At 66.4% G+C, this 56,862-nt stretch carries 51 protein-coding genes and 1 other RNA gene (2 of these 52 running past the window's edge); 25 read left to right on the plus strand and 27 right to left on the minus strand.

The genetic code is table 11. The features are described from left to right. Nucleotides 1-11, minus strand: the start of a protein-coding gene (locus tag QW887_RS18260) for a GGDEF domain-containing protein (protein ID WP_316194788.1). Its footprint begins 1,114 nt before the window's first position; only the first 11 of its 1,125 coding nucleotides appear in the window; its start codon is at nt 9-11; its stop codon lies beyond the left edge, outside the window. Nucleotides 12-197: 186 nt separating this feature from the next. After that, entirely contained in the window at nt 198-1,031 is an 834-nt protein-coding gene (locus QW887_RS18265) for a glucose 1-dehydrogenase (RefSeq protein ID WP_315713946.1), read from the minus strand. 128 nt (nt 1,032-1,159) lie between these two features. On the opposite strand from QW887_RS18265, the gene xylB reads away from it, so the two are divergent. The 5 genes from xylB to QW887_RS18290 all read left to right on the plus strand — a co-directional run bounded on the left by xylB (nt 1,160) and on the right by QW887_RS18290 (nt 6,984). Next, a complete protein-coding gene (gene xylB, locus QW887_RS18270) occupies nt 1,160-2,605 on the plus strand; it encodes a xylulokinase (protein WP_315713945.1) in 1,446 nt (481 codons plus the stop codon). A 148-nt stretch (nt 2,606-2,753) separates the two neighbouring features. Further along, on the plus strand, nt 2,754-4,277 hold the full coding sequence (locus tag QW887_RS18275; protein ID WP_315713944.1) for a sugar ABC transporter ATP-binding protein: 1,524 nt from the start codon (nt 2,754-2,756) through the stop codon (nt 4,275-4,277). Further along, a complete protein-coding gene (locus QW887_RS18280; protein WP_316194789.1) occupies nt 4,270-5,310 on the plus strand; it encodes an ABC transporter permease subunit in 1,041 nt (346 codons plus the stop codon). The genes QW887_RS18275 and QW887_RS18280 overlap by 8 nt, the downstream gene beginning before the upstream one ends. A 100-nt stretch (nt 5,311-5,410) precedes the next feature. Next, the gene (locus QW887_RS18285; RefSeq protein WP_315713942.1) at nt 5,411-6,358 is read left to right on the plus strand and encodes an ABC transporter substrate-binding protein; all 948 of its coding nucleotides are present in this window, start codon (nt 5,411-5,413) and stop codon (nt 6,356-6,358) included. A 287-nt stretch (nt 6,359-6,645) separates the two neighbouring features. Then, nucleotides 6,646-6,984: a Rieske 2Fe-2S domain-containing protein gene (locus QW887_RS18290; RefSeq protein ID WP_315713941.1), complete on the plus strand. Its 339-nt coding sequence runs from the start codon at nt 6,646-6,648 to the stop codon at nt 6,982-6,984. Between the two features lie 65 nt (nt 6,985-7,049). Here the strand turns inward: QW887_RS18290 and QW887_RS18295 are convergent, their stop codons facing one another. The 4 genes from QW887_RS18295 to QW887_RS18310 form a co-directional block, all read right to left on the minus strand. Continuing rightward, on the minus strand, nt 7,050-8,360 hold the full coding sequence (locus tag QW887_RS18295; protein WP_316194790.1) for a methyl-accepting chemotaxis protein: 1,311 nt from the start codon (nt 8,358-8,360) through the stop codon (nt 7,050-7,052). Then, nucleotides 8,338-8,859, minus strand: coding sequence for a PAS domain-containing protein (locus tag QW887_RS18300; protein WP_315752630.1), 522 nt, complete (start codon nt 8,857-8,859; stop codon nt 8,338-8,340). Before QW887_RS18300 ends, QW887_RS18295 begins: the two co-directional genes overlap by 23 nt. A gap of 444 nt (nt 8,860-9,303) precedes the next feature. Further along, nucleotides 9,304-10,821 carry an aldehyde dehydrogenase gene (gene adh, locus QW887_RS18305; protein WP_315713938.1) on the minus strand — a complete coding sequence of 506 codons (1,518 nt, stop codon included), beginning with the start codon at nt 10,819-10,821 and terminating at the stop codon, nt 9,304-9,306. A 147-nt stretch (nt 10,822-10,968) separates the two neighbouring features. After that, entirely contained in the window at nt 10,969-11,970 is a 1,002-nt protein-coding gene (locus tag QW887_RS18310) for a helix-turn-helix domain-containing protein (protein ID WP_316194791.1), read from the minus strand. 327 nt (nt 11,971-12,297) lie between these two features. On the opposite strand from QW887_RS18310, the gene QW887_RS18315 reads away from it, so the two are divergent. After that, complete coding sequence (locus QW887_RS18315) at nt 12,298-14,487, plus strand: methyl-accepting chemotaxis protein (RefSeq protein WP_316194792.1); 2,190 nt, start codon at nt 12,298-12,300, stop codon at nt 14,485-14,487. A gap of 85 nt (nt 14,488-14,572) precedes the next feature. Here the strand turns inward: QW887_RS18315 and QW887_RS18320 are convergent, their stop codons facing one another. Both QW887_RS18320 and QW887_RS18325 read right to left on the minus strand, forming a co-directional pair. After that, nucleotides 14,573-16,054 carry an outer membrane protein gene (locus QW887_RS18320; RefSeq protein WP_316194793.1) on the minus strand — a complete coding sequence of 494 codons (1,482 nt, stop codon included), beginning with the start codon at nt 16,052-16,054 and terminating at the stop codon, nt 14,573-14,575. A 1,106-nt stretch (nt 16,055-17,160) separates the two neighbouring features. Continuing rightward, on the minus strand, nt 17,161-18,141 hold the full coding sequence (locus tag QW887_RS18325) for a catalase family peroxidase (RefSeq protein ID WP_316194794.1): 981 nt from the start codon (nt 18,139-18,141) through the stop codon (nt 17,161-17,163). Between the two features lie 284 nt (nt 18,142-18,425). On the opposite strand from QW887_RS18325, the gene QW887_RS18330 reads away from it, so the two are divergent. The 3 genes from QW887_RS18330 to QW887_RS18340 all read left to right on the plus strand — a co-directional run bounded on the left by QW887_RS18330 (nt 18,426) and on the right by QW887_RS18340 (nt 22,242). Then, the gene (locus tag QW887_RS18330) at nt 18,426-18,953 is read left to right on the plus strand and encodes a ParB N-terminal domain-containing protein (protein ID WP_316194795.1); all 528 of its coding nucleotides are present in this window, start codon (nt 18,426-18,428) and stop codon (nt 18,951-18,953) included. A 794-nt stretch (nt 18,954-19,747) separates the two neighbouring features. After that, a complete protein-coding gene (locus QW887_RS18335) occupies nt 19,748-20,110 on the plus strand; it encodes a hypothetical protein (RefSeq protein WP_316169462.1) in 363 nt (120 codons plus the stop codon). After that, nucleotides 20,107-22,242, plus strand: coding sequence for a pyrroloquinoline quinone-dependent dehydrogenase (locus tag QW887_RS18340; protein WP_316194796.1), 2,136 nt, complete (start codon nt 20,107-20,109; stop codon nt 22,240-22,242). Before QW887_RS18335 ends, QW887_RS18340 begins: the two co-directional genes overlap by 4 nt. Nucleotides 22,243-22,426: 184 nt before the next feature. Here QW887_RS18340 and ybgC read toward each other — a convergent pair whose 3' ends face one another. The 8 genes from ybgC to QW887_RS18380 form a co-directional block, all read right to left on the minus strand. Continuing rightward, nucleotides 22,427-22,876 (minus strand): tol-pal system-associated acyl-CoA thioesterase, encoded by a 450-nt coding sequence (gene ybgC, locus QW887_RS18345; RefSeq protein WP_316194797.1) that lies wholly within the window; start codon nt 22,874-22,876, stop codon nt 22,427-22,429. Nucleotides 22,877-22,956: 80 nt separating this feature from the next. Beyond that, nucleotides 22,957-23,877: a metallophosphoesterase gene (locus tag QW887_RS18350; RefSeq protein WP_316194798.1), complete on the minus strand. Its 921-nt coding sequence runs from the start codon at nt 23,875-23,877 to the stop codon at nt 22,957-22,959. A gap of 84 nt (nt 23,878-23,961) precedes the next feature. After that, a complete protein-coding gene (gene ruvB / locus QW887_RS18355) occupies nt 23,962-25,011 on the minus strand; it encodes a Holliday junction branch migration DNA helicase RuvB (protein ID WP_315713926.1) in 1,050 nt (349 codons plus the stop codon). Continuing rightward, complete coding sequence (locus QW887_RS18360) at nt 25,011-25,460, minus strand: hypothetical protein (protein WP_315752621.1); 450 nt, start codon at nt 25,458-25,460, stop codon at nt 25,011-25,013. The genes ruvB and QW887_RS18360 overlap by 1 nt, the downstream gene beginning before the upstream one ends. 91 nt (nt 25,461-25,551) lie before the next feature. Next, nucleotides 25,552-25,971: a cytidine deaminase gene (locus tag QW887_RS18365; RefSeq protein WP_315713925.1), complete on the minus strand. Its 420-nt coding sequence runs from the start codon at nt 25,969-25,971 to the stop codon at nt 25,552-25,554. A gap of 46 nt (nt 25,972-26,017) precedes the next feature. Beyond that, nucleotides 26,018-26,635: a Holliday junction branch migration protein RuvA gene (ruvA, locus tag QW887_RS18370; protein WP_008961684.1), complete on the minus strand. Its 618-nt coding sequence runs from the start codon at nt 26,633-26,635 to the stop codon at nt 26,018-26,020. Continuing rightward, complete coding sequence (ruvC, locus tag QW887_RS18375; protein WP_315713924.1) at nt 26,632-27,159, minus strand: crossover junction endodeoxyribonuclease RuvC; 528 nt, start codon at nt 27,157-27,159, stop codon at nt 26,632-26,634. Before ruvC ends, ruvA begins: the two co-directional genes overlap by 4 nt. A 73-nt stretch (nt 27,160-27,232) precedes the next feature. Next, complete coding sequence (locus QW887_RS18380) at nt 27,233-27,979, minus strand: YebC/PmpR family DNA-binding transcriptional regulator (RefSeq protein WP_315713923.1); 747 nt, start codon at nt 27,977-27,979, stop codon at nt 27,233-27,235. A gap of 222 nt (nt 27,980-28,201) precedes the next feature. Here QW887_RS18380 and QW887_RS18385 point away from each other — a divergent pair, with 222 nt between their 5' ends. Beyond that, entirely contained in the window at nt 28,202-29,950 is a 1,749-nt protein-coding gene (locus tag QW887_RS18385) for a methyl-accepting chemotaxis protein (protein WP_315713922.1), read from the plus strand. 45 nt (nt 29,951-29,995) lie between these two features. Further along, nucleotides 29,996-31,426, plus strand: coding sequence for a methyl-accepting chemotaxis protein (locus QW887_RS18390; RefSeq protein WP_315713921.1), 1,431 nt, complete (start codon nt 29,996-29,998; stop codon nt 31,424-31,426). Between the two features lie 9 nt (nt 31,427-31,435). Here the strand turns inward: QW887_RS18390 and QW887_RS18395 are convergent, their stop codons facing one another. The 3 genes from QW887_RS18395 to ssrS all read right to left on the minus strand — a co-directional run bounded on the left by QW887_RS18395 (nt 31,436) and on the right by ssrS (nt 33,115). Next, the gene (locus QW887_RS18395) at nt 31,436-32,260 is read right to left on the minus strand and encodes a TIGR00282 family metallophosphoesterase (protein WP_315713920.1); all 825 of its coding nucleotides are present in this window, start codon (nt 32,258-32,260) and stop codon (nt 31,436-31,438) included. A gap of 1 nt (nt 32,261) precedes the next feature. Then, on the minus strand, nt 32,262-32,843 hold the full coding sequence (locus tag QW887_RS18400) for a 5-formyltetrahydrofolate cyclo-ligase (protein WP_315714372.1): 582 nt from the start codon (nt 32,841-32,843) through the stop codon (nt 32,262-32,264). Nucleotides 32,844-32,953: 110 nt separating this feature from the next. Next, nucleotides 32,954-33,115, minus strand: a non-coding RNA gene (gene ssrS, locus QW887_RS18405) — 6S RNA. A 1,058-nt stretch (nt 33,116-34,173) separates the two neighbouring features. On the opposite strand from ssrS, the gene QW887_RS18410 reads away from it, so the two are divergent. Both QW887_RS18410 and QW887_RS18415 read left to right on the plus strand, forming a co-directional pair. Beyond that, on the plus strand, nt 34,174-34,629 hold the full coding sequence (locus QW887_RS18410; protein ID WP_315713919.1) for a DsrE family protein: 456 nt from the start codon (nt 34,174-34,176) through the stop codon (nt 34,627-34,629). 116 nt (nt 34,630-34,745) lie between these two features. Beyond that, nucleotides 34,746-35,993: a TAXI family TRAP transporter solute-binding subunit gene (locus tag QW887_RS18415; protein WP_315713918.1), complete on the plus strand. Its 1,248-nt coding sequence runs from the start codon at nt 34,746-34,748 to the stop codon at nt 35,991-35,993. A 318-nt stretch (nt 35,994-36,311) separates the two neighbouring features. Here QW887_RS18415 and QW887_RS18420 read toward each other — a convergent pair whose 3' ends face one another. Both QW887_RS18420 and QW887_RS18425 read right to left on the minus strand, forming a co-directional pair. Beyond that, nucleotides 36,312-36,953 carry a glutathione S-transferase family protein gene (locus QW887_RS18420; RefSeq protein WP_315713917.1) on the minus strand — a complete coding sequence of 214 codons (642 nt, stop codon included), beginning with the start codon at nt 36,951-36,953 and terminating at the stop codon, nt 36,312-36,314. Nucleotides 36,954-36,956: 3 nt separating this feature from the next. Next, complete coding sequence (locus tag QW887_RS18425) at nt 36,957-38,225, minus strand: serine hydrolase domain-containing protein (protein WP_315713916.1); 1,269 nt, start codon at nt 38,223-38,225, stop codon at nt 36,957-36,959. Between the two features lie 211 nt (nt 38,226-38,436). Between QW887_RS18425 and QW887_RS18430 the strand changes: the two genes are divergently transcribed. Both QW887_RS18430 and QW887_RS18435 read left to right on the plus strand, forming a co-directional pair. Then, nucleotides 38,437-38,640, plus strand: a complete 204-nt coding sequence (locus tag QW887_RS18430) for a hypothetical protein (protein WP_315713915.1) — start codon at nt 38,437-38,439, stop codon at nt 38,638-38,640. A gap of 161 nt (nt 38,641-38,801) precedes the next feature. After that, a complete protein-coding gene (locus QW887_RS18435; RefSeq protein WP_315713914.1) occupies nt 38,802-39,188 on the plus strand; it encodes an ester cyclase in 387 nt (128 codons plus the stop codon). Nucleotides 39,189-39,326: 138 nt separating this feature from the next. Here QW887_RS18435 and QW887_RS18440 read toward each other — a convergent pair whose 3' ends face one another. Continuing rightward, a complete protein-coding gene (locus QW887_RS18440; RefSeq protein WP_284423241.1) occupies nt 39,327-39,710 on the minus strand; it encodes a cell division protein ZapA in 384 nt (127 codons plus the stop codon). Next, nucleotides 39,707-40,057, minus strand: a complete 351-nt coding sequence (locus tag QW887_RS18445; protein ID WP_315713913.1) for a DUF4164 domain-containing protein — start codon at nt 40,055-40,057, stop codon at nt 39,707-39,709. Before QW887_RS18445 ends, QW887_RS18440 begins: the two co-directional genes overlap by 4 nt. A gap of 268 nt (nt 40,058-40,325) precedes the next feature. Between QW887_RS18445 and tkt the strand changes: the two genes are divergently transcribed. From tkt to QW887_RS18495, 10 genes are all read left to right on the plus strand, one after another. Then, nucleotides 40,326-42,311, plus strand: coding sequence for a transketolase (gene tkt / locus QW887_RS18450; protein ID WP_316194799.1), 1,986 nt, complete (start codon nt 40,326-40,328; stop codon nt 42,309-42,311). Nucleotides 42,312-42,524: 213 nt separating this feature from the next. Then, complete coding sequence (gene gap, locus QW887_RS18455) at nt 42,525-43,532, plus strand: type I glyceraldehyde-3-phosphate dehydrogenase (RefSeq protein ID WP_315826029.1); 1,008 nt, start codon at nt 42,525-42,527, stop codon at nt 43,530-43,532. Between the two features lie 104 nt (nt 43,533-43,636). Beyond that, nucleotides 43,637-43,780, plus strand: coding sequence for a hypothetical protein (locus QW887_RS18460; RefSeq protein ID WP_315713910.1), 144 nt, complete (start codon nt 43,637-43,639; stop codon nt 43,778-43,780). Nucleotides 43,781-43,806: 26 nt separating this feature from the next. Next, nucleotides 43,807-44,997: a phosphoglycerate kinase gene (locus tag QW887_RS18465; RefSeq protein ID WP_315713909.1), complete on the plus strand. Its 1,191-nt coding sequence runs from the start codon at nt 43,807-43,809 to the stop codon at nt 44,995-44,997. Between the two features lie 46 nt (nt 44,998-45,043). Then, nucleotides 45,044-45,295: a hypothetical protein gene (locus QW887_RS18470; protein ID WP_315713908.1), complete on the plus strand. Its 252-nt coding sequence runs from the start codon at nt 45,044-45,046 to the stop codon at nt 45,293-45,295. A 196-nt stretch (nt 45,296-45,491) separates the two neighbouring features. Continuing rightward, on the plus strand, nt 45,492-46,559 hold the full coding sequence (gene fba / locus QW887_RS18475) for a class II fructose-bisphosphate aldolase (RefSeq protein WP_316169471.1): 1,068 nt from the start codon (nt 45,492-45,494) through the stop codon (nt 46,557-46,559). A 374-nt stretch (nt 46,560-46,933) separates the two neighbouring features. Then, nucleotides 46,934-47,956: a class I fructose-bisphosphate aldolase gene (locus QW887_RS18480; RefSeq protein ID WP_315826025.1), complete on the plus strand. Its 1,023-nt coding sequence runs from the start codon at nt 46,934-46,936 to the stop codon at nt 47,954-47,956. Next, nucleotides 47,956-48,633 (plus strand): thiamine phosphate synthase, encoded by a 678-nt coding sequence (locus QW887_RS18485; protein ID WP_315826024.1) that lies wholly within the window; start codon nt 47,956-47,958, stop codon nt 48,631-48,633. The genes QW887_RS18480 and QW887_RS18485 overlap by 1 nt, the downstream gene beginning before the upstream one ends. Nucleotides 48,634-48,643: 10 nt before the next feature. Further along, complete coding sequence (locus tag QW887_RS18490; protein ID WP_316165772.1) at nt 48,644-49,726, plus strand: tetratricopeptide repeat protein; 1,083 nt, start codon at nt 48,644-48,646, stop codon at nt 49,724-49,726. A gap of 129 nt (nt 49,727-49,855) precedes the next feature. Further along, complete coding sequence (locus QW887_RS18495) at nt 49,856-50,647, plus strand: inositol monophosphatase family protein (RefSeq protein ID WP_315713903.1); 792 nt, start codon at nt 49,856-49,858, stop codon at nt 50,645-50,647. A gap of 250 nt (nt 50,648-50,897) precedes the next feature. On the opposite strand, the gene QW887_RS18500 is transcribed toward QW887_RS18495, so the two are convergent. The 4 genes from QW887_RS18500 to QW887_RS18515 form a co-directional block, all read right to left on the minus strand. Continuing rightward, a complete protein-coding gene (locus QW887_RS18500) occupies nt 50,898-51,494 on the minus strand; it encodes a hypothetical protein (protein ID WP_316169474.1) in 597 nt (198 codons plus the stop codon). 184 nt (nt 51,495-51,678) lie between these two features. Then, a complete protein-coding gene (locus QW887_RS18505; RefSeq protein WP_316194800.1) occupies nt 51,679-54,834 on the minus strand; it encodes a multidrug efflux RND transporter permease subunit in 3,156 nt (1,051 codons plus the stop codon). Nucleotides 54,835-54,840: 6 nt separating this feature from the next. Next, nucleotides 54,841-56,037 (minus strand): efflux RND transporter periplasmic adaptor subunit, encoded by a 1,197-nt coding sequence (locus tag QW887_RS18510; RefSeq protein WP_316194801.1) that lies wholly within the window; start codon nt 56,035-56,037, stop codon nt 54,841-54,843. Between the two features lie 282 nt (nt 56,038-56,319). Continuing rightward, nucleotides 56,320-56,862, minus strand: the 3' portion of a protein-coding gene (locus tag QW887_RS18515; protein ID WP_316194802.1) for a cyclopropane-fatty-acyl-phospholipid synthase family protein. Its footprint extends 486 nt past the window's final position; 543 of the gene's 1,029 nt are visible here — the last part of the coding sequence; the start codon falls outside the window, past its right edge; the stop codon is at nt 56,320-56,322.

The raw sequence follows: 56,862 nt of genomic DNA on the forward strand, positions 1-56,862 counted from the left end.
AATCGATGCATCGCAATTCCAGTTCGCCAAGCGCGCGCACTCTCGTACCCACGCCTTAACGAAATCTCGCTGCACCCGCGAAGGGCTGCCATGCGCCGCGGATGCTTAAGAGATCCTCACTGCGACGATGACAATGCAAGTGGATAGAATGCGAATGATGGTACGCGCACGCGCGCATGAGCGATGCAGGGCCGGGATCAGCTCGCCCAATTGTCTCGGAATTCGCCGAACAGCGTGATGCCGCCGCATGCATAGATCGTCTGTCCGGTGATGTAGCTCGCTTCGGACGAGGCGAGAAAGGCGAACACGCCGGCGATCTCTTCCGGGCTCGCCACCCGCCCCATCGGAATGTGGGACTCGACCGCGGCGCGCTTGGCCGGGTCCCCGGTCCAGGCCGCGTTGATCGGCGTGTCGACGGCGCCCGGCCCGACCGAATTGACGCGGATGCCGCGCCCGGCGAATTCGAGCGCCAGGGTCCGCGTGAGGCCCGCCATCGCGCTCTTACTGATCGAATAAGCGAGATAGCCGGGCTTCGGAATGATCTGGTGCACGCTTGAGGTGTTGATGATGTTGCCGCCGCCGCGCGTGACGAAATGCGCCAGCGCGTGACGCGCGCAGAGCACGGCACCGTTGAGGTTGACCTCGAGGATCTTGCGATACGTGTCGACGTCGAGCGCCTCGCTGGGCGATTCCCGCTGAAAGCCGGCATTGTTGACCAGGCAGTCGAGCCGGGGCCAGCGCTTCAGCACCGTCTCGAACATCTCGGCGATCTCGGCCTCGACGCCGATGTCGGCCTTCACGGCAACGTGATCACGCGAGCCGTGACCATGCGCGGCAGAGGCGGCCTGCACCAGCGCCAGGGTTTCGTCGCCGGACGGCGACGGGCCGCCGAAATTGATCGCGACATGCGCACCCTCCTCGGCAAACCGCACCGCGATCGCGCGGCCGATGCCTTGCGTTGCGCCCGTCACCAGCGCGTAGTGTCCGACGAGACGCGACGCCCGTTCGGCTGGTTGGTCAGATGGCTCCATGTCTCGACTCCGTGAAAATGATCTCGCCTCAGCGCGCTGCGATGACTCGCGTTCGGATGACAAGGCTATCAGGAGTCTGGTATCGCTCCACTCCGTATCCGTCGTTGCGCACGCAGGCGTGAGACGTCATGTATCTCGGCATCGATCTTGGAACATCCGCGGTCAAGACGATCATCGTCGATGACACGCAGCGCGTCGTTGCGAGCCGCAGCCACGCCTTGACGATGGACGTGCCGCGACCGGGCCGGGCCGAGCAGGACCCCGCCGCATGGATCGGCGCGGTATTCGCCACGCTCGATGCGCTGAAGGCGGATCATCCCGGCGCGTTGGCGGCGGTGGACGCCATCGGCCTGTCGGGCCAGATGCATGGCCCGGTGCTGCTCGATGCCGCGATGAATCCGTTGCGGCCCTGCATTCTCTGGAACGACGGCCGGTCGGAGCGCGAATGCGCTGCGCTGGAGCAGCGCTGGTCCGCCTTGCGCACGATCACCGGCAACAAGGCGATGCCCGGCTTCGCCGCGCCGAAGCTGATGTGGATCGCGGCGCACGAGCCCGAGATCTTCGCGGCCACGCGGCTGGTTCTGCTGCCGAAGGCCTATGTCCGGCTGGTGCTGACGGGCGATGCGATCGAGGACATGTCCGATGCGTCCGGCTCGCTCTGGCTCGATGTCACCAGGCGCGACTGGTGCGACGAGGGCCTCGCCGCCACCGGCCTCACCCGTGCGCAGATGCCGCGCCTCGTCGAAGGCTGCGCGCCGGCAGGCCGGTTGCGCAGCAACCTCGCGGAACGCTGGGGCATGACGAAGCGTCCAACCATCGCGGGAGGCGCCGGCGACAACCCGGCCGGCGCCATCGGCATCGGTGCTGTCCGGCCGGGCGCCACATTCATCACGCTCGGCACGTCCGGCGCCGTGATCTCGCCGGTCGACGCCGTCACGGCCAATCCCGAGCGCGTCGTTCACACCTTCTGTCATGCCATCCCGGCGATGTGGCTACAGGCTGGCGCGATGCTGTCGGCGGCCTCATGCCTCGCCTGGGTCGCGCGGCTGCTCGGCGCGAGCGAGACCGAGCTGCTCGCCCCGCTGGGCGCGGGCCCCGCCGCGCCGTCGCCGGTCAGCTTCCTGCCCTATCTCGCGGGCGAGCGCACGCCGCATGACGATCCCCATGTCCGCGGCCTGCTCGACGGCCTGAGCCACGCCACCGACCGCAACGCCATCGTCCAGGCGGTGCTCGAGGGCGTTGCCTTCGCACTGGCCGACTGCCGCGACGCGCTGACGGAAACCGGGCTCGTCATTGCCGAAGCGGATGCGATCGGCGGCGGATCGCGCTCGGACCTTTGGCTGGCGATCCTGGCGAATGTGCTCGGCATTCCCGTTCATCGGCTGGCCGAGGGCGAGACCGGCGCCGCCTTCGGCGCGGCGCGGCTGGCACGTCTTGCCGTCACCGGTGAGGACATCGGCGCGGTCTGCACGCCGCCGGCGCGCGTGCGGACCTTCGCTCCGGACGTCGCGCTGTCGGCAGCCTATGCCGAGCGGCGGCGGCGCTGGCGACAGCTCTATCGTCGGCCGAGCTAACCGGATCTCCGAAAGGCATTCGTCGCGGCGACGTGTTGCGGCGGCGTCTCTTTCATATTGTATTCGGCAACAGCCTCTAGTTTAATGGCTTCCCGCGCCAGCGATCAACGAGCCGCGGACGACGAGACGACGTGCATTGGGAGGCACGATGAGCGGTCCGATCCTCGAGATGCGCGGGGTGTCGAAGTCATTCTTCACCATCAAGGCCCTGCACAAGGTCGACCTCACCGTCTACGCCGGCGAAGTCCATGCGCTGATGGGCGAGAACGGTGCCGGCAAATCCACGCTGATGAAGATTCTCTCCGGCGCCTATCGCCCGGATCCCGGCGGTGAGATCCGCATCGAGGGCCGGCCGGTGCGCATCGAAGGGCCGATGGGCGGCCGCAACGCCGGCATTTCGATCATCTACCAAGAGTTGTCGCTGGCGCCGAACCTGACGGTCGCCGAAAACATCTATCTCGGCCGCGAGCTGTCGCAGAGCGGCCTGCTCGCGCGCAGCACGATGCGCGAGGGCGTCGGACCGATCCTGGACCGGCTCGGCGCCGATTTCACGGCCTCCACCTTGGTGGCCGAGTTGTCGATGGGCCAGCGCCAGCTGGTGGAGATTGCCCGCGCGCTGCATGCACGATCCAAGATCCTGATCATGGACGAGCCGACCACCTCGCTGTCGGCCGGCGAGAGCGAGAAGCTGTTCGCGCTGATCCGCCAGCTCCGCGCCGAAGGGCTCGCCATCATCTACATCTCGCATCGCATGGACGAGGTCTATGCGCTCGGCGACCGCGTCACCGTGCTGCGCGACGGCCGGCTGGTCGGCTCGCTCGACAAGCCGGAGATCCGCGCCGACAGCATCGTCCGCATGATGGTCGGCCGCGACGTGTCGTCGTTCTACAAGAAGGACCACGACCCGCACGCCAAGCGTGATCGCGCGGTGCTCAGCGCCGTCGACCTCGGCGACGGCCATCGCGTCAAGAATTGCTCGTTGACCGTTCATGCCGGCGAGGTGGTCGGCCTCGCCGGGCTGATCGGCGCCGGACGCACCGAGCTCGCGCATCTCATCATCGGAGCCGCGCCGAAGACGACCGGACACATCGAGCTCGACGGTGAGAAAGTCAGCATCGACACGCCGCGCGATGCGCTCGATGCCGGCATCGCCTATCTGACCGAGGACAGGAAGGCGCTCGGGCTGTTCCTCGACATGTCCTGCGCCGACAACATCAACCTCGCCGTGATCGGACGGGACGCGAAGCCCGGCGGCATTCTCGACCGCGACAAGGCGCGCGCACGCGCCGACGAGGCGTTCAGCGCGCTCGGCATCCGCGCTCCCAATCCGGGCGTCACCGTCGGCGGCCTGTCGGGCGGCAATCAGCAGAAGGTGCTGCTGTCCCGCCTGCTTGCGACCGCGCCGAAGGTCCTGATCCTGGACGAGCCGACCCGCGGCGTCGATGTCGGCGCCAAGTCCGAGATCTATTCGATCATCGACAATCTCGCCAAGTCCGGCACCGCGATCCTGGTGATCTCGTCCGACCTGCCGGAAATTCTCGGCATCTGCGACCGCGTGCTGGTGATGCGCGAAGGGCATCTGGCCGGCGAGCTGCAGCAGAGCGCGACATCCCCCATCACCCAGGAAGACATCATGGCGCTGGCCACCGGGACGGAGCACGTCGATGCCTGACAACAGTTCGTCGCAAGCCAAGACCGCGCCTTCATCCGGCCTGCCGTCCGCATCGGACAACAAGCAGCAGCGGCTACGGCTGATGATCCGCGCCGCCGGCATGCTGCCGGTGCTGCTGATCCTCTGCCTCGGCTTCCACATGCTGTCCGACGGACGCTTCTTCTCCGGACAGAATCTCGGCATCGTGCTGCAGCAGGCCGCCGTGAATACCGTGCTCGCCGCCGGCATGACCTTCGTCATCCTGACCGGCGGCATCGATTTGTCGGTCGGCTCGATCCTCGCCGCGGCTGCCATGGCCGGCCTGACACTGTCGAAGATGCCCGATCTCGGCGCACTGTGGCTGCCGGCCGCGGTGCTGACGGGCCTTGCCTTCGGCGTCGTCAATGGCGCGTTGATCGCGCTATTGCGGCTGCCGCCGTTCATCGTGACACTCGGGTCGCTCACGGCGGTGCGCGGTCTCGCCCGCCTGATGGGTGGCGACACCACCGTGTTCAACCCATCGATTCCCTACGCCTTCATCGGCAACGCCTCGCTGACGATCATTCCCGGCGTCGTCTCGATCCCCTGGCTGTCGGTGATCGCGCTGCTGGTGATCCTGGGCTCCTGGCTGATCCTGCGCCGGACCGTGCTCGGCGTGCACATCTATGCCGTCGGCGGCAATGAGAGCGCCGCGCGACTCGCCGGCATCAAGGTCTGGGCGGTGCTGATCTTCGTCTACGGCATGTCCGGCCTGCTCGCCGGCCTCGGCGGCGGCATGCAGGCGGCGCGGCTCTATGCGGCGAACGGTCTGCAGCTCGGCCAGTCCTACGAGCTCGACGCGATCACCGCCGTCATTCTCGGCGGCACGTCGTTCGTCGGCGGCATCGGCTCGATCTGGGGCACGCTGGTCGGCGCGCTCATCATCGCGGTGTTGTCGAACGGGCTCATCTTGGTCGGCGTGTCCGACATCTGGCAATACGTCATCAAGGGCCTCGTGATCATCGGCGCCGTCGCGCTCGACCGCTACCGGCTGCAGGGCTCGGCCCGCACCTGAGACAACATGGCGGGCGCCTCCGGGGCCCGCCACAACGCATTCTTCCACGGCCACTGGTCCGCCGTGCGTAGACGAACAGGAAGGACCAGGGAGGAAACACATGGTCAAGTCGATGTTATCAGCCGGTGCCGCGCTGGCGCTCGTGATGAGCTCCGCGCCGTCATCGGCCAAGGAGCTGAAATCGATCGGCGTGTCGCTGGGCTCGCTCGGCAACCCGTTCTTCGTCGCGTTGTCGAAGGGCGCCGAGTTCGAGGCCAAGAAGACCAATCCCAACGTCAAGATCACCGCGGTCGGCTTCGAATATGATCTCGGCAAGCAGGTCACCCAGATCGACAATTTCATCGCCGCCGGCGTCGACATGATCCTGCTCAACCCGGGAGATCCCAAGGCGATCGGCCCGGCGATCAAGAAGGCGCAGGCGGCCGGCATCCTCGTCGTTGCGGTCGACACCGCGGCCGAGGGCGCCGATGCCACCGTGACGACCAACAACGTGCAGGCCGGCGAGATCTCGTGCCAGTACATCGTCGACAAACTCGGCGGCAAGGGTGACGTGATCATCGAGAACGGGCCGCAGGTGTCGGCGGTGATCGACCGCGTCAACGGCTGCAAGAGCGTGTTCGCCAAGGCCCCCGGCATCAAGGTTCTCTCCAGCGACCAGGACGGCAAGGGCTCGCGCGAGGGCGGCCTCACGGTGACGCAGGGCTATCTCACCCGCTTCCCGAAGATCGACGCCATCTTCGCCATCAACGATCCGCAGGCGATCGGCACCGATCTCGCTGCGCGTCAGCAGCAGCGCACCGGCATCATCATCACCGCGGTCGACGGCGCCCCCGACATCGAGGCGGCGCTGAAGGATCCGGCCTCGCAGCAGATCCAGGCCTCGGCCTCACAGGATCCGTTCTTCATGGCCCGCCGCGCCGTGCAGATCGGCGTCGGCCTGCTCAATGGCCAGAAACCGGCCTCGACGGTCGAGCTGCTGCCCTCCAAGCTGATCACGCGCGACAATGTCGGCGAGTACAAGGGTTGGACCTCGGAGCGGAAGGAATAGAGTTCGATCGTCGACCCGCATCTGATTGAAAGCAATGAGAAGCGCCGCCCTCTCTGGGGCGGCGTTGTGCTTAGAACCGCATTCTGTCTCGTCGGCGTGCCTTCAACGACCGATCGCCGCGGACTCGCGCGTCGATGGGAGATGTCGCAAACAATGTTCTCGACGGGGGAATTCAACCTGCGCTGCGCCCTGTCGCGTTTGCTACAAGACTCCCCTGTTTGTCCCGCTTTCCGCTGGTCCGGAACTTGCGTGGGCCTGCCTGACCGCATCAATCAGCAGGCGATCCGATGGCTTTCACCGCAGTCTGTCCGACAAGCGCCATGACCGAAGGCGGCATGGGCCTGTACCAGGTCGGCAAGAAGAGCGTGCTGCTGCTCTGGCCCCGTGGCGGCGAGCTGAAGGCCTATCGCGGCCGCTGCCCGCATGCCGACGTGCCGCTGGCGGAAGCGACCTTCGACGGCCGGACGATCACCTGCCCGCACCATCAATGGGGCTTCGACGCCACCCACGGCAAGTGCGTCACCCACCTCGTCCGCAATGCGTTGCACGCCTACCCGCTGCAGGTCGAGGGCGATGAGATCCAGGTGGATGTCGGGCCGGTGAAGCCGGCACGCGCCGCGAGCTGATCGGGCCCAGGCCGGCCGGGCGCTCGACGGTCGCGCGGCAGACACCTGCCCGCACACCGCCGCAGCTATCCCGTTGCCATCAGCCGCTTCATGAACTGGTCGACCTCGCGACGCAGCGTCTCGACCTCACCATGGACCCGCTCGGAGGCATTGTTGACCCGCGCCGCGATCCGGCCGGTGTCGGCGGCAGCGCTGCTGATCGCGCCGACATTGGACGCGACCCGTGCCGTGCCGGACGAGGCTTCCTGAACGTTGTGCGCGATGTCTCGCGTCGCCGCCGCCTGCTGGTCGACCGCGGCCGAGATGGCGGAAGCGATCTCGTCGATCTCGGCGATCGTTCGCGCGATCGCCTCGACCGACGCGACCGACGTGGAGGTCGAGTGCTGCATCTCGTTGACCTTGGCGCTGATCTCTTCGGTCGCCTTGGCGGTCTGATCGGCAAGACTCTTGACCTCGGCCGCAACGACGGAAAAACCGCGCCCGGCGTCGCCGGCCCGCGCCGCTTCGATCGACGCGTTGAGCGCCAGGAGATTGGTCTGTTCCGCGATCTCGCTGATCAGCTTGACCACGTCGCCGATCCGGACCGCGGCATCGGCCAGTTCGCGGATCTCCCCGCCGGCACGATTGGCCTCGCTGACCGCACGCCCGGCGCTTTCGGTGGAGCGTGAAACCTGCCGGCCAATTTCGGCGATCGAGGACGCGAGCTGATCGGCCGCGCCCGCCGCCGTCTGAACATTGGACGACGCGCGCCCCGAGGCGGCGATCACATCCTCGGTCTGGCGGCTGGTTTCCGTCGCGGCCGTCGCGACGTGGCCGGCATCGGACTCGAGATCCTCCGCCGCACCGACGAGGCTGACGACGATCTGATCGAGTTGGGTGCCGAACTGCCGGGCCAGACCCGCAATGTCGACCACCCGGCGGCCGAGGCTGTCGGTGCCCTGGTTGATGATCGCCGCGGACCGGCGGAATGCGCCAGGCAGGCCTCGCGCCATGATCTTGCGGAAATGCTTGCCGCGGCTGGCATAGTCCATCGACGCCGACGCTTCGCGCACGAAGGCGTCGGTGATGTCGAGCATGTCGTTGATCGATTTCTGCAACAAACCGATGTCGCCGTGCTGGCGCCGGCTCAGCACCCGCGGCTCGAGGTTGCCTTTGGCCGCGCTGTGACACACCATGGCCGCTTCCGCGACCACGGCGGCCGCCAACCGCAGCTGCCACAGGGCAAGGCCGAGCAGCAGCGCGACCGCGATGAGCAGCGCTCCGCCTGCCGCGGGCGGGGTCGCGCCGGCGACGACGAGCCAGGCCAGCCCGCCGAGTGTCAGCAGCGCCGCCGCCGCGATCGCGATCTGCGCCTTAGAGAGAGAGCACGAACTCATCATATTCAACGCCTTGTTGTTTGATCACCGCGACCATCATGTCAAAGCTTGCGCGCAGGCCGTCCTTGGCATTGGCGTGGCGCGCCTCTTCGTCGCACAGCGCCTTGTAGATGGACTTGAGCCGCTCGATCGGCGCACGCTCGGGTCTGCGGCGGTTGGAATGGTAGCCGATGATATTGCCCTGGTCGTCCAGCGTCGGCGTCACATGGGCGAGCACCCAATAATGGCTGCCGTCCTTGGCCAGGTTGACGACATAGGCGAAGATCTCGCGCTTGGCCTCCAGCGTGTCCCACAGCAGCTTGAAGACGCAGCGCGGCATCTCGGGATGGCGGATCAGGCTGTGAGGCGCTCCCAGGAGCTCGTCATAGCTATACCTGGCCATGCGAACGAAGACGTCGTTGGCGTAGGTGATGCGTCCCTTGCGGTCGGTCTTCGAGACGATCAGGTCTTCTTCGCCGAGCATGTGCTCGATTCCCGTCGGCTTCACAACGTGGGCCATGGCTGGTCCTCCTTGCGGTCATCACGATGCGGGGCGGACAGACGGGATGTCCCGGCCTTCACGGACGGTCCGGTCGACGCGCTGGCGGAACCGGCGTCGTCCGGCATGCGGCCGGGTGTCACCGAGACCCCCATCGACCGGCTTTCGTCGGCTCAGGAAAAAGGCTGTCCGCCTCACCGGCCTCAATCTGACGTTAACTGTCAAACATCGCGTTAACCGGGAGGTCCGCCAAACTACAGAGACCGCCCGCGGCAGGGACGGGACGCGCCGGCTCGATGGTCGGCGTTGGGTCTGGACCGCTGGCCGGAGGATCGCATCGGCCGTCGCCTTGTCGGAAGATGTGGCACAAGGACCAGGAGGTGCGTACGTGACGCCACGCAACCTCGTGAGACGCGCACGGACCGGTCGGGGCGCTCATGCCCGACCGGCCCGGCGCCCCCTGCCTCAGAAGAAGCCGAGCTTCTTCGGGCTGTAGCTGACCAGCATGTTCTTGGTCTGCTGGTAGTGGTCGAGCATCACCTTGTGGGTCTCGCGTCCGACGCCGGACTGCTTGTAACCGCCGAACGCCGCATGCGCCGGATAGGCGTGATAGCAGTTGGTCCAGACGCGCCCCGCCTGGATGTTGCGGCCGAAGCGGTAGCAGGTGTTGGCGTCGCGGCTCCACACGCCGGCGCCAAGGCCGTAGAGCGTGTCGTTGGCGATCGCCAGCGCCTCGTCCTCGGTCTTGAAGGTCGTGACCGAGACGACCGGCCCGAAGATCTCCTCCTGGAACACGCGCATCTTGTTGTGTCCCTTGAACACCGTCGGCTTGACGTAATAGCCGCCGGCGAGATCGCCGCCGAGCATGTTGCGCTCGCCACCGATCAGGAGCTGCGCACCCTCGTTCTTGCCGATGTCGATGTAGGACAGGATCTTGGTGAGCTGCTCCGAGGAGGCCTGCGCGCCGATCATGGTGGCGGGATCGAGCGGGCTGCCCTGCACGATCGCGCCGACGCGCTTCAGCGCGCGCTCCATGAAGCGCTCGTAGATCGACTCGTGGATCAGCGCACGGCTCGGGCAGGTGCAGACCTCGCCCTGGTTGAGCGCGAACATCACGAAGCCCTCGATCGCCTTGTCGAGGAAGTCGTCGTCCTCGGCGCAGACGTCCTTGAAGAAGATGTTGGGCGACTTGCCGCCGAGTTCGAGCGTGACCGGGATCAGGTTCTGGGACGCATATTGCATGATCAGCCGCCCCGTCGAGGTCTCGCCGGTGAAGGCGATCTTGGCGATGCGGTTCGACGACGCCAGCGGCTTGCCTGCTTCGAGGCCGAACCCGTTGACGACGTTGAGCACGCCCGGCGGCAGCAGATCGCCGACGATCTCCATCAGCACGAGGATCGAGGCCGGGGTCTGCTCGGCCGGCTTGAGCACGACGCAGTTGCCGGCGGCGAGCGCGGGCGCGAGCTTCCAGGCCGCCATCAGGATCGGGAAATTCCACGGAATGATCTGGCCGACGACGCCGAGCGGCTCGTGGAAGTGATAGGCGATGGTATCGTGGTCGATCTCGGCGATCGAGCCTTCCTGCGCGCGGATCACGCCGGCGAAATAGCGGAAGTGATCGATGGCGAGCGGGATGTCGGCGGCCGTCGTCTCGCGGATCGGCTTGCCATTGTCCCAGGTCTCGGCGAGCGCGAGCTTGTCGAGATTGGCCTCCATGCGGTCGGCGATCCGGTTGAGGACCATCGCGCGCTCGGTGACGCTGGCGCGGGCCCAGCCGTCCTTGGCGGCATGCGCGGCGTCGAGCGCGGCCTCGATGTCGGAGGCATCGGAGCGCGCGATCTGGCACACCGGCTGGCCGGTGATCGGCGAGATGTTGTCGAAATATTTGCCGGCGTTGGGGGCCTTCCAGGCGCCGCCGATGAAATTGTCGTAACGCGCAGCGAACGGCGGCTTGAACGCCGCATTGACGTCAACCTTGGTCATCTGTCTCTCCCATTCACGCCGATGCACACGGCGTTGGAGAGAGGCTCGATCAAACCGGCGCAACAGACCAGAGGCCGGAACGAGCGCGTCCGAGGAAGTGTCGCAGTTCTGCGACATCTTGGCTGCGATTCGACAGCCGCGGCGCGTTCACCGCTCGAGCCCGAGCCGCTTCATCTTCCGGTGCAGGGTGGCGCGCGACATGTCGAGCTCCTTCGCCGCCTTCGAGACGTTGCCGCCGGCGCGCGCCAGCGCGCGCTTCAGAACGGCACGCTCGGCGGCGTCGATGTCGTCGCCCTCGGTGGTTGCGTCCTTGATCAGGTCGCCGGCTGGCACCGGGCGCGCCAGCGCGGACGAAGAAAGGTTGAGCGCACGGCGCGCCGCCCGTGTGGCACCGATGACGAGGTCGTTGCGATCGACTGCCAGCAGCGAGTTGATCTCGCGCTCGCTGTCCGGCGTGAGCACGATGCGGGCGTGCGGAAAGGCCTGGCGGAAATTCTCCGCCTCGATCAGGCGCGCGGCATCCGCGACGGTGGTCGCGATCAGCCGGCTGAAGCCTTCGGTGAGATCGGCACGACAGGAGGAGACGTCGAGCGCGGCCTTGAGCTGACCGTGCTCGTCGAAGATCGGCGCGGTGGTGCAGAACAGGCGCGCGTTGCGCGACAGGTAGTGCTGATCGCGGTCGATGGTCAGCGGCCGCTTCTCGACCAGGCAGGTGCCGATGGCGTTGGTGCCCTCGTGCCGCTCGCTCCACACCGCGCCGGTCCACAGGCCCCAGGATTCGAAGGTGGCGTCGTCCCCGCGGGCGCCGCGGCGCTCGAGCACGGTGCCGTCGGCATCGGCGAGCAGCACCGAGCAGCCGACGCCCCCAACCGCCAGGAATAGCCGGTCGAGGCTCGCCTGCGCGATCGCGAGCAGCCGCCCGAGCCGCGCGCGCGCGTCCGCGATTTCGGCGGCCGTCAGGCGAGCCGGCAGCTTCGGCGTGGCGGGATCGAGCGCATGGAGATGGCCGGAGCGGCGCCATGACGCCGCGAGCGCCGAAACCGCCGGCGCGCCTCTGTCGGCTCTGCTGTCAGCGTCAGCCTTCGCAGCCCCCTTGGCCAAGGCCTCCAGGACGCGATCCGAATGGGCATTCCCGGGCGAACGCCCCATGTCCCTCCTCCCGGCTCTCCCCGCGTTGGCGCGGCTTATTGCTAGACTAGCGCAACTACAGCACCGCGGTTTGACCGGCGTCAAGGAACGCCGACCAGGCTGCAATCCTTCGCTCGCCGCCGGGGCCGCGACCGATGCCTCACTTTCCCCGGACGACTACGGAGGTGTCGCAACACTGCGACACTCCCTCGCCTGAACTGGTCCGTGCGCCCTGAAATGGAGCCGGTGCCTTAAAGCACATTAATCCTCAGTCCGGATGGTTCCCGCACGCGCTTCGCACCGACGAACGTCATTGCCGGTGTCGCGAGGCAACCATGAGAGGGAAACATGCGCCTATCCTTTGCGGCAATACGCTCCATCCAGACCAAGATCGCCTTGATCGCCGGCTTCTGCCTGGCGCTCACCTGCGTCATCCTGATCGGCTACGGTCTGTTCTCGACGCAGAGCATGAACCAGTACGTCAACCACGAGGTGATGCAGCTCGTCGATCGCCAAACCAAGGAAAGCCTGATGAACCGGGCCTCCACCGAGGCCAACGTCATCAAGGCCGAGCTGGAGGTCGGGTTCGACGCCGCGCGCACCCTGGCGCAGTCCTTTGCGGTGTTGGCGGACGCCAAGAACGGGACCGCCACGAGCGCCCGCCGCGCGCAGCTCAACGCCGTGCTGCGGCATGTGCTGGAGCTCAATCCCGCCTTCAACGGCACCTACTCGGCCTGGGAGCCCGATGGGCTGGACGGCAACGATGCGGCCTTCAAGGCCAACAAGGAAATGGGCTCCGATCACACCGGCCGCTTCCTCCCCTATTGGACGCGAAGCGCCGGCGGCGCAATCGCCGTGCAGCCGCTGGTCGAATACGACAGCAGCGAGCGCCATCAGAATGGCCTCGTGAAGGGCGCCTGGTACATCAACCCGAGCACCACGGGGAAGGAGAACATCCTCGGACCGCTGCCCTACATCGTCCAGGGCAAGCCGGTGTTCCTGGCCACGATGTCCGTTCCCGTCATGATTGACGGCAAATTCCGCGGTCTCGCCGGCGCCGACTACAATCTCGACTTCGTGCAGAAGCTGGCGGTCAAGATCAACACCTCGCTGTTCGACGGCAAGGGCAAGGTCGTGATCCTCAACGACACCGGCCTCGTCGTCGCCGACAGCGCCGACCAGAACGTCATCGGCAAATCCGCCGCCGAGGCCGACTCGCGCTGGGCCGACAGCGCCGCCATCGTTCGAACCGGCAAGGGCACCGTTCTCGACGAGCCCAACAATCCCAACGTCGACATCTACGCCCCGATCACATTCGGTCTCACCGACACGCCCTGGTCGGTCGTGATCTCCGTCCCGCGCGACGTCGTTCTCGCCTCTGCACGGCAGCTCGACGCCTCGCTCAGCGGCCGCTCGACCAACAACACGCTGTGGCAGCTCGGGGTCGGAACGCTGATCACGGCGCTTGCGATCTTCCTCATCTGGGTGGCGGCACGGGGCATTGCCCGTCCGATCCAGGATTGCGCCGTGTTTGCCAACGGCATCGCCAAAGGCGACTTCAACCAGACCCTCACCATCGAGCAGGCGGACGAGGTCGGAGCCCTCGCCACCTCCCTGAAAGCCATGCAGGGCGACCTGAAGCAGAGCATCGCGCAGCGCGCCGAGGACCAGGCCGCCGCCGACGCCCAGCGCCGCCACGCGATGAGCCAGATGGCGGATCAGTTCGAGGCGTCCGTCGGCGGCATCGTCGAGACCGTGTCGGCTGCCTCGAGCACGCTGGAGACGTCGGCCGGCTCGTTGAGCGCCACCGCGGAGCGGGCGCAGACGCTGGCTACGACGGTCGCCGTGGCATCGGAGCAGGCGTCCGCCAACGTGCAGTCGGTGGCGTCCGCGACCGAGGAGATGGCCTCCTCGGTGACCGAGATCAGCCGCCAGGTGCAGCAGTCCGCGCGCATGGCCAACGAGGCCGTCACGCAGGCACGCTCCACCACGGGGCGGGTCGGCGAGCTGTCGAAGGCGGCCGCGCGGATCGGCGACGTCGTCGAGCTCATCAACAGCATCGCCGGCCAGACCAACCTGCTCGCCCTGAACGCCACCATCGAGGCGGCACGGGCGGGCGACGCCGGACGCGGCTTTGCCGTGGTCGCCACCGAGGTCAAGGCGCTCGCCGAGCAGACCGCGAAGGCGACCGGGGACATTGGCCAGCAGATCGCGGGCATCCAGACCGCCACCCAGGAGTCCGTCGGCGCGATCCGCGAGATCAGCGAGACCATCGAACGCCTGTCGGAGATCTCGGCCACCATCGCCGCCGCAGTCGAGCAACAGGGCGCGGCGACGCAGGAGATCTCACGCAACGTCCAGCAGGCGGCCCAGGGCACGCAGCAGGTCTCCTCGAACATCACCGACGTGCAGCGCGGCGCAAGCAGCACCGGGACCGCGTCCTCCGAGGTGCTGTCGGCGGCGAAGCTGCTGTCGCGTGACAGTGGCCGCCTGAGGGACGAGGTCGGCAAGTTCCTGAGCTCGGTCCGCGCGAGCTGAGCGCCGGCCGACCAAGACCGAAAAGGCCGCCTGGATGAACCAGGCGGCCTTTGTCGTGTGGGATGCAATGCGTCTGCTGCTGATCTCAGCGGCCGCCGCGCGACAGCATCTCGAAGCGGTAGTTGACGCCGACCATCGCCGTGTGGAGCTGGGTCTTCTGGCTGACGACGTTCGGCCCTCCGGTGATCGCGGCGGCGCCCGGCAGCGTGCCGGTCACGGTGCCGAAATCGGCGTAATCATATTCGGCGAAGGCCGACCAGTTGCGGGCGAACATCCACTCGACGCCGGCGCCGACCGTCCATCCGCTGCGGTTGAACGCCACGCTCGCCGACTGCCCGGTGGCGGTGTTGACGACCGAAACGTTGGTCCGTGTCCACGCCGCACCACCGCGCACGTAGGCCAGGATCTCAGGTGTCACGAGATAGCCGGCACGCACCGTGGCGGTGTAGAGGTTGCTCGTCCGCGTGTTCATCGTCAGCGCCGGCCCGAGCGGGCTCGACGCGTTGATGATGCCGATATCGGCCATGGCCTGGAGGCCGACGACGAAGCGGTCCATCTGGTAATCGCAGCCGAGCTGCAGGCCGCCGATGACGTCGCTGCCATTGCTCGAGATGGCGGTCGGAATCTGCACGGCAGCGACGGGCAGCGGCGCCACGTTGCCGCCGCCTGCCACCGGCGGCTGGTTCTGCGGCGGCGGGTTGCCATTGTTGCCCTGCGGCGGCGGGTTCGGCTGGCCGCCGCCATTGTTCGGCGGCGGATTCTTGGGCGGCCAGGGCTTGTCCGGATGATACGGCCATCCGCCATGATGGTAGTTGCCGCCCTGCTGCTGCCAATGATCCTTGTCGGGCTGCTTGTCGCCATAGCCGCCCTTGCCGTCATCATTGTCGCGCGGCTTGCCGCCCCAGCCGTAGCCGCCATGCTTGTCGTCGTCGCGTTGATCCGGCTTCAGCCAGGCGTAGCTGTCACGCTCGCTCTTCAGCGGCTGCTTCGACCAGCCGAAACCGAGTGGCTTGTCGTATCCGTCGTCCTTCTTCCCACCCCATCCGGAAGCCGGCTTGTCGTGATCGTCCTGCCGATCACGGTGCAGCCAAGCCGATCTGTCGGAGTAGCCGTTTGAATGCAGCTGCGACCAGCCGCTCGACTTGTCATGGTCGTCGTCGTGATGCTTGTCGAACCAGCCGCCACCATATTTGACGTCGTTGTAGTTGTTGTCCTTGTTCTTGGATGGCGCCGACGGCCAGGACGACTTGTTGTCGCCGCCTTTCGATCCAACCTTTGGCCAGTCGTGATCCTTGTCGCCGTACGGCTTGCCGGGCTGCCACCAGCCCTTGTCGCCGCGCTCACAGATCGGGGGCTTTTGCGGCGGCTTATGCGGCGGCTTCCACCCGCCGTTATTCCCGCCGGGGTTGTTCGGCGGCGGCGGGTTCGGCGCAGGGTTTGCAACCACAGGCGGCTTGACCACAGGCGGGTTGTTCGCATTGCCGACCGGTTGCTGCACGGGCTGAACGGGCGCGGCGGCGGCATTGGCGACCTGACTCCACGTCTGCTGCTGGCGTGACCAGGCCATCCCGGCATTCGCGCCGGCATGGCAGCCACTCCACCTGTAGGCGAAGACGTCGGGCGGCGGGAGCGGGGGAGGCAGGGCGAGATCAGTCGCCCAGACCGATGTCGTACTTCCTGCGAAAGTAGATAGGCAAAGGCATACGCCAAATACGCGACGCATCGAACTCACAACTCCTGAACACGTGCCGCAACAAACGGCGGCCGCATCAGGAGGGTGAGATTGTGTCGCGAACTGAATTGAAAAATGTCATTCGGAAGGAATGCAGATCGGGCCCCCGACGCGATCGAGATTCGGCTTTGACTGTTGCACGCAAGATGCAGGATTCTGGCAAAAAGAAGCAGCGCGCGACACGATTGCGACAAACGGCGCGATGCGCGATGCCGTCGCGGCTCATGAGTTCATTCGTAGACGAACGTGCGCACCGAACTCACTGGATGCGCAGCGCGCGGCCCCGCGCTCGACGGCATGCTTCCTGATCGCGCGCACCTCGCGATCGTCGTCCTTCACATCTACTACACGCCTCGATTGCATCACATCGAGCAGGGCGGCACATCGGCTGCACGGTCGCCATCGTCTTCGACGCGCCGACGCTCGGCGGTCCATGCGTGTCGACAACCCCTGCTCTTGGTTTCGCCGTTATCGCGCAGCCTGTGCGACGTCATCGATCGGGAGAGAAAGCGGCGGACGCCGCCGCAATCGCACCGAATGAGGCGTGGCTTCGTCAACGTTGCGGCAACTCATCGGGGGCGCGTGCCGCGAAGCATCCATAATTGCGGCCGGTTGTGTCGTGCTCACTCGCCGGGCTCGAAGGCCCCAGAGGGGGTCGATCCGATCCTGCACTCCGCAGAGATGCACCCATTTCCGCTCGTTCTGGATTGCGATCAGGATCGAACGAAGCTAGGTCACCGCCGATCGCGACCGGAAATACGGATTTGAGCTCGCCGCCAAGTCGTCCGGTCATCAGCACAAGCGCCGCCCGCTGCGCGCAGCATCATGGCTGGGCTCGCCTCGGCCATGACGACAGACTGAGGCCCGTCGGGCGGATCAGCGCAGCGTGATCCGCCGCACCGCGCGGTGCGCACGGCACATGGTGTGTCATGCCACCATCATCACGGATTGCGCCGGGAGAACGAGATGGCATAGGCGCCGTTGCGGATGTCGATCATCGGATCGTCGGAGGCCTCGATGCCGTCGGTGAGCTGGCCCGGCAGGAACAGCAGCTTCTTCTGCGCGGCGTCACTGTCTTCGACCGCCTTGTCGATCGTCAGCACGCCGAGCTCGACCAGCTTGCGATCGTCAGGCCACGGCTTTGCCGGATCCTTGGTGTCGTCGCCGGCCGCGGCGAGCTGCGCCTTGAAGCGGAACGTCACCGGCCCCTGCTTCAGCCGCGCCGGCAGCTCGGCCATCAGGAAGTCCGGCGCGCGTTTCGCCGCGTCCTCCTGGTCGATATGCACGACCCTCTCCGGCAGCATCTGCCAGCGCACCGCCTGCTTCTCGCCGGCCTTGTTGACGAGGACGAAGGCGTTGACGCCGAAATAGGCCTCGTCGGCAAGACTGTCTGGCGTCGCGATGGTGCCGAGCGCCGCCGGCACCGAGGGATGGCTGGCGATGAACTGCTCGAGCCTGGTCGGCTTGACCGCGTTCGGTCCAGAGTCCGCGATCGCCAGGAACAGATCGCGCAACTCCGCACCGGTCGAGACGGGGAAGAATTTCAGCGAATTGATCACGAGGTCCATGTCGCTGCCATCGGCGAGGTGAAACTTCACCGCCATGCCGTGCGGATTGGCGTCGCCGGAGCCGTCCGGCAGGTTCGGCACGCCGGTGGAGTCCGAGAACCGCACCGTCACCGGAATTTCGCCGCCGCTGAACAGCGACGCCTTGCTCAAGGTCGCCGCCTCGGTCGACGGCTTGAACTTGCCCTCGACCACGACGCCCTTGGCGTGATTGGCGCGAAAGCCGGCGTGCACGCCGAACACCTTGTTCATCGCATTGACGAGTTGCTCCTCGACCGGCGGTTCCTGCGCGAGGGCAGCGGCGGGCAACGCGAGAGCGATCCCGGCCAGCGCGGCAACGAGTGTGCGTATCGTCATGAGCGGCGTCCTCCTGTATGAGCGATGCAGCATAGCAGCATGAATTGACGCGTGAGCGATTTTCGAGCGCGGCCGATTGGGCGCCCATCACAGCGGCATGATCCACCTTGCGGTCTGACAGGAGCCATCACGCCCCATCACCGCTCCTTGCGGCGAGATGGCGAATGTCTCTATTGTAGCCGCACGTGCCCGGTCTGCCTCCCTCCGCCCTGCGGTGCGGATCCGGGGATCGTGCCCCCTCCGACCCTGACGCCGGACGGCGCGCCCACGACGGAGTTTCGACTGTGTCCGCACCGGAAAGCTTCCCCATCGACAAGATCCACATCCCCGACAAGAAGCGCAAGGCGCTGAAGCAGGACGCGGTCGACGCGCTGGCCGAAAGCATTTTGGAGGCCGGCCAGCGCGAGCCGATCCTCGTCCGCCGCGACAAGGACCATTTTGTCCTGGTCGAAGGTCTGCACCGCCTCGAAGCCTGCAAGGCCCTCGGCGAAAGCGCCATCATGGGTCTGCTGATCTCCGCCGAGGAAGCCCGCCAGCGCGAGCTGCCACCGCCGCCCGTCGATCCGGAGCGCGAGAAGATGGAGCGGCTGCGCAAGCTGCGGCTGGAGAAGGAGGAAGCGGAGAAGCTCACAACGGCGCCGAGGGGTGTCTCGGGCGCCCATGCCGCGACGCGCCCGCGCGGGCCGACGGAGACGACGAACCGGAGCAACAGGACTGCCACCGCGAAACCATCGCGCCCCGGACAAGGATCGTCGCCCCGGACCTTGTCGGATTGGATCAAGCAACAAGAGCGCAGCGGCGGGCGATACTGACGGTTTCAACGCGCGAGGCCCCCCCGGCCACGGTCTGATTGAGCGGCAGTCCGTCTGGCGGGTCAGCGCAGCGCGATCCGCCCGGCGGCCTCTCCGATGCGCCTTGCGCAGCGGGATCAGGCTGCATGCAGATCGGACCGGCCTGGATCTGCCCGTAGGCGCCGCGAGTCCGTCCCGCATGTTGCTCCGCGGAGGACGGTGCGGGACGGGATCGCTAGGCAACTCGGATCAAGCCCATCTGACTCAGCGACGCGAGGGGGAGCGGCAATCACTGCGAGCATGCCAAAGGCTGCGACGTTGGCCCCCACGTCCCTCGTCGCAGCCGCCTTCGGCTGAAAAAGCCTATTCTCGGAGAAGATGCTCGCCGTCTGGATCATCGACTTTTTGCGCGCTTACGGGTTCGGACGCCGTTTCCGATATTTCACGATTGCGCCGATGCGAGCGACAACAGCCCGGAGTTCCGTGCTCCTGGGTTCCTCACTTCCCACCCGGCGAACTGGTGGCTTCTGACTCGGGGCTCGAAGGAGAAGAAGTAGCGACCTCCGCGGCCGATCGAGGCCCGTTTGGTATTGAGCTGCGGATTGTCTCACGCCCCCCGCTATACCGACAGTGCCAGAGATACTCCGCCATGCGCCGAGGAATTGGGTTGGCAAACCGGATGGGGGCCCTTCTCGGCCCCGAACGGGTACGGATGCGGCGCGTGGAACCCCTGCTTCGACGAGACATTCTTTTCTCGTCCGTTGAATCACCGCCGCTGCCCCGCGCTCGTCGGCCATGAATCTTGGAGCGTTGACTTGACCTCATTTGAGCAGAGGCCGCTCGGCCCGATCATCATCCTCGTGGCAGCCGCCGCCGGCACGCTGCTCGGCCTCTACGACTACCTAGCTCCTTTGACCGGGGTCACTGGCGCCCCGGGCGCGTTGCTCGTCATCGGATCCAGTCTGGCACTCGTCGTCGACGCCTTCATCCTGTGGTTTGGTCGAAGCGGGTGGCTCTTCTGGGTGCTCTGGTCCCTCGGGCTGCTCGGCGCGCTCGGCACAATAACCGCCGCCTGCTTTCTGCATGCGTGGTGGCTGGCGGCGGCCACGGTCGTCGCACTCGTCGGATTGATTGTGACGCTTGCCGTCCCACCCCAGCCAAGAAGAGCCGTGGCATGAGAATCCGTTCATTCTGCCGTAGCGCCCCATTTGCGGCGCTCACGCTGGCGGTCATGGTCGCGCTGCCGCCGGCGATTGCACAGAACGACACTGCTCATCCGGCTGCCACCCCCGGAAGCATTCCAGGCCCAGAGCAGCATGGGCCTTCGAGCACTGGCTCGGAGCAGCCCCACGGCAATGCCGGTCGCGCATCGTCAGCACCGGGCAACGAGCAATCGGGAGCTGCCGACGCAGGCGCTCAGCGGCCGTCCGGCAGCTTGCCCACGCCGAAGCCGATCCCGCTCGTCCCGACCCATGCCGTCTGGAATACGTTTCACGGTCAGCTCAATGCCCAGAAGTACTCTCCTCTGCCCCAGATCACAGCCGACAATGTCCGATCGCTGGTAAAGGTGTGGGAGTATCACACCGGCGACGTTTCGGATGGATCGGGCAAGCTGCCGACCAGCGTCTGGTCCGCCACGCCGATCTTTGCCAATGACACGCTCTACATCGGCACGCCGTTCTATCGCGTTGTTGCGCTGGATCCCGGGACGGGCAAGGTCAAATGGACCTTCGACTCCAAATCGACGCTCAAGGCTTTGACCCAGCCGGCGCTGAAGAACCGCGGGGTCGCCTATTGGGAGGCGGCGAATCCCGTCGCGGGCCAGCCGTGCCAGAAGATCGTCTATCTCGGCACCATGGACGCGCAGCTCTTTGCCATGGACGCGGATACTGGCAAGCTCTGTCGTGATTTCGCGAATGGCGGCGTCCTCAACGTCGACCAGTGGAACGACGTGAACAACAAATATCCGCTTTCGTTGCTTCAGCCGCCGACGGTCGCGGGCAATCACGTGATCCTGGGCTGGGCCGGCAAGGACTGGGCCTATGCTGAAGCACCGCCCGGCACCGTATTCTCGCTCGATCCGCAAACGGGCAAGCGACAATGGTCCTTCGCCACGCTGCCGCCGAAGATCGCGTCCCGCACCGGCACCGCCAATGTGTGGACGGGCATGTCGGTCGACGAGGGACTGGGATTGGTCTATCTCCCGGTCTCCAGCCCCTCCCCGAACTACTGGGGCGGCAACCGCACCGAGCCGATCCCGTTGGCTACATCGACAACGGCCCTCAACCTCGAAACCGGCGAGGTCGTTTGGTCTCGCCAGTGGGTGCACCATGACATCTGGGACTACGACATCAACTCCGCGCCGACGTTGATGGACATCACCGTCGATGGGAAGCAGATCCCAGCGCTGATGCAGGCAACCAAGATGGGGTTCCTCTTCGTCGTCGACCGACGCACTGGCAAGGACGTCTGGCCGATCGAGGAGCGCAAGGTGCCTGGTGGCGACGGCTCGATCCAGGGCGAAATCTACGCGCCGACGCAGCCGTTTCCGATCAGGCCGGCGCCGCTGCTCGACCAGTCGAAGAAGCCTCCCATCTGGTGGGTCGCCGACGCCCTCGGGCTCGGCCAATGCTCGAGGCTCTGGAAGAGCCTCAATTACGCCGGCATGTACTCGCCGCCGACTCACAAGGACAGCGGCGTGCTCGCCTATCCCGACTCGGCCGGCGGCGTGCAATGGGGCGGCGTAGCCTTCGATCCGCGCGGCAAGACCGCGATCGTCAACTTCTCGCACGTGGTGCAATCCATCAAGCTCTACCCCCGGAAGGAATATGAGCAGCGCGCAGCCGGCTCGGGCAACGAGCAAGGCTTCTATCCTCAAGAGGGTGCGCCATACGGCATGTCACTCGACAACGCGCTGAACTGGCTCGGCATGCCCTGCTGGAAGCCGCCATTCGGCGAGATCGCCGCCATCGACATGACCACAGGTGACATCAAATGGCGCCGTCCCATCGGCGCCTCCCAGAAGTGGGGCTTCTACATGCCGGAGTCGATGGGATCGGTGACGATCGGCGGCCCGGCGGTTACGGCCGGAGGCGTGATCTTCATCGGAGCCTCGATGGACGCCAAGGTGCGGGCCTACGCGCTGGCCGACGGCAAGGAGCTCTGGTCCGACATCGTCCAGGCTCCCGCGGTCGCCAATCCCGCCGTCTATGAGTACAAAGGCCGCGAATACGTGGCCTTCATCGCGGGCGGCAACACGATCCTCAAGGACCAAGTCGGCGATCAGGTCGCCGTCTACGCTCTACCGTAGTGCGGCGGTGCTCGCCAGCTGGCTTGCGCTGAACCGGAGCGGAATGGCTTCCGTGCCTACGCCGCGGCGATACAGCTGCCGTCGCATTCGCTGCGCAAATGGCGCGGCCGACTGGACCGCGGCGAGGTCGCGATCGCCGGCGGGCGCATCCTCATCCCTCCGCCCGCCCACCGTTAGGACGTCTTTAGGCGAGGTCCGCCTTCATCAGGTCGCGCAGCGCTTTCGGTATGGGCTGCGCCCTGCCGCCGCTGATGAACGCAACTCTCACGTCGGCCTTGACGAGCACCTCCTCGCCGCGCCTGACCTCCTGCGCCAGCGTGATCGACGCGCCCTTCACCGCCACGGGCCAGGTGACGACGTCGAGCACGTCGTCCATACGGGCCGGCCGCAGGAAGTCGAGCGTCATCGAGCGCACCACGAAGGCGAAGCCCGGGGCTTCGCTTGCCGCCTCCGCGAACAGCGCGTGCTGCTCGGCGCCCATCAGCCGCAGATGATTGGTGCGGCCGCGCTCCATGAAGCGGAGGTAGTTGGCGTGATAGACGATTCCGGAGAAATCCGTGTCCTCGTAGTAGACCCGCACCTGCATGTGGTGGCGGCCGTCGCGGATCGCGCCGTCGAGATGTTGTTGGGTCAAGGGAAGCCCTCGATAGCCGGAAATGGCGATCGTTTCGCCCAGTTCAACGGCCAGCGCAAGAGCAGGCCAGCAAGAGCCGGCTAGGACGTCACCTCGACGGGTTCCCTGCCGACGGTGACCAGCACGATCTCCGGCGGCATGCCGATCCGGACTGGCATGATGCTGCAGCCGAGGCCGCCGGAGACGATCACGTCGCATTGGGTGCGGATGTGGCCGTAGGCCAGATTGACGCCATTGCGCGCGGGAACGGCCGGAGACCAGCCGAGCACGCGGATCTGGCCGCCATGCGTATGCCCCGACAGCTGCAGCGCCACGCGTGGTGGCACCCGGAGCGCGACGTCGGGCTCGTGCGCCAGCAGAATTACCGGGGCGCTGTCCGTCACCTTGCGCAGCGTCCCTGCGAGATCATCGATGCCGATCCGCGGCATCGGCCGGAAGCGCCGCGCTGGCATGTAGGCCAACTGATCGCCGAGGCCGGCAAGCCAGAAGGCATGGCCATTCTTGGTGAGACGCACGACGTCGTTCTCGTAGACGGGAATACCGGCGGCCTCGAGCGCCTTCTGGGCATACGGCGCGCCGCGGCCGTCGCGCTGCACGGTTCGATCATCCCAATAATCATGATTGCCCAGGATGGCGTGCACGCCCAACGGCGCCTTCAGGCCGCCGAGCACCGGCGCCCAGGCATCGGCGTCGATGCGTCCGATGTGATGACGATGACCGGCGACGTAGTCGCCGAGCAGAACGATCAGATCCGGCTGCAGCGCGTTGGTTCGCTGGACGATCCCGTCGATATGAGCGAGCGACATCCAGGGATCGCAGGCATGGATGTCGGCGATGGCCGCGATCTTCAGTCTTAGCCCAGCCGGCCAGTTGCGTGGATGGATGTGATAGTCGGTGACGCCCAGGCGGAGCGGCTCGACGCCGACGCCGTAAGTCGCGGTCGAAAAACCGGTGGCGGCAAGACCGCCTGAGAATGACAGAAAGCGACGGCGTGACAGCATCGATAAACTCCTCGCAGCGGCTCCCTTCTCCCCGATCATTGCAACCGATTTCGGGTGCGTCTGTGCAGATTGTCAGCAGTTTCGTTAATCATCGTCCTCGCTGCCGAACAGACCGAACTGGCCGGGATCGCGGTTCGAGGGCTCGGCCAGGCCGAGATGCCTGAACGCGTGCGACGTCAGCAGCCGGCCGCGCGGCGTACGCTGCAGATAGCCGCATTGGATCAGATACGGCTCGATGATGTCCTCGATGGCATCGCGCGGCTCCGACAAAGCTGCCGCCATGGTCTCGACGCCGACCGGCCCGCCGCCGTAGTTCAGCGCGATGGTCGAGAGATAGCGCCGGTCCATCGCGTCCAGCCCGGCGGCATCCACTTCGAGCGCGCTCAGCGCGTGATCGGCGATGGCGCGATCGATCGCACTGGCGTTGGCGGCCGACGCGAAGTCGCGCACGCGGCGCAGCAGCCGGCCGGCGATCCGTGGCGTGCCACGGGCGCGCCGCGCGATCTCGTTGGCGCCGTCGGCGGTCATGCCGACCCCGAGCACGCGGGCACCGCGCGTGACGATGCCTTCGAGCTCCTCCACCGTGTAGAAGTTCAGTCGGATAGGAATGCCGAACCGGTCACGCAACGGATTGGTCAGCAGGCCTGCGCGCGTCGTCGCGCCGACCAGCGTGAACTTCGACAGGTCGATCTTGACCGAGCGGGCCGCGGGGCCTTCGCCGATGATGAGATCGAGCTGGAAATCCTCCATCGCCGGATAAAGGACCTCCTCGACCGCCGGGCTGAGACGATGGATCTCGTCGATGAACAGCACGTCGCGCTCTTCGAGATTGGTCAGCAGCGCGGCGAGATCGCCGGCCTTGGCGATGACCGGGCCCGAGGTGGCGCGGAAGCCGACGCCGAGCTCACGCGCCACGATCTGCGCCAGCGTCGTCTTGCCAAGTCCGGGCGGACCGACGAACAGCACATGGTCGAGCGCCTCGCCGCGCTTGCGCGCCGCCTCGATGAAGATCGAGAGGTTGGCGCGCGCCTGCTGCTGGCCGACGAACTCCGACAGCTGCTGCGGACGCAGCGCAGTGTCGCCGACATCGTCGGAGCGCCGCTCCGGACTGACCATGCGCGCCGGCGGCTTCATCATCGTTCACCCGCCGGCAACTGCTGATGATCTAGTGGAAACGACATCTTTGAAACATACCATGCGCAAATTAGCTCGGCAGGAGTAACAACCATCGTCCAGTAGAGCAGCTTCTGGACATCGCTCGGCACGAGCCGGTCACAACAGTCCACGATATCCCTGTAGGTGATGGTCAGGGCAGCCACAGGAATCACGAAAAACAAAGCGAACGGCCACGAAATCCGCTTCGAGAATGAAACCTGAAGAGCCGCCGCTGTGGCAACGAACAGTTGCGCGGGTAGTATCCAGGCAAGACTGAGCGCGAACGCAGCAAATAGGTCAACGACCGCACCCTCTCGAGGGCGTTCGACCTGCAAGAGCAGCGGTCCGGTCAGCCATATCACGGGAGCTGAAATCAGCGTACCTCCGAGCAAGAAGATTGCGAATACGCGCGGCGTCCTAAAATTCATCCGGATTGCTCCGAAGTCAGGACCGCAGTGGGCGCAGACTGCCAACGGACGGTGTCCGCCCGCTGCCCGGTCAATCTGCGCGCCGGCGGCTTCATTCGTTGCCGCGCCTGTATTTGTTTGGCAGCAGTTCGCCGATGGTCACCGCCGCAGGCCCCTTGCCGTTCGACGGCACGATGACGCGCGCCTTGGCATCATAGTCGTGGATCAGCTCGCGGCAGGTGCCGCAGGGCGAGACCACGGCGACCTCGCCGGGCTCGCCGGGCTTGGGATGGCGCACCGCAACGATGGTCTCGATGCCGTGGTCGCCAAACTCGGTGATGGCGCGGCCGATCGCGATGGCCTCGGCGCAGACAGCGTTGCGGCCGAGATAGGCATCGATGTTGACGCCGGTGATGATGCGGCCGTCGCGCGTGCGCATGGCGGCGCCGACCTCCTGCCAATCGTTGCGATAGCGGCTCTTGACCGCTGATGCGGCCGCCTCGATCAGCTCCTTGTCCTTCTTGCTCACCATGGGGGAAACGGATGTCCTTCTGCTCGCCCGGCCGGGCGACGATTGCCTATTTCGCCAGCTCCTTGAGGCCGAGGCGAATGAGTTGCGCGGTCTCGGCCTTGTCGCCGGCCGCGCGTGACGCGGCGGCAATGGCGGCAGCCGCCTGCGGCTGGCCATAGCCGAGATTGATGAGCGCGGAGATCGCGTCCGCGATCGGCTGCGGCGCGCGGGATTCTTCGATGGCGCCGGACAGCCTGACGACACCGGGATCGACATCGGCGAACGCCGGCGCCTTGTCCTTGAGCTCGGTGACGATGCGCTCGGCGACCTTGGGACCGACGCCCGGCGTTCGCGCTACCGCGGCCTTGTCGCGCAGCGCGATCGCATTGGCGAGGTCTGCCGGCGGCAGAGTGCCTAGGACCGCGAGGGCGACCTTGGCGCCGACGCCCTGCACCGTCTGCAAAAGGCGAAACCATTCCCGTTCGACATCCGAGCGAAAACCGAACAGCTTGATCTGGTCCTCGCGCACATAGGTCTCGATCGACAATGTGGCGGCTTCACCGGGCGACGGCAAGGCCTGCAGCGTCCGCGCCGAGCAGTGCACCTGATAGCCGACGCCGCCGACGTCGAGGATGACGAAATCCTCCGCGTAGGAATCGATCAGCCCCTTGAGCTTGCCGATCATAGCCCGGCCACCTTCATACGCAGCGCCTGGCCCTGGCGGTGATGGGCGTGGGTGATGGCGATGGCGAGCGCGTCCGCCGCGTCGGCCGACGGCGGCTCGGCCTTCGGCAGCAGGATCTTCAGCATCACCGCGATCTGGCCCTTGTCGGCATGACCGGCGCCGACCACGGTCTTCTTGACCTGGTTGGGGGCGTATTCGGCGACCGAAATTCCGAACATCGCCGGCGCCAGCATGGCGATGCCGCGGGCCTGGCCGAGCTTCAGGGTGGCGACGCCGTCCTTGTTGACGAAGGTCTGCTCGACCGCGGCTTCCATCGGCGCGAACCGGCCGAGCACCGCCGATAGCCCCTCATGGATCGCCAGCAGCCGGCTCGCCAGCGGCAGATCATCGGGCGGCTCGACCGAGCCGCAACCGACATAGATCAGCCGGTTGCCCTCGCTCTCGATCACGCCCCAGCCGGTGCGGCGGAGGCCGGGATCGATCCCGATGATGCGGATTGCTGCGCGAATCGGCTGGGCTTTCATGGATTAGAGATAGCCTCGCGCCGCACCGATGGAAACATAAACGGAACGCACGAACGACGTGGTTGAGCGTCCGTCAACCGCTCATCTTCGCCATCAGGGCGTCCGAGATTTCGAAATTGGCGTAGACGTTCTGGACGTCGTCGTGTTCGTTCAGGAGGTCCATCAGCTTCAGCAGCTTCTCGCCGGTCTCGTCGTCGACGGCCACCGTGTTCTGCGGCTTCCAGGTCAGCGCCGCCTTGCGCGGCTCGCCGAACTTGGCTTCGAGGTTCTTGGCGACTTCATGGAAACTGTCCGGCGAGGCATAGACCTCGTGGCCGCCCTCGCCCGAGATCACATCGTCGGCGCCGGCCTCGATCGCGGCGTCCAGCACGGCATCGTCGGAGGCGACGCTGCGGTCGAATTCGATGATGCCGACGCGGTCGAACATGAACGAGACCGAGCCGGTCTCGCCGAGGTTGCCGCCTGATTTGGTGAAGAAGGAGCGGATGTCGGACGCGGCGCGGTTGCGGTTGTCGGTCAGCGCCTCGACGATGACGGCGACGCCGCCCGGGCCGTAGCCCTCGTAGCGGATCTCGGCATAGTTGTCGCCCTCGCCGCCGAGCGCCTTCTTGATGGCCCGCTCGATGTTGTCCTTGGGCATGTTCTCGGCCCGGGCGGCGACCACGGCGGCGCGCAGCCGCGGGTTCATCGCCGGATCGGGCGTGCCGAGCTTGGCGGCGACGGTAATTTCGCGCGCCAGCTTGCCGAACAGCTTGGACTTCATCGCATCCTGCCGGCCCTTGCGATGCATGATGTTCTTGAATTGGGAATGGCCGGCCATGCGAGGTCTCTTGCAATCGTAGGGGATCAGGTGGGGAAGCGCGGCCTTATAGGCCGGGAATCGTCAAAATCAAAGATTTGAGGTAGTTTCAGGGTGGCTGCCCCCTCCTCGGAGAGCCAGTTGGCTGCCCCGCACCATAAGCCAAATGTTAACCATGGCTTCACAGTCAAGTGCAACGATGCCGCCCCTCTGCACCTTTTCACCCGCACCGGGGCCTACCCCATGGCGTTTGGTTTCTTTGCAAGACGAGCCTCTGCGCCCGAGCCGGTGGCCGAACCGAAGCCGGTGGCCGCGCCGGAGCCGCTGGCGTCGTCGGATGCCGATTCGGCCAAGGCCATCCTCGACCTGCTGGAGCTGGAACTCGGCGGCATGATTCGCCAGCTGGAGCGCGCCGCCGATGCGGTCGCCAGCGGCGCCGAGGCGACGGCGGGGACGCTGACGGACATTCGCCAGCGCGCCGATGCGCTGAGCGGACGCAGCAGCACCGCGCAAGGAACGGCGGCGACGTTCGCCCACGCCGCAGAGAAGGTGACCCAGTCCGCCCACGGTATCCGTGCCCAGGTCCAGGACGCCGGCCAGCTCGCCGACCAGGCCAGCGCCGCCGCCTCGGAAGCCCGGGCCAACGTCGACCGCCTGCGCGAATCCTCGGCGGCGATCGGCAACGTCGTCAACCTGATCTCCCAGATCGCGCGCCAGACCACCTTGCTCGCGCTCAACTCGACCATCGAGGCCGCCCGCGCCGGCGAGGCCGGCCGCGGCTTCGCGGTGGTGGCCACCGAGGTCAAGGCGCTTGCCGTCCAGACCCAGAACGCGACCGAGGAGATCACCCGCAAGATCGAGGCACTGCAGAAGGACGCCGCCGGCTCGGCCGAGGCCGTCCACCGCATCTCCCAGGCGATCGAGGCGATCCGCCCCGTCTTCACCAACGTCAACGGCGCCGTCGCCGAGCAGAACCAGACCACCGGCGAGATGTCGAACAATGCGGCCCAGGCCTCGCAGTTCATATCCTCGGTGGTCGACAGCGCCGCAGACATCAGCAACGCCACCCAGCAGGCCGAGAGCTATGGCGAGCGCGTCACGAACGCCGGCCGCGCCGTGACCATGTACGCCCAGAAGCTGAAGGCGCGCTGCGCCGTGCTGCTGCGGCAGGGCGATCGGCCCGTGCGCAGCGGCAGCGAGCGTCTGCCCTGTCACCTCAAGCTCGAGATCAAGTCGGGCGCACGCACGATCGGTGCGCCGGTCTATGAGATTTCCAACGACGGCCTTCTGATCACCGGCCCGGATGCGAGCCGCCTGCCCGTGAACGAGCGTCTCGACGCCGTGCTGGAGGACGTCGGTCCGTGCCGCCTGCGCGTCACCGAGCAGGTCAAGGCCGGCGCCCAGGCGCGGTTCGATGCGCCAAGCGCCGAGCTGCGCGAGAAGATCGAGGACAAGCTCTGGGCGCTGCATGAGGAGAACAACGAGTTCGTCACCCGCGCCATGGAAGCCGGCACCGAGCTGAACCGGATGTTCGAGAGCGCCGTTGCGCGCGGCGAGATCACGCTCGAGGACATGTTCGATACCAACTATGTCGAGATCCCCGGCACCAATCCGCAGCAGCACCGCAGCCGGATCCTCGACTGGGCCGAGCGCGTGCTGCCGTCGTTCCAGGAGGCCTTCCTCGCCAAGGACCAGCGCATGGCGTTCTGCGTCGCGATCGACCGCAACGGCTATCTGCCGGTGCACAACCGGATCTATTCGCATCCGCAGCGGCCGGGCGATACGGCCTTCAACACCGCCAACAGCCGCAACCGCCGCATCTTCAACGATCCGGCCGGGCTCGCGGCAGGCCGCAACCAGCGGCCCTATCTGATCCAGAGCTACGCGCGCGACATGGGCAACGGCAACACCATCATGATGCGCGAAATCGACGTGCCGATCCGGGTTCGCGGCCGGCACTGGGGCGGCTTCCGCACCGCCTACAAATTGTGAGCCAAGCCGTGATTTTCTGATCCTTTCAAGCCCGGGAGTCTGGACATGTCGGTCGCGCAACGCGCCATTCTGGAAAGTCACGACGCGCGCACCGGCGCCGAACGGCTGATGGACGAGATCGCCGACCGCATCGGCGGTCTCGGCGTCGAGCTCGCCGATGTCGCCGGCAACGTCCAGGAGGTCGCCAACCGCGTCAGCTACCAGTCGCAGCGGTTCGGGCATCTCCAGGCCACCGCCAAGACCATGGTCGCGGCCAATCACGACATCGCCACCGCCTCGCAGGCGGTGCAATCGGCCACGACCGCCGCGGTCGGCGACATCGCCCAGTCGCGCAACGTGGTCGACACCGCGGTGCGGCACATCGCCGAATTGGTCGAGTCCGTCGAGCGCATCGAGCAGCGGCTCGGCTCGGTCGGCGATGCGCTGTCGCAGGTCGCCAAGGTCTCGGTCGCGATCGAGGCGATCGCCAAGCAGACCAACCTGCTGGCGCTGAACGCAACCATCGAGGCGGCCCGTGCCGGCAGCGCCGGCCGGGGCTTCGCTGTCGTCGCAAGCGAGGTGAAGTCGCTCGCCGAGGCGACGCGGCAGGCCACCCAGGAGATCGGCGATACCCTGCGCGGGCTCGACTCGCAGGTGAAGAGCCTGCTCGGCGAGAGCGGCCAGGCCTCCTCCCGCGCCAAGACCGCGGGTGAAGGCGCCCAGCAGATCGGCGGCATCATCGTCCGCGTCCAGGACGGCTTCACCAGCGTCGGCCAGGAGATCGACGGCGTGGCGAAGGCCGCGACCTCCAACCTCGCGCATTGCGACGCCGTGATCAGCGAGCTCAACGAGCTCGCCAAGGGCGTCGACCAGTCCTCGGTCGAGCTCAAACAGGCCGACAGCCGGATCGCCAAGCTGCTCGATCATTCCGAGGCGCTGATCGGGCTGATCGCCGAGAGCGGCGTACAGACCGCGGACGCGCCGCTGATCAAGACCGTCGTCGACACCGCCCGGCAGATCTCAGCGACCTTCGAAACGGCGATCGACCGCGGCGAGATCACGCTCGCCGACCTGATGGACGAGAGCTATCGCGAGATCCCCGGCACCAATCCCAAGCAGTACATGACGCGCTACGTCGAATTCACCGACCGCGTCCTGCCGGCGATCCAGGACCCGATCCAGGGCAGCGATCCGCGCATCGTGTTCTGCGTCGCCTGGGCGCGCGGCGGCTACCTGCCGACGCACAATCCGAACTACCGCAAGCCGCAGGGGCCCGATCCGGTCTGGAACAACGCCAACTGCCGCAACCGCCGGCTGTTCGAGGACCGCGCGGTGAAGAAGGTCGCCGCCGCCAGCAACAAGCCGTTTCTGCTGCAGACCTACCGCCGCGACATGGGCGGCGGGCAGTTCGTGCTGATGAAGGACCTCTCGGCGCCGATCTTCATCAAGGGCCGGCATTGGGGCGCGTTCCGGATGGGTTTTCGGCTCAAGGCCTGATCCAGGCTCTCATCCTCCCCAGAACGAAGGCTTCGCCGGCGACAGCCGGCCGCCGATGCGCACCGGCGCGATCTTGATCGCAAGCCCGGTGCCGTTGTCGGTCTCGACCGCCACGCCGCTCAACGTCGCCTCGCCGGAGGCCGGCTCGAAGCGCGCCGACGGGATGCCCGACTGGAAGCGGCGCAGCGGCTCGTCCTTCTGCATGCCGATGATGGAGTCGTAATCGCCGGTCATGCCGGCATCGGTCATGTAGGCGGTGCCGCCGGGCAGGATCTGGTGATCGGCCGTTGGCACATGCGTATGGGTGCCGACGACGAGGCTGGCGCGGCCGTCGCAGAAATAGCCCAGGCCCTGCTTCTCGCTGGAGGCCTCGCAATGCACGTCGACCACGATCGCATCCGCCGCCTCGCGCAGCGGGCAGGCGCCGAGCTCGCGGCCGACAGCCGCGAACGGGTCGTCGAACGGCGTCATGAACACGCGCCCGAGCACGTTGACCACCAGCGCGCGGGCGCCGTTCTTGGCGTCGACCAGCGCCGCGCCACGGCCGGGCGTGCCCGCCGGATAATTCGCAGGGCGCACCAGGCGCGGTGCGCGCTCGATGAACACCAGCGCCTCGCGCTGGTCCCAGGAGTGGTTGCCGAGCGTGACCGCGTCGGCGCCGGCGTCGACCAGCTCCTGATAGATCGCCTCGGTGATGCCGAATCCGCCGGCCGCGTTCTCACCATTGACGATGACGAGATCGAGCGCCCAATCGCGGATCAGGCCTGGCAGGTGGTCCGAGACGGCGCTGCGGCCGGCCCGGCCGACGACGTCGCCGACGAAGAGAATTCGCAACTCAATTGCTCCGGAAATCCAAGGTCTCGCGCTCGGTTAGCACATAATCCAGCGCCGCGTCGTGGGCCAAGGCCGGGATCGCCTCGGTTTCCTGCACGGCAAAGCCGAGGCCGACGCCGATGAGGTGATGCGATTTACGCAAGTGCGAGAAGGTGTAGTCGTAGTAGCCGCCACCGTAACCGATGCGATGGCCGGTGCGGTCGAAGGCGGCGAGCGGGACCAGCATCACGTCCGGCACCAGTTCGGCCGCAACAGGCGACGGCTCGGGGATACCGAGCGAGCCCAATGTCAGCCGATCACCCGGCGACCACGCCCGGAAGGAGAGCGAATGGCCGCGCGCCAGGATGACCGGCAGTGCCAGCCGCGCACCCTTCGCCGCCAGCACGCGCATCAGCGGCACCGGATCGAGCTCGTTGCGAATCGGCGCATAGCCCGAGACCACCTGGCCCGGCTCCAGCGCGAAGGGGAGCCCGCGCGCCGCGATGGCCTGCGCGGCGGCGCTGCGCGCCTCGTCGCTCAGCGCGTCGCGCGCGGCGAGGGCTGCAGCTCGCAGCTGCTGCTTGGTGTGCTGGACGGCCTTCATCGGCATGCGGCGGGATCTCCGTCAAGAGCTCGCGGACGCGGGCACTCCAACGTTCTCAGAAACGCAGCAGGTCGGCAATCAAGGGGACAGAACAGAGGGAGAGAGACAAGCGCGAAGCCGCAATCGCCGTTGAAACGCTCGATCCCGGAGTTCCCTACGAAAGTAGGTGGGCACCATATGTCCAGGTCCACGGACCTGGCCAGGGACAGTTCCCTAAAGGATCGATAAGGCCCCGGGGATATGTTGGTTCCGGACGCGCGTCGCAGCCTCGCTGACGCAATGTAACCATGGCGGGGTGATTTTGCCAGCGGTGGAAGCGGATTGACGCGCGCTGCCGTTGTCCAACCTCGGCGTCGTCGCCCGGCTTGACCGGGCGCCCCCGTACGCCGAGGCAGCAGTGGTTGAGCCGACAGGCCGCGGCGTACCGGATCGCCCGCTTTTCGCGGGCGATGACAGTTGTCGGGTGGTAGGAGCCGGGCCGAACACGGCAGAGCAGATCAGAATAGGCATGGCATCGCGTCCTCGTGGCGCTCGGCGTCCGAGTTGTTCATTTGGCTCGCCCTCTCGACACAGAGGGCACAGGGAAGGCCGGGCGTCGGCTGACGCCCGTGGCCCGCCTGCGTAAAAAATGCAGGCGGCAGGTACCACAGGTGCAGCCGGAAACACCCGGCCTTCCCTGCGCGACGGTTTGAACGGCTGCTTCGCGATCTCCCTGGTGCGCCGGGCTTGTTGGCCACCATGCGCGACAACGCGCTTGCGCGCGTTGCGCGGGACACCAGCATCGGGGTGTCAGGACCACGCGACTTGACCGTACGTGCATCGCCGTTCGTCCGCGCGATCAACTCACGCTGCGGCAATCCACGCCCATCGCATCCCACTGCCAACGCCTCGTGACGGTCGCGACACGCCCCTCATGCGGCAGCAGGACGAGCGGAAGCATCCGCCTGATTTGCCCGACACGGCAAGCCATGCGGCCTGCGACATCGTAACGCGACGGGCAGTCTGCGCATGATCGACATGCGCGGTTTGCCCGTCGTGCAGTTTACGACGTGCATCTGCTCCCGTGCCGCCAGCTCAACATTCCGCCGTCGTCCCGGCCTCGCGCGCCCTTGCGCCGAGGCAATTCAGGATCTCTCCGCAGATGCAGCCTGGATTGCTTCGCCTCGCCACTGCGCTCGCAATGACGCCGTGGTGATGACGGCGCTCCCGCGGCAGCGCCGCGTCGGCAGCGCATAGTCTTGCCACGATTCAGGCTCATCGACTTGGAGCTGAGGTTGTGGCAGATCATGCCTACATCCCAATGCCCTGTATCGTACATTGGAGTCCTGGCATGCGCTTCGATCTCAAAACCGTCACGGCCGCCTGCGCGCTACTGATCGCGTCGGCTGCTGCGAGCCTCGCCGCCGACGTCAAGATTCATCGCGTCTCGATCCAGGTCGATCAGAACGATCCGGCAATCATGAATCTGGCGCTGAACAACGCCACCAACATCATGGAGACGTTCAAGGAGAAGGGCGAGGAGGTCGAGATCGAACTCGTCACCTATGGACCCGGGCTGAACATGCTGCGCGAGGATACCTCGCCGGTGAAGGACCGGCTCAAGCAGATCGCCGAGCTCAGCTTTCCCGCCAAGATCAAGTTCTCCGCCTGCAACATCACCAAGCGCGGCATGGAGAAACGCGAAGGACATCCGATTGCGATCGTCGCCGAAGCGAGCCTGGTGCCATCGGGCGCGGTGAGGCTGATGGAACTGCAGGAGAGCGGCTGGAGCTATCTGAAACCTTAGGTAGTTTCTGCCCCAAAACTGCCAGCTTTAGGGCTCATTGAGATACGACCTTGGATTGAGCTGTGTCATCAGTCTGCTCGGGGGATGGCGAGCAGACGCGATCGGGGACTAGTCACATGCACAGAGTACTCGCCCGGCCGGCGCTGCTGGCGCTGGCAACGCTTTCGGCTGCCTTGCTCACCCCCGTCGGCGCGGTGCTTGCGCAAGGGCAGTCCGCCGCTCCGCTCTCGATCAAGCCTGCGCGCGCGTCGGAACGGCGGGCCGTCGAGCCTCGGGTCTCCGAGACCCGCGCCCCCGAGCCACGGAGCGCCTCGGACGAAGCCGCCATCAAGACGCGCATGAACCAATGGACCGTCGGCCTGGCCGCGGGCCTGCCCGACGGCGGCTTCGTGCGCTTCGCCAGCGAGATGGCGCGGACCATGGACGACGGCGACAACATGCGCCTGATCCCGATGGTGACGCGCGGCACCACCTCGAACATCGCCGACCTGCTCTATCTGCGCGGTGTCGACGTCGCGATCACCTATGCCGATGCATTCGACTTCTATGCCAGGCAGGCCGGCCTTTCCAATATCAACGACCGCATCCGCTACGTGCTGCGCTTCTTCATCTCCGACGTGCACATCTATGCGCGCGAGGAGTTCAAGTCGCTGCAGGACCTGAAGGGCCAGAAGGTCGCGGTGGGCACGGCGGGCGTGGCCGCCGCCCACACCGGCCCACTGATCTTCCGGCGCCTCGGCATCGACATCGAGCCGGTCGCGGTCGGTGGCCCCGTCGCACTGGAGAAGCTGCACAAGGGCGAGATCGCCGCGATGGTGTATGTCGCCTCCAAGCCCGGCGAACTGTTCAGCGGCAAGAAGGCGGATCCTGGATTCCACTTCGTGCCGGTGCCGTACACGCAGCAATTCTCGGACTTCTATTATCCGACCAGCATCAAGGCCGACACCTATCCAGGGCTGGTCGCACCCGACACCGCCGTGGAAACCATCGCCGTGCCGTCGGTGCTGGCCGTCTACAACTGGAAGCCGGGCAGCGACCGCGCCGACCGCGTCAACCGCTTCGTCGACACGCTGTTCACCAACCTCGCGCGGCTGCAGCAGCCGCCGTTCCATCCGGGCTGGAAGGATCTCAATCTCGAGGCCCAGGTGCCGGGCTGGCAGCGCTATCCGTATGTCGACGCCGTGCTGGAGCGGATGAAGAAGGAGGCCAATGTCGGCCTGCCGCCCGCCGCGGCCGGCAGTCTCTCGCAGCAGGAGCGCTTCGATGCCTTTCTCGAATCGCAGGCCAAGGCGCCGACCTCGAAGGCGGAGAAGGAGGAGCTGTATCGCTCCTTCCTGGACTGGAGCCGCAAGCGGCAGAAGTGAGCAGGCGATGGGCTGATGACAGCGGGCGAGGTGGTGGGCTGTCGACCATAAGTTCATTTGCATTCTCGCCCTAACGCTGGCGTGTTGCGAGAAGCTGAAAAATAGTGGGACGAGACATGGCGGCTCGGACAGTCTGCTCCCTCTCCCCGTTCTCACGGGGAGAGGGTTGGGATAAGGGGCCGACGCACGGGGAGTGCACGTGGTGAGACCTGTCCCCCCTCACCCGGATTGCATCTCACGATGCAATCCGAGCTCTCCCCGCAAGCGGGGCGAGGTACACCGAGCAAGCCGCCAAAGCGATCTTCCGACCCGCGACGATCAGCTCAACAACAACGCCATCCCCGGATCCCCCTTGGCCATCGCGCGCTGATAGGCCGGGCGCGCAGCGATGCGGGCGAGATAGGCGCGGATGTTGGGGAAGGGTCCGAGATCGTAGGGCAGGAAGTAGCGCATGGTGGTGAGCGAGAAGACGGTCATGATGTCGGCGGTGGTGAGCGCGTTTCCCGCGAGATAATCCGCCTCGCCGCAACGCGCCTCGACCAGCGCGAAGGCACGGTCGAGCCTCGCCCTGATGGCGCCGAGAACCGGATTGTCGTCGGGCAGATGCAGCCGGTTGAGGATCATCAGTCGGCCCATCGCCGCCTGCAACGTACCGTTGGCGAAATGAAGCCAGTAGAGGAACGGCGCGAAGCTGGGATCATCAGGCCCAGGCCGCAAGCGGTCTTGGCCGTAGGTCGCGGTGACGTAGTCGACGATCGCGCCGGATTCGGCGAGCACGAGATCGCCATCGGTGATCACGGGCGCCGCGCCGATCGGATGCAGCGCCTTGTACTCGGGCGGCGCCAGCATCGTCCGGGCGTCGCGCGTGTAGCATTTCAGTTCGTACGGAATTTCCAGCTCCTCGCAGAGCCAGACGATACGTTCGGACTGCGACTTGCCGAGGTGATGAACCGTGAGCATGCGCTATTTCACCATCGCGCCATAGACGATGTCCTGCACCTGCTCGCGATAATATTTGCGCAAGTCCCCGGGCGCCGCCGTGCCGACCACGACGACGAGACGCTCCCTGGGATCGCAGAAGAACTGCGTGCCATAGGCGCCGTTCCAGCTGAACTCACCGGGATTGCCGGGCACCGCCGACAGGCCCTCGCTGACGCGCACGGCGACGCCGAGCCCGAAGCTGAAGCCGGCGCGATGCGGCTCCACATTGGCGACGGTGTTCTTGATCTCGGGCCCGAGATGGTTGGAGGTCATGTGGTGCACCGTCTTCGGACTCAGGATGCGCGCGCCGTCGAGCTCGCCGCCATTGAGCAGCATCTGGCCGAAGCGGACGTAGTCGCCGATGGTGGCGAACGAGCAGACGCCGCCGCAGTCCGACTTGGTCGGCGTGTCCAGCAGCTTGATCGCCTGCGGCTTGCCGGTCAGCGGATTGTTCGGAAACGGATGCGCCAGCCGCGGGCGCTGTGCGTCGGTCGGCGCGAACGTCGCATCGGCCATGCCGAGCGGCTTCCAGAGATTGGCCGACAGATATTCGCCGAGCCGCTGCTCGCTGACCTTCTCGATCACGGCGCCGAGCACGTCGATGGAGAAGCCGTATTCGAACTGCGTGCCGGGCTGATGCGCCAGCGGCAGCTTGGTGATGCGCTCGATGAACGCCTGGGTGTCGCCTTCGATCGCAGGCGCGGTGCCGTCGGGATAGAGCCGCGCCACCGCGCTCGAGCTGTCCGGCCGGCCGCCATACATCAGGCCCGAGGTGTGGCGGTAGAGATCATGGATCAGGATGGGGCGGGCCTGCGGCACCAGCAGCAGCGCTCCGTTTTCCTGGGTGACGCCGACCTTCATGTCGGCGAATGCCGGATAGTAGTCGGCGAGCCTGGCCTGCAGCGGCAGCCGCCCCTGCTCCATCAGCATCAGCCCGCCGACCGCAGTCAACGGCTTGGTCATCGAGGCCAGGGCGAAGATCGCGTCGAGCGGCATCGGCGTGCCCTTGACCGGATCGAGCTGGCCGTAGGCCTTGTAATGCACGAGCTTGCCGTCGCGCGCGATCGCCACGACCGCGCCGGGCACGCGCTTGGCGGCGATCTCGCGGGCGAAGAAATCATCCATGCGCGCGAGACCCGCCGGCGAGAAGCCGACCTCGTCGGGCTTGGCTTCGGGCAGCGGCGCGGCCGCGAGCTGCGTGATGATCATGGTGAAGGCTGTGGCTACGGCCGCCTTGAGCAGCGTCTTCATGGGCACTCCCTGATGCGCGGACGATCCCGTTTGTCGCCACGGGATTCAATGGCTCCGCCTGGACAATGAGTAGAGGACACAGGGAGGAACGACAAGCGGTCGCAACACGATCGCATCGCGATGACGTGATCGGCCTCGCTGCCGCACAACGGCGTATCCGCGCGACCAATCGGAGGGAGACGGGCGAGACCGCTGACACGCGAGATCACGCATGCTGAGGACGATCGGACTCATCCTTCACACGCTCTGGGCCATTTGTACGCTTGCGACCGGAGCCTTCGTCGGCGCAGCCGTCGGCTTTCACTATCATGGCTGGATCGGCGCCATTGTCCTCGGCGTCATCGGCCTGGGCGTCGGTAGCCTGGCGGCGGCCTACCCGCTGGAGACGATCGCGACGCTGTTGGAGGGTCTTTGACGCGAGGGCCATGTAGCCCGCATGAGCGAAGCGACGCCCGGGAAAGCGCGGGCACCGAGATGGTCTCGGATATCGCTGACCTTCATTGAGGCTACGGGCTGGGAACCGCCATGCCGGCCCCGTGTTGTTCGATGCAACGCGTTCGTCCAAACAGCCGCGCCATGACCGGACCCGAGCTCGCCAATCACTATCGCGGCTATATCGTGTGCCTGAATGCGCAGGCTTGGCCGCAGCTCGGCGATTTCGTGCACGAGCACGTCGTTCACAACGGCCGGCAGCTCGGACTCTCCGGCTATCGCGACATGCTGATCGGAAACTTCGCCGACATTCCCGATCTCCGTTTCAACATCGGCCTGCTGCTATCAGACCCGCCCCGCGTCGCGAGCCGGCTGTACTTCGACTGCACGCCATCCGGCGAATTTCTCGGGCTCGCCATCGACGGCCAGCGCGTCGCCTTCACCGAGAACGTGTTCTACGAATTCCGCGAGCGCAAGATCGTGGAGGTGTGGTCGGTCATCGACAAGGCCGCAATCGAGGCGCAGCTGTGAATGCGAACGCGTGGCGGCACCAGCCGCCCCAATGGGCTCAAGGCCGGGACGACACCTTGGATGAGGCGGCAGGTCAGACAATCGCTGATGGAGAGACCCACAACACGATGATACGTTGTCGCGAGGGCTTGAATCGTCTCACCCGATCGCCACACCACCGCCGATGGTGCGGTTCAGCACCTGTGTGGTGCGCTCGATGCGCTCGGCGGCGGCGTTCAGCGCCTTCGCCACCGCGACCTGCGTGGCACGGGCGCGGTCGCTGGCCTGGTTGCGGACGTTGCGCAGGCCTTCGAGCTCCTGCTCCAGCACCTGGACGCGCTGATTGGCATCGATCAGCTCATCGCACACGGTGAGCGCCGCCATCACGGTGAGTCGGGCGTCGCCGATCTCGCCGAACTTGCCGCGCAGATTGGTGATGCGCGTCTCGAGACTCTCCGCGAGCTTCAGCAGCCGCAGCTCCTGGCCCTCCTCGCAGGCCATGCGATATTGACGGCCGTTGATGGTGACGTTGATGTGGCTCATTCCTCGTCCTCATCATCATGCGCGGCGTCCTGCCCGTCGCCACCAGCGAGCACCGCGCGGATCGTGCCGATCGCGGTGTCCAGGCGTTCGGCGATCTCGCGGTTGGTGCGCTCGAGCCGGCGCGTCTTCATCAGGGAGCCGTCGAGCTCGTCGGCGAGACGCGAGCGGTCGGCGCCGAGCGCCTGGATGCGCGTCGCCAGCTCGTCCTCGTCACGATCCGCCTCGCGCCGCCGCTCGACCGCGCTCTCCAGCGCGTCGAGGGCCGTCATCAGTCGCCGCGTCGCCGCCTCGAGATCGGCGGCGCCGGGTTCCACCTGGCCGGTAAGATTGGCAGGGTGATCGTTCATGGCACGGATGCGAGGCCCTCGGAGCAAGCGGGATGCGACAAAAGCGCTGTCCGGCAAGCGGTTACGGGCAAAATCTTACGTGGTGGGCGAGCCAAGCGCAACGCTCGGCCGAAACTATGCACTACTAAGCAACTTTTGGGAGGTTCCCGGCGTTGCAGAACCTTTGATTCCCGGAACCGAGGTGCTAATCAGCCCGCAAAATCCCGGCCCGCCAGCAATACCGGCGGCGCTCCTGTCATCAGCATTTCACGTTTGGACGGATTCCAGCATGACGCAGGTCGATCATTCCCGCATGGCCAACGCCATCCGCGGGCTCGCAATGGACGCCGTCGAGAAGGCCAAATCGGGCCATCCCGGCCTGCCGATGGGCGCGGCGGACGTCGCCACCGTGCTGTTCACCCGCGTGCTGAAATACGATGCCGCAGCGCCCGCCTGGCCGGATCGCGACCGCTTCGTGCTGTCGGCCGGCCACGGCTCGATGCTGCTCTATGCGCTGCTGTATCTGACCGGCAACGAGGAGATGACGCTCGACCAGATCAAGCGCTTCCGCCAGGTCGGTTCGCTCACCCCCGGCCATCCGGAGAATTTCCGCACCAAGGGCATCGAGACCACCACCGGGCCGCTCGGCCAGGGCATCTCCACCGCGGTCGGCATGGCGCTGGCCGAGAAGATGCTAGCTGCCGAATACGGCAAGAAGATCGTCGACCACCACACCTATGTGCTGGCCTCGGACGGCGACCTGATGGAGGGCATCTCCCAGGAAGCGATCGCGATGGCCGGGCACTGGAAGCTCAACAAGCTGATCGTGCTGTGGGACGACAACGGCATCTCGATCGACGGCCCGCTGTCGATCGCCGACTCGGTCGACCAGGTGAAGCGCTTCAAGGCGTGCGGCTGGGCCGCCGAGCTGATCGACGGCCATGATCCCGAGGCGATTGCGGCCGCGATCGCGCGGGCGCAGAAGTCGTCGAAGCCGTCGCTGATCGCCTGCAAGACCACCATCGGCTACGGCGCGCCGACCAAGGCCGGCACCTCCAAGGTGCATGGCGAGGCGCTCGGCGCGGAGGAATTGAAGGGCGCCAAGGAGAAGCTCGGCATTTCGCAGGAGCCGTTCTCCGTGCCCGACGACGTGCTCGCCGCCTGGCGCGAGGCCGGCCGCCGCGGCGCAACCGCACGGGCGGAGTGGGAGACCCGGCTCGGCGAGATGGGCCCGCGCAAGCGCGCCGAGTTCGAACGGCGGCTGCACCACGAGCGGCCCGCCGCGCTGGCGAAGGCGCTGAAGGACCACAAGAAGGCGCTGCTGGAGACCCCGCTCAACGTCGCCACCCGCAAATCGTCGGAGGCCGCGATCGAGGTGATCGCAGCCGCCATGCCGTTCGAGTTCGTGGCCGGCTCCGCCGACCTCACCGGCTCCAACAACAACAAGGCGAAGTCGGCCGTCTCGTTCTCGGCCAAGACGCCGAAGGGCCGCTTCATCCATTACGGCATCCGCGAGCACGGCATGGCCGCCTGCATGAACGGCATCTTCCTGCATGGCGGCTTCGCGCCGAACGGCGCCACCTTCCTGGTGTTCTCGGACTACGCGCGCGGTGCTATGCGCCTGTCGGCGCTGATGGGCGCGGGCGTCGTCTATGTGCTGACGCATGATTCGATCGGCCTCGGCGAGGACGGCCCGACGCACCAGCCGGTCGAGCATCTGGCGGCGCTGCGCGCGATCCCGAACATGCGCGTGTTCCGGCCGTGCGACGCGGTCGAGACCGCCGAATGCTGGGAGCTGGCGCTGAACCGCACCAACGGCCCGACCGTGCTGGCGCTGACGCGGCAGAACCTGCCGCAGCTGCGCACCAATGCGCCGGCGGACAACCCCTGCAGCCGGGGCGGCTACGAGCTCGTCGCCGCGCAGGGCGAGGCCAAGGTGTCGCTGTTCGCGACCGGCTCCGAGGTCGAGATCGCCGTGGCGGCGCAGAAGCAGCTCGCCGAGCGTGGCATCCCAGCCCGCGTCGTCTCGGTGCCGTCGCTGGAGCTGCTGCTCGAGCAGCCGGCCGAAGCCAGGGCCAAGATCATCGGCAATGCTCCGGTCAAGATCGCCATCGAGGCCGCGGTGCGCTGGGGCTGGGATGCGGTGATCGGCCAGGACGGCATCTTCATCGGCATGCATTCGTTCGGCGAGAGCGGCCCGGCCAAGGAGCTCTACAAGCATTTCGGCATCACCGCCGAGGCGGCTGTCGCGGCGGCCGTACAGCGGCTGGCGTAAAGCCCGCTCGATCCTGCGCGGCGGTTCACCAAATCAGGAGCGCCGCGCGAACATGATTCGCGACGGTTGAGCGAGCGCAAAAAAAGGACTACGTAAGGGCCATATCGTCCGCTCGCGCCCGGCAGAACCGGGCGTCAACAGGTCCAAACCCTCGTAGAGCCCTTGCCAGGGGCCGGCTGCGAGGGACGAGAAACGTCATTGAAGGAGACGAAAATGGCAGTCCGGGTCGGGATCAACGGGTTTGGCCGCATCGGCCGCAACGTTCTGCGCGCCATCGCGGAATCGGGTCGCAAGGACATCGTGGTGGTCGGCATCAACGATCTCGGCCCGGTCGAGACCAACGCCCACCTGCTGCGCTTCGACAGCGTGCACGGCCGCTTCCCCCATACCGTGACCGTCGACGGCGACACGATCGATATCGGCAACGGCAAGATCAAGGTCACCGCCGAGCGTGATCCGTCGAAGCTGCCCTGGAAGGACCTTGGCGTCGACATCGCGCTGGAATGCACCGGCATCTTCACCTCCAAGGACAAGGCCTCCGCGCATCTGACCGCCGGCGCCAAGCGCGTGCTGGTCTCGGCCCCGGCCGACGGCGCCGACGCCACCATCGTCTACGGCGTCAATCACACGACGCTGACCAAGGATCACCTCGTCGTCTCCAACGGCTCCTGCACCACCAACTGCCTGGCGCCGATCGCCAAGGTGCTGAACGACACGGTCGGCATCGAGACCGGCTTCATGACCACGATCCACGCCTACACCGGCGACCAGCCGACGCTCGACACCATGCACAAGGATCTCTATCGCGGCCGCGCGGCGGCGATGTCGATGATCCCGACCTCGACCGGCGCGGCCAAGGCGATCGGCCTGGTGCTGCCCGAGCTGAAGGGCAAGCTCGACGGCGTCGCGATCCGCGTGCCGACGCCGAACGTCTCGGTGGTGGATCTCAAGATCGTCGCCAAGCGCAACACCGACCCGAAGGAGATCAACGAGGCGATGAAGCGCGCCGCCGAGCAGGAGCTCAAGGGCGTGCTCGGCTACACCACCGCGCCGAACGTCTCGATCGACTTCAACCACGATCCGCACTCCTCGACGTTCCACATGGACCAGACCAAGGTCATGAACGGCAACCTCGTGCGCGTGATGTCCTGGTACGACAACGAGTGGGGCTTCTCCAACCGCATGGCCGACACCGCCGTCGCGATGGGCAAGCTGCTCTAACTCTCGCCCAGTCATTCCGGGGCGCCTTGCAGAGAGGCCCCCGGAATCTCGAGATCCGGGTGCGGTCCTGCGGACCGCCCCGGAACGACGGCTGAGGAAGCGCGATGACCCTTCCCAACTGGCTTGGAATCCCCGGCGCGCTGCTGCTGATCGGCCTGATTGCCTATGGTTTCCGCCAAGGCATGCGGGTGACGACGAAGCAGGAAGGCGATCCGCCGGAAAACACCAACGGCTACAATCAGCCCTGATAGTCCCTCGTTCAACGGTGGCTTCAATGAAACAATTCCGCACCCTCGACGACGTCGACGTCAAAGGCAAACGCGTGCTGCTGCGCGTCGACCTGAACGTGCCCATGGAGAATGGCCACGTCAGCGATGCGACGCGCCTGGAGCGCGTCGCGCCGACCATCAATGAGATCGCGACCAAGGGCGGCAAGGTCATCCTGCTCGCGCATTTCGGCCGGCCGAAGGGGCGCGATGCCAAGGACTCGCTGAAGCCGGTCGCCACTGCGCTCTCGCAGGTGATCAAGCGTCCTGTCGCCTTTGCCGACGATTGCATCGGCGAGCCGGCGGCGACCGCCATCGCCGCGATGAAGGACGGCGACGTGCTGTGCCTGGAGAACACGCGCTTCCACAAGGAGGAAGAGAAGAACGATCCGGCGTTCGTCGCCGAGCTCGCCAAGCTCGGTGACATCTGGGTCAACGACGCCTTCTCCGCCGCGCACCGCGCCCACGCCTCGACCGAGGGCCTCGGCCACAAGCTGCCGGCCTATGCCGGCCGCACCATGCAGGCCGAGCTCGACGCGCTCGACAAGGCGCTGGGACGGCCGGCCAAGCCGGTCATCGCGATCGTCGGCGGCGCCAAGGTCTCCACCAAGATCGACCTGCTGGAAAACCTCGTCACCAAGGTCGATGCGCTGGTGATCGGCGGCGGCATGGCCAACACCTTCCTGCATGCCCAGGGCGTGCAGATCGGCAAGTCGCTGGCTGAGAAGGATCTCGCCGCCACCGCGCTCAGGATCATGGAGAAGGCCGAGGCCTCGAACTGCGCCATCATCCTGCCGGTGGATGCCACCGTCTCCTATCACTTCGCGGCCAACTCGCCGTCCTTCGCCTATGGCCTCGACGCCATCCCGCCGGACAGCATGATCCTCGACGTCGGCCCGCAATCGACCGCCCGCATCCATGCCGCGATCGACGACGCCGCGACGCTGGTGTGGAACGGTCCGCTCGGCGCCTTCGAGCTGACCCCGTTCGACCGCGGCACGATGGTCGCCGCCAAGCACGCGGCCGAGCGCACCAAGGCCAAGAAGCTGGTCTCGGTGGCCGGCGGCGGCGATACCGTCGCCGCGCTCAACCAGGCCGGAGTTGCTTCGGACTTCACCTATGTCTCGACCGCCGGCGGCGCTTTCCTGGAGTGGATGGAAGGCAAGCCGCTGCCGGGCGTCGAGGTGCTGAAGATCTGATTTCTCGAACGTTGTCGGCCATGGATGTTTCCGTTATGTTCCATCCATGGTCGAGACTCCGACAGACCATTCGATCCTGATCAAGATCCAGGAGAGCATTGCTGCGCTCCGGACAGAGGTCGGACAGTTCAGGCTGGATAATCGAGCCGAGCACGAGCGCATGGAAGCCTTGATCCGCAGGCAGCGTCGGGACTCTGCCGGCATGCTGGTGATGATGCGCGCGGCCGCCGGTGACTTAGACGTGCGTGTCACCGAGGTCGAGGAACGCATCACCGCTCTTGAAGCCAGGAAGACCTGATCTCCCATCGTTGAGCTACCGGCAACGCGCCAGCCCTACGCGCTAACCCTAGACGTATCCTGACCGCCTCCTCCTCCAGGCTGCGTCGCCACTGCCCTTGGAATCCGCCCACCACCGCGTTATGCACGGTGCAGCAGTTTCGGCGCGTGCGCATCCTGCCGCACGGTCCAATCCTTAATCTCAGGGAGTTCCAGCCATGGCTCGTATCACGTTGCGTCAATTGCTCGACCACGCGGCGGAAAATGACTACGGCGTCCCGGCCTTCAACATCAACAACATGGAGCAGGCGCTGGCGATCATGGAGGCGGCCAATGCGGTCGACGCGCCGGTCATCATCCAGGCCTCGCGCGGCGCCCGCTCCTATGCCAACGACGTCATGCTCAAGCACATGATGGACGCGGTCACCGAGATCTATCCGCACATTCCGGTGTGCGTGCATCTCGATCATGGCAACGGTCCCGACACCTGCATGACCGCGATCCAGTCCGGCTTCACCTCGGTGATGATGGACGGCTCGCTGAAGGCCGACGGCAAGACCCCGGCTGACTGGGACTACAATGTCGGCGTCACCAAGACGGTCGCCACCATGGCGCATCTCGGCGGCATCTCGGTCGAGGGCGAGCTCGGCGTGCTCGGCTCGCTCGAGACCGGAATGGGCGACAAGGAGGACGGCCACGGCGCCGAGGGCAAGCTGTCGCACGACCAGCTGCTGACCAATCCGGACGAGGCCGTGAAGTTCGTGCGCGAGACCCAGGTCGACGCGCTCGCAATCGCGATGGGAACGTCTCACGGCGCCTACAAGTTCACGCGCAAGCCGGACGGCGACATCCTCGCCATGAACGTGATCGAGGAGATCCACCGCAAGCTGCCGAATACGCATCTGGTGATGCACGGCTCGTCCTCGGTGCCGCAGGATCTGCAGGAGATCATCAACGCCTACGGCGGCAAGATGAAGCCGACCTGGGGCGTGCCGGTCAGCGAGATCCAGCGCGGCATCAAGAACGGCGTCCGCAAGATCAACATCGACACCGACAACCGCATGGCGATGACCGGCCAGATCCGCAAGGTGCTGTCGGAGCACCCGGAGGAATTCGATCCGCGCAAGTACCTGAAGCCGGCGATGGAGGCGATGGCCAAGCTGTGCAAGCAGCGCCTGCAGGAGTTCAACACCGCCGGCCAGGCCTCGAAGATCAAGCGCGTGCTGACGACGGCCGAGATGGCCAAGCGCTACGCCAACGGCGAGCTCGCCCCGAAGGTCGCGTGAGCGTTCGTCGTGTAGTTCGACCTTCGCCCTGAACTCGGTGTGCTCCCCTCCCCCTTGCGGGTAGGGCTATCGCATCTGGCGCTTTACGTCTTGCGCCCGCCTTTTTCCACTTCGTCATGGCCGGGCTTGTCCCGGGCATGACGGAGTAACTCGTTGGCAGCAGTTCGTGCCGCGATTGCCGAATTTCGTCAAATGCGAACGCCCTGCCCGTACGGGGAGGGGAGCCGACTGCCGCTGAGTTGACAAGGTTGCCCCATCAGCAACCTCCCCTTCACCTCTCCGAGAGTCCGCCTCACCTGCGGCCAATGTTTGCTCGGCAACCGCCCGAGAACCGTCTATTTTGATGGGCAGGGCAGGTGCGTCTGGAGCCAAGCATGAACCTCTCCGCACTGAACACCACGGCCCTTGCCATGGTCGCGCCGGGCAAGGGCATTCTCGCCGCCGATGAATCCACCGGGACGATCAAGAAGCGCTTCGATGCCATCAAGGTCGAATCGACCGAACAGAACCGCCGCGACTATCGCGAGATGCTGTTCCGCAGCGCAGGCATGTCGTTCATCTCCGGCGTCATTCTCTATGACGAAACCATCCGGCAGAACGCCGCCGACGGCACCCCGCTGGTGAAGCTGATCGAAGCGGCCGGCGCCATTCCCGGCATCAAGGTCGACGAGGGAACGCAACCGCTGCCCGGCTGCCCCGGCGAGCGGGTCACGGCCGGGCTCGACAGGCTTGCGGATCGGCTGGCGACGTACTACGCGCTGGGTGCGCGCTTCGCCAAATGGCGGGCCGTGATCGATATCGACAAGGACAATATCCCTTCGATGACAGCGATCCATGTCAACGCGCATGCGCTCGGCCGCTATGCCGCCCTGTGCCAGGCCGCGAACATCGTGCCGATCGTCGAACCGGAGGTGCTGATGGACGGCGATCATGACATCGCTCGCTGCTTCGACGTCACGCGCCGCGTCCTGAACGAGGTGTTTCGTGAATTGCGCATCCAGCGCGTCGCGTTGGAAGGCATGATCCTGAAGCCCAACATGGCGGTCCCGGGCAAGCAATCGCCGGACCAGGCCGGGGTGCAGGAGGTCGCCGAAAGGACCGTCCAACTGCTGAAGGAATGCGTGCCTGCGGCGGTGCCCGGCATCGCCTTCCTGTCCGGCGGACAATCCGACGAGAGCGCGACCGCGCATCTCGACGCGATGAACCGGCTCGGTCCGCTGCCCTGGAGGCTGACCTTCTCCTATGGCCGTGCGTTGCAGGCCGCGCCGCAACAGGCATGGGCCGGCAAGGCGGCGAACGTCGCTACCGGCCAGCGGGCCTTCACCCACCGCGCTCGCATGAACGCGCTTGCCAGCCGCGGCCAGTGGACCGCCGCGCTCGAGAAAGAGGCCGCCTAGTGTCCGGCAAGACGACATCCGCGCGGCCCGCGCCGCGCCTGTATCTGGCAACGCCGGTCGTGACCGACGCGGCGGCGCTGGCCGCCGGCCTGCCGGCGATCCTCGCCAGCGCCGATGTGGCAGCGGTGCTGGTGCGGCTGAAGGAGAGCGATCCGCGCAGCATGATCACGACGGTCAAGACGCTGGCGCCGGCGATCCAGGGCGCCGGTGCGGCGCTGCTGATCGACGGCCATCCCGACATCGTGGCCCGCGCCGGCGCCGATGGCGCGCATCTGACCGGCGTCGCCGCGCTGGAAGAGGCGCTGCCCGGCCTGAAGCCGGACCGCATCGCCGGCTGCGGCGGCCTGTCGACACGGCATGATTCGATGCGTGCCGGCGAGCTTGGCGCCGACTATGTGCTGTTCGGCGAGCGCGACGCGCAGGGCCGGCGGCCCTCGCCGGATGCCGTCAACGAGCGCCTGGCCTGGTGGGCCGAGCTGTTCGAGCCGCCCTGCGTCGGCTATGCGATCTCGCTCAAGGAGGCCGCGGACTTCGTCGCCGCGGGAGCCGATTTCGTGCTGGTCGACGACCTCGTCTGGAACGACGCCCGCGGTCCGGCCGCCGCTCTTGACGAGATCAGCGCCGCGATCCGGAGCGCGCATACGGCCGTGCCGGCCGACGCGCCGGGACAGAGCTGAACGGCCGCCGATGACGATCCTGCGCCTGACATGTGTTGTTGCTGCGCTCGCCATGGCGACGACGGGCGCGGCCGCGCAGATCTCGTTGACGCCGCCTGCTCAGCAGCCGCCGACGGAAAAGCCCAAGCCGGTCGAAAGGCCGGCGGAGAGGCCCAAGCCGCCGGCACCGTCCGCTGCGAAGAAGCCAGCCCCTGCCCCGTCGGCCAAGCCGGCCGCCCCGGCGCCGGCCGCGACGCCACAGCCCGCCGCCAATGATCCCAATGTCGACGTGGTCTACGGCGCCTATCAGCGCGGCCAGTACAAGACCGCGTTCGATCTGGCGTCGCCGCGCGCCCAGGCCGGCGACCCCAAGGCCATGGCGATGCTCGGCCAGCTCTACGAAAACGCCATGGGCATCCGCCGCGACTACGACAAGGCGGCGATCTGGTACAAACGCGCCGCCGAGGCCGGCGACCGCGAAGCGATGTTCGCGCTGGCGATGATGCGGCTGGCCGGGCGCGGCGGCCCTGTCGACAAGCTCGAGGCGGTCAAGCTGCTGGCCTCCGCCGCCAAGCTCGGCGAGCCCAAGGCGGCCTACAATCTCGCGCTGCTCTATCTCGACGGCCAGACCTTTCCGCAGGACCTCAGACGCTCGGCCGAGCTGCTGCGCCTTGCTGCGGATGCCGGCAACGCCGAGGCGCAATACGCGCTAGCGACCTTCTACAAGGAAGGAACCGGCGTGCCGAAAGACCTCGAGAAGGCCGCCCAATTGCTGAAGGCGGCCGCGGTCGCCGACAATATCGACGCCGAGGTCGAATACGCGATCGCGCTGTTCAACGGCACCGGCGTGCCGAAGGACCAGCCCGCGGCAATCGCGCTGCTGCGCAGGGCCGCGCGGCAGAACAGCCCGGTCGCCCAGAACCGACTGGCATGGGTGCTGCTGTATGGAATCGCCACCCAGATGGACAAGGTCGAGGCCTACAAATGGCACCTGGTGGCCAAGACAGCCGGCAAGGGCGATCCCAAGCTCGACGAGAAATTCGCCGACATGCCCCCCGAAGACCGCGCCAAGGGCGAACAGGCCGCCAAGCGCTGGCTGGGCACCATCAAGTGATCGGCCGCTGATCCGGCCTTGACGCGGCGGCCCCGGCAGGGCACCCACAGCCAGCCATTTCACCCGCCTTCGTCCGCTTCCGGGGAAGGCGCGCACCGCGAGGTGCGGTCAGCCCAGCGCATCGAGCTCATGATCCATTCCGCCCTCATCAATGTCATGGTCAAGGCCGCGCGCCGCGCCGGCCGCAACCTCAAGCGCGATCTCGGCGAGATCGAGCACCTGCAGGTGTCGCTGAAGGGCCCGGCGAACTTCGTCTCCCGCGCCGACAAGAAAGCCGAGGAGATGCTGTACGAGGACCTCTCCAAGGCCCGGCCCGGCTACGGCTTTCTCGGCGAGGAAGGCGGCAAGCGGGAAGGCAGCGACAAGTCGCACACCTGGATCGTCGATCCGCTCGACGGCACCACCAACTTCCTGCACGGCATCCCGCAATTCGCGATCTCGATCGCGCTCCAGCGCGAGGACACCGTGATCGCCGGCGTGATCTACAATCCCGCCAATGACGAGCTCTACATCGCCGAGCGCGGCAAGGGCGCGTTCCTCAACGACCAGCGGCTGCGCGTCGCCGCACGGCGCCAGCTCCATGAATGCGTCATCGCCTGCGGCCTGCCGCATATCGGCCGCGGCGACCACCAGCTGTTCCTGCGCGAGATGACCTCGCTGCAGGTCAAGGTCGCAGGGCTCCGCCGCTTCGGCGCCGCCTCGCTCGACCTCGCCTTCGTCGCCGCCGGTCGCTTCGACGCCTATTGGGAACGCGACCTGCAGCCCTGGGACATCGCGGCCGGCCTGATCATGGTGCGCGAGGCCGGCGGCACCGTGTCGGGCATCGACGGCAAGGAGGACGCGCTGGCGACCGGGCACGTCGTGTGCGGCAACGAGGTCATTCACCGCGAGCTCGTGAAGGTGCTGAAGGCGGCGGCGTAGCTTTGATTCTGCGCGGCCACGCCGTTCGCACCGCTCGCTTCACATACGGTGTCGTCCCGGCCTTGAGCCGGGACCCATAACCACCGGCTGTTCTGATGGAGCGAGATGGGGCGACCTGCGCGCCTCAAGCATCTCCCTGGGGGTATGGGTCCCGGATCTGCGCGCGCATACGCGCGCTTCTCCGGGACGACGCCGAGGATGGAGTTGGCGGCCGAGCTCTACCGCCGGAAAGCTATCTACAGCCTGAACGCTATCTGCGCCCGCTGGTGAACGCCTGCGGCGTCGCCCCTGGCAGCGCCGGAGAGTTGATGTCGCTGTCGATCCGATCGGACGACTGGCCGGCATAGCTGAAGCCGAGCGACAGGCTGACATTGGAGGTCGGCTTGAACTCGACGCCGCCATTGATCGCGTAGGCCGGCGTAGACGTCGAGCGTCCGTCGAATGTTGCGAACGGGCCGCCCAGGCCGGGATTGTATTTCAGCGTGTCGAAGCCGCCGTAGAGGCTGACGCCGCTCTTGAACGTGTAGCCGTATTGCGCGCCCTCGGTGGTATACGAGCCGAGCGCCCCATAGCGATTGACGATGTTCGGGCTCAGGCCGACTCCCGAAAGCGCCGCCCAATTGTTCGTCACGCTGTAGCGCCGCGAGAAGAAGCCGCTGTCGCTGCCGTTCGTCGTGAAGCTCGGAAAGTTGCCGTAGGAGTCGAGGCTGCCGGCATCGCTGAAGCCGACCGGCCAGCCCGGCAGCCAGTATTTCACGGGGCCCGACTGGGCGTGAGCCGCGTGGCTGACAAGGGAGAGACCAGCAAGCGCGATTGCGAAGACAGATTTGCGAGAGACCATCGACATGCCGTGACCGTTTACATGCTGTGGGAGCATACACGCGGAGAGTGGCGAACTCCAGCCGGCGTCGGTGGAGTTCCGTTCTCCCGGCACGAGCGGTGTGCTCCCCTCCCCCTGGCGGAGAGGGAAGCGGAGCGCCTGTGAGGCAAGACCGCGGCACAATCCTCCGAAAAGGCCTATTCAACCTCACTCACGGCTTCGCCGGCGCCGGCGGCCCATAAGCCTCAAGCTCCGCCACCGGCTCCGTCTTCTCCCGATCCCCCGCGAGCACGCGCTGGACCGAGACGAAGAACACGGGGACCATCAACAGCGCCAGGATCACCACCGCGATCATGCCGCCCATCACGTTGGTGCCGAGCGCCTGCTGGCTGGCACCGCCGGCGCCCGTCGCCATCGACATCGGCAGCACGCCGCAGACGAAGGCGAGACCGGTCATGATGATCGGGCGGAAGCGCAAGGAGCAGGCCTCGATCGTCGCCGCGACCAGCGGCTTGCCGTGGGCGCGCAGATCCTTGGCGAACTCGATGATCAGGATCGCGTCCTTGGCGGCGAGACCGATGATGGTGATCAGCGCCACCGTGAAGTACACGTCGTTGGACAGGCCGCGCAGATTGGCGGCGACGACGGCGCCGAGGATGCCGAGCGGCACGGTCAAGAGCACCGCGAGCGGGATCGTCCAGCTCTCGTAGAGCGCAGCGAGACACAGGAACACGACCAGCGCCGAGAGACCGAGCAGCAGCGGCGCCTGCGAACCCGACAGCTTCTCCTGCAACGACTGTCCGGTCCATTCATAGCCGAAGCCGCGCGGCAGCTTGCCGGCCAGGCGCTCCATCTCGTTGAGCGCGTCGCCCGAGGTGTAGCCCGGCCTGGCCTCGCCGGAGATGCGAATCGCCGGATAGTAGTTGAAGCCGGCGATCTGGCTCGGTCCCTTGGCCCATTGGATGGTCGCGAACGACGAGAACGGCACCAGCTGCCCCTTGGCGTTCTTGACGCTGTAGTTGAGGATGTCATCCGCGTTCATGCGGCTGATGCGGTCGGCCTGCACCACGACACGCTGCATGCGGCCGCGGTTGGGGAAGTCGTTGACGTAAGTCGAGCCGAGATTGGTCGAGATCGTGTTGTTGATGTCCTCGAAGGTGACGCCGAAGGCGCCGGCCTTCTCGCGGTCGATCATCAGATTGACCTGCGGTCCCGGCGGCAGGCCCTCGACATAGACCTTCTGCAGCACCGGGCTCGCATTGGCCTCCGCGATCAGCTGGTCGGCCGCCGCGGTCAGCGCCGCATAGCCCTTCTGGCCGCGGTCCTGCAGGCGGAAGCTGAAGCCCGAGGAGTTGCCGAGATTGTCGATCGGCGGCGGCTGCAGCGCGGTGATCTTGGCGTCGCGGAGCGACGCAAGATCGCGGTTGATGTCGGCGACCAGCGCCGCGGCGCTGTCGTGCTTGCCGCGCTCCGACCAGTCCTTCAGCGAGATGAAGGCCTGCGCGGTGTTGACGCCCTGGCCGGCATAGCTGAAGCCGGTGAGGAAGGTGACGTCCTCGATGCCTTCGCGCTTGGCGAGATACCTCTCGACCGCCTCGACCGCGGCCTGCGTCCGCGCGTAGGACGAGTCCGCCGGCGTCTGGACGTCGGTGGTGATGAAGCCCTGGTCGTCGACCGGCAGGAAGCCGCCCGGCAGCCGGATGAAGGCGAAGGTCAGCCCGACCAGGAAGATCGCGTAGATCAGCATCAGCCGTCCGGTGCGCTTCAGCGCGCCGCCGACAACGCCGGTGTAGCGGTTGCGGCTATTGTCCATGAAGCGGTTGAACCAGCCGAACACGCCCTTCTTCGCGTGGCCGTGGCCGGCCGTGACCGGCTTCAGCAGCGTCGCGCACAACGCCGGGGTCAGCGACAGCGCCAGCAGCGCCGAGAAGCCGATCGCCGCCACCATGGTGACCGAGAACTGCCGGTAGATGATGCCGACCGAGCCGGGGAAGAACGCCATCGGCACGAACACCGCCATCAGCACCAGCGTGATGCCGATGATGGCGCCGGTGATCTGGCCCATCGCCTTGCGCGTCGCCTCCTTCGGCGACAGCCCCTCCTCGGTCATGATGCGCTCGACGTTCTCGACCACGACGATGGCGTCGTCGACCAGGATGCCGACCGCGAGCACCATGCCGAACATCGTCAGCATGTTGATGGAGTAGCCGACCAGCATCAGGGTCGCGCAGGTGCCGAGCAGCGCCACGGGAACGACGATGGTCGGGATGATGGTGTAGCGGATGTTCTGCAGGAACAGGAACATCACCACGAACACCAGCACCACGGCTTCGACCAGGGTCATCAGCACGCGCTTGATCGAAGCCTTCACCACCGGCGTGATGTCGTAGGGAATCTCGTAAGAGATGTTGGCAGGGAAGAAGCGCGACAGCTCCTTCATCTTGGCTTCGACCGCACTCGCGGTCGCCAGCGCATTGCCGGTCGGCGACAGCAGCACCGACAGGCCGGCGGTCGGCCTGCCGTTGAGGCGGGTGTTGAACTGATAGCTGAGGCCGCCGATTTCGACGCGCGCGACATCGCGCAGCCGCACCGTCGAGCCATCGGGATTGGCGCGCAGGATGATCGATCCGAACTCGTCGGGCGAATCGAGCTGGCCCTTGACCAGCACCAGAGCCGAGGTGCGCTGCGAGGTCGTCGCGGGCTCGGCGCCGATGCTGCCCGAGGCGACCTGCGCGTTCTGCGCGCCGATCGCCTTGGTGACGTCGTCGGCGGTGAGGCCGTAGCCGATCAGCTTGGCGGGATCGAGCCAGACGCGCAGCGAGCGCTCGGTCGAATACAGCGTGGCGCGGCCGACGCCGGGAATGCGCCTGACTTCGCCGAGCACGTTGCGGATCATGAAGTCGCCGAGGCCGACCTCGTCGAGGCTGCCGTCGGTCGACTGCAGCGTGATGATCTGCAGCACGGCGGCGGAGGCTTCCTCGACCAGGATGCCCTGCTGGATGACGGCGCGCGGCAGCCGCGCCTCGACACGCTTGAGGCGGTTCTGCACCTCGACCGAGGCGTCATTGGTCGACGTGCCCGGCACGAAGTTCGCCGTGATCTCGACCTGGCCGAGCGAATCGCTGGTGGATTCGAAGTTGAGAATGCCGGAGGCGCCGTTGAGCTCCTCCTCGATCAGCCGCGTCACGCTGTTGTAGAGATTCTCCGGCGACGCGCCGGGGTAGCTGGTCGAGATCGAGATCGAGGGCGGCGCGATGATCGGATATTGCGCCACCGCCAGCAGCGGAATCGCGATCGCGCCGATCAGGCAGATGAACAGCGCGACCACCCAGGCGAAGATCGGCCTGTCGATGAAGAAGCTCGGCATGGCGACTTACCGCGTCGCCGACTTCGATTCGAGCTGCGTCGCGGCGCTGACCTCGGTCCAGACCTGCGGCGCGACCCTGTCGCCGGCGGCGAACTTCTGGAAGCCGTCCACCACGACCTTGTCGCCGGCGCGCAGACCGTCGGTGATCAGCACCAGGCCATCCTGGGTCGGGCCGGTGCGCACCGGCCTGGCGATCGCGCGGTTGTCGTCGCGGATGACGTAGACCTCGGACCCGCCGGCCGCGTTGCGCTGCACCGCCTGCTGCGGCACGCCGACGGAGTCGCTGTCGATGCCCTGCTCGATGCGGACGCGGACATACATGCCCGGCAGGAGCTCGCGCTTCGGATTGGCGAACTCGCCGCGCAAGGTGACCTGACCGGTGGCGGCATCGACCTTGGCGTCGGAGAACAGGAGCTTGCCCGGAATCGAATACGGCGTGCCGTCGTCGAGCACGAGACGGACCTTGATCGCGTCGGGCGCGATCTGGTCGAGGTCGCCGGACTCGAACGCCCGGCGCAGGCGGTTGAGCTCGCTCACCGACTGGGTGAAGTCGGCATAGATCGGATCGAGCTGCTGGATCGTGACCAGCGAGGTCTCGTTCTGGACCGCGATGGCGCCCTCGCTGACCTGGGCCGCGCCGACGATGCCGTCGATCGGCGCGCGCACGGTCGCATAGTCGAGATTGAGCTGGGCACGCGCAAGATCGGCCTTGCGGGCCTCGATGTCGGCCGCTGCCTCGCGCTCGGTCGAGATCGCCTTCTCGTTCTCGACCGCCGGGGCTGCGCGCTCCTTGAACAGCAGGCTGATGCGGTGGGCCTGCTGCACCGCGCGCTCATGCACCGCCTCGGCCTTGGCCAGCGCCGCCCGGCTCGACAGGATCTCCACCTCGAACGGCTTCGGATCGATGCGATAGAGCGGATCGCCCGCCTTGACCTCGCTGCCCTGGCGGAACAGCCGCTCGACGATGATGCCCGAGACGCGCGGACGAACGTCGGAGACGCGGGTCGGCGCGATGCGGCCGGGCAGCTCGCGCACGATCGCTCGCGCCTTCTGCTCGACGGTCACGATGCCGACGTCCGGAATGACGATCTGCTCATTGGCGGAGGCTTGAGCCTGGATGGGGTCGTTACAGCCGGCCAGCAGCGGCGCGGCGGCCGCGAGCATCAATGCACTGCTGACCAGCAACGCGCGAAAACGTGACATGCGTGGAGGAGCCCCCTCGATGATGATGAAAGCCGGTCGACCGGATGGCCCAGTCATGGCGCCATTCTGGCGCTCGCCTTGCTGCAACATAGAAAAGAGCTGCTGCGACGCAACGCGAAACCCGGGCGGCTTGATGTCACACGAACTACGTAACTGATAGATCAAGCTTTTTTGGGACTCACCTAATTGTGAGTGCTTTGTGGCAGCAGGTTCCCAGCAGGTTCCGCGGAGCGAAACGCGAATCCACCTCCAGCACTGCGGCATCCCGCCGCAGCGAACAAATTAGTTCGCCGGCCGCAGGCGGTAGTGACTGACGCCCCATTCACGGCCTTCGTCGTGCCCGAACAGACCCGCGGTGGCGAGGAAGAACCAGCGCCAGCGGCGCATCCACAGCGCCGTGTCGTCGCCATAGACCGGCTGCAGCACCTGCAGGATGCGGTTGTAATCGGCATCGAAATTGGCGAGCCAGTCCCGTGCCGTGCGCTGATAATGCGTGCCGCTCCAACGCCATTCCTTCTCGACCGCGAACAGATCCGCGTACTGCCGGATCAGGCCGTGGCTCGGCATGATGCCGCCGGTGAAGAAGTGCTGCGCGATCCAGTCCTCGCGATCGTTGCGGTCGAACAGGTAGGATCCGGTGCGGTGGGTGAAGATGTGCATGAACAGGCGGCCGTCCGGCAGGAGCCATGACCGGACCCGCGACAGCAGCTCGCGCCAGTTCATCATGTGCTCGAACATCTCGACCGAGACGATGCGATCAAAGCGTGCGTCGGGAGCGAACCCGTTCATGTCGGCGGTGACGACCCGCAGGTTGAGCAGGCCGCG

The sequence above is a fragment of the Bradyrhizobium sp. SZCCHNRI3052 genome (assembly GCF_032484895.1).
In the GTDB taxonomy this organism is placed as follows: Bacteria; Pseudomonadota; Alphaproteobacteria; order Rhizobiales; family Xanthobacteraceae; genus Bradyrhizobium.

What these genes read in the sequence shown, in the direction of transcription:
- QW887_RS18265 (WP_315713946.1), bottom strand. Translation starts at nt 1,031, where the DNA reads ATGGAGCCATCTGACCAACCAGCCGAACGGGCGTCGCGTCTCGTCGGA.
- xylB (WP_315713945.1), top strand. Translation starts at nt 1,160, where the DNA reads ATGTATCTCGGCATCGATCTTGGAACATCCGCGGTCAAGACGATCATC.
- QW887_RS18275 (WP_315713944.1), top strand. Translation starts at nt 2,754, where the DNA reads ATGAGCGGTCCGATCCTCGAGATGCGCGGGGTGTCGAAGTCATTCTTC.
- QW887_RS18280 (WP_316194789.1), top strand. Translation starts at nt 4,270, where the DNA reads ATGCCTGACAACAGTTCGTCGCAAGCCAAGACCGCGCCTTCATCCGGC.
- QW887_RS18285 (WP_315713942.1), top strand. Translation starts at nt 5,411, where the DNA reads ATGGTCAAGTCGATGTTATCAGCCGGTGCCGCGCTGGCGCTCGTGATG.
- QW887_RS18290 (WP_315713941.1), top strand. Translation starts at nt 6,646, where the DNA reads ATGGCTTTCACCGCAGTCTGTCCGACAAGCGCCATGACCGAAGGCGGC.
- QW887_RS18295 (WP_316194790.1), bottom strand. Translation starts at nt 8,360, where the DNA reads ATGAGTTCGTGCTCTCTCTCTAAGGCGCAGATCGCGATCGCGGCGGCG.
- QW887_RS18300 (WP_315752630.1), bottom strand. Translation starts at nt 8,859, where the DNA reads ATGGCCCACGTTGTGAAGCCGACGGGAATCGAGCACATGCTCGGCGAA.
- adh (WP_315713938.1), bottom strand. Translation starts at nt 10,821, where the DNA reads ATGACCAAGGTTGACGTCAATGCGGCGTTCAAGCCGCCGTTCGCTGCG.
- QW887_RS18310 (WP_316194791.1), bottom strand. Translation starts at nt 11,970, where the DNA reads ATGGGGCGTTCGCCCGGGAATGCCCATTCGGATCGCGTCCTGGAGGCC.
- QW887_RS18315 (WP_316194792.1), top strand. Translation starts at nt 12,298, where the DNA reads ATGCGCCTATCCTTTGCGGCAATACGCTCCATCCAGACCAAGATCGCC.
- QW887_RS18320 (WP_316194793.1), bottom strand. Translation starts at nt 16,054, where the DNA reads ATGGCCTGGTCACGCCAGCAGCAGACGTGGAGTCAGGTCGCCAATGCC.
- QW887_RS18325 (WP_316194794.1), bottom strand. Translation starts at nt 18,141, where the DNA reads ATGACGATACGCACACTCGTTGCCGCGCTGGCCGGGATCGCTCTCGCG.
- QW887_RS18340 (WP_316194796.1), top strand. Translation starts at nt 20,107, where the DNA reads ATGAGAATCCGTTCATTCTGCCGTAGCGCCCCATTTGCGGCGCTCACG.
- QW887_RS18350 (WP_316194798.1), bottom strand. Translation starts at nt 23,877, where the DNA reads ATGCTGTCACGCCGTCGCTTTCTGTCATTCTCAGGCGGTCTTGCCGCC.
- ruvB (WP_315713926.1), bottom strand. Translation starts at nt 25,011, where the DNA reads ATGAAGCCGCCGGCGCGCATGGTCAGTCCGGAGCGGCGCTCCGACGAT.
- QW887_RS18360 (WP_315752621.1), bottom strand. Translation starts at nt 25,460, where the DNA reads ATGAATTTTAGGACGCCGCGCGTATTCGCAATCTTCTTGCTCGGAGGT.
- QW887_RS18365 (WP_315713925.1), bottom strand. Translation starts at nt 25,971, where the DNA reads ATGGTGAGCAAGAAGGACAAGGAGCTGATCGAGGCGGCCGCATCAGCG.
- ruvA (WP_008961684.1), bottom strand. Translation starts at nt 26,635, where the DNA reads ATGATCGGCAAGCTCAAGGGGCTGATCGATTCCTACGCGGAGGATTTC.
- ruvC (WP_315713924.1), bottom strand. Translation starts at nt 27,159, where the DNA reads ATGAAAGCCCAGCCGATTCGCGCAGCAATCCGCATCATCGGGATCGAT.
- QW887_RS18380 (WP_315713923.1), bottom strand. Translation starts at nt 27,979, where the DNA reads ATGGCCGGCCATTCCCAATTCAAGAACATCATGCATCGCAAGGGCCGG.
- QW887_RS18385 (WP_315713922.1), top strand. Translation starts at nt 28,202, where the DNA reads ATGGCGTTTGGTTTCTTTGCAAGACGAGCCTCTGCGCCCGAGCCGGTG.
- QW887_RS18390 (WP_315713921.1), top strand. Translation starts at nt 29,996, where the DNA reads ATGTCGGTCGCGCAACGCGCCATTCTGGAAAGTCACGACGCGCGCACC.
- QW887_RS18400 (WP_315714372.1), bottom strand. Translation starts at nt 32,843, where the DNA reads ATGAAGGCCGTCCAGCACACCAAGCAGCAGCTGCGAGCTGCAGCCCTC.
- QW887_RS18410 (WP_315713919.1), top strand. Translation starts at nt 34,174, where the DNA reads ATGCGCTTCGATCTCAAAACCGTCACGGCCGCCTGCGCGCTACTGATC.
- QW887_RS18415 (WP_315713918.1), top strand. Translation starts at nt 34,746, where the DNA reads ATGCACAGAGTACTCGCCCGGCCGGCGCTGCTGGCGCTGGCAACGCTT.
- QW887_RS18420 (WP_315713917.1), bottom strand. Translation starts at nt 36,953, where the DNA reads ATGCTCACGGTTCATCACCTCGGCAAGTCGCAGTCCGAACGTATCGTC.
- QW887_RS18425 (WP_315713916.1), bottom strand. Translation starts at nt 38,225, where the DNA reads ATGAAGACGCTGCTCAAGGCGGCCGTAGCCACAGCCTTCACCATGATC.
- QW887_RS18430 (WP_315713915.1), top strand. Translation starts at nt 38,437, where the DNA reads ATGCTGAGGACGATCGGACTCATCCTTCACACGCTCTGGGCCATTTGT.
- QW887_RS18435 (WP_315713914.1), top strand. Translation starts at nt 38,802, where the DNA reads ATGACCGGACCCGAGCTCGCCAATCACTATCGCGGCTATATCGTGTGC.
- QW887_RS18440 (WP_284423241.1), bottom strand. Translation starts at nt 39,710, where the DNA reads ATGAGCCACATCAACGTCACCATCAACGGCCGTCAATATCGCATGGCC.
- QW887_RS18445 (WP_315713913.1), bottom strand. Translation starts at nt 40,057, where the DNA reads ATGAACGATCACCCTGCCAATCTTACCGGCCAGGTGGAACCCGGCGCC.
- tkt (WP_316194799.1), top strand. Translation starts at nt 40,326, where the DNA reads ATGACGCAGGTCGATCATTCCCGCATGGCCAACGCCATCCGCGGGCTC.
- gap (WP_315826029.1), top strand. Translation starts at nt 42,525, where the DNA reads ATGGCAGTCCGGGTCGGGATCAACGGGTTTGGCCGCATCGGCCGCAAC.
- QW887_RS18460 (WP_315713910.1), top strand. Translation starts at nt 43,637, where the DNA reads ATGACCCTTCCCAACTGGCTTGGAATCCCCGGCGCGCTGCTGCTGATC.
- QW887_RS18465 (WP_315713909.1), top strand. Translation starts at nt 43,807, where the DNA reads ATGAAACAATTCCGCACCCTCGACGACGTCGACGTCAAAGGCAAACGC.
- QW887_RS18470 (WP_315713908.1), top strand. Translation starts at nt 45,044, where the DNA reads ATGGTCGAGACTCCGACAGACCATTCGATCCTGATCAAGATCCAGGAG.
- fba (WP_316169471.1), top strand. Translation starts at nt 45,492, where the DNA reads ATGGCTCGTATCACGTTGCGTCAATTGCTCGACCACGCGGCGGAAAAT.
- QW887_RS18480 (WP_315826025.1), top strand. Translation starts at nt 46,934, where the DNA reads ATGAACCTCTCCGCACTGAACACCACGGCCCTTGCCATGGTCGCGCCG.
- QW887_RS18490 (WP_316165772.1), top strand. Translation starts at nt 48,644, where the DNA reads ATGACGATCCTGCGCCTGACATGTGTTGTTGCTGCGCTCGCCATGGCG.
- QW887_RS18495 (WP_315713903.1), top strand. Translation starts at nt 49,856, where the DNA reads ATGATCCATTCCGCCCTCATCAATGTCATGGTCAAGGCCGCGCGCCGC.
- QW887_RS18500 (WP_316169474.1), bottom strand. Translation starts at nt 51,494, where the DNA reads ATGTCGATGGTCTCTCGCAAATCTGTCTTCGCAATCGCGCTTGCTGGT.
- QW887_RS18505 (WP_316194800.1), bottom strand. Translation starts at nt 54,834, where the DNA reads ATGCCGAGCTTCTTCATCGACAGGCCGATCTTCGCCTGGGTGGTCGCG.
- QW887_RS18510 (WP_316194801.1), bottom strand. Translation starts at nt 56,037, where the DNA reads ATGTCACGTTTTCGCGCGTTGCTGGTCAGCAGTGCATTGATGCTCGCG.